Genomic DNA, 54,794 nt, shown 5'->3' on the forward strand with positions numbered 1-54,794 from the left:
CCCCCCCCCCCCCCCCCCCCCCCCCCCCCCCCCCCCCCCCCCCCCCCCCCCCCCCCCCCCCCCCCCCCCCCCCCCCGGGCCCCCCCCCCCCCCCCCCCCCCCCCCCCCCACGCCTCAGGAGCAGCCGGTCCACACGCGACGTGGCAAGCCGGTCATTCCCGCGTGGGAGGACGTGCTGCTCGGGGTGCGCTCCGGCGGGCAGCGCTAACTACGACACCGCCAGCGCGAGCAGCGTCAGCCACGCTCCCGTCACACCGACGCCGGCACCCAACACAAACCACCGCAGCACCGGGGTGCGTCGCCATCCCCACAACGTCGGTGCCAGTCCCCCGGCCGCCACGACGTTGAGCCCGACGGCCAACAGCGGATGTACTCGCACCAGCCCGAGGCTGAGCACGACGATCGCGACCGCCGTGACCGCCGCGACAAACCCGGCCACCGTCAACCCCGTTGCCCACGGCACAGACTGGGAGCGCTGGTCGCTCACGGGCCGAGCCTAACCCGCTCGTAGAACGCCAAAGCCGCCGCGGTCGCGACGTTGAGCGAGTCGGTACCCCGCGACATCGGGATGCGTACCCGCACATCGCTCAATCGCAGCGTGGCCGGCGTCAACCCCGGCCCCTCGGCGCCCACCAACACCGCGACACGTTCATCGCGCGCCGCGGCCATCGCCTCGGCCAGCGCGCAGGCCTGGCCGTGCGGAGTCATCGCCAGCAGACGAAATCCCTTGTCCCTCAGCGTCATCAGGTCACCGGGCCAGTTGGTTGCCCGCGCGTACGGCACCAACAGCGCGTGACCCATGGACACCCGAACCGCGCGCCGATACAGCGGATCGGCGCAGCCGCTGCCGAAGACCACCGCTTCCACGCCCAGCCCCGCCGCGTTACGAAAGATCGAGCCCAGGTTCTCGTGGTCGTTGACGCCTTCGAGCACCGCGACCGTGCGGGCGCCGTCGACGACCTGCGGGACGCTGGGCTCGGGCACTCTCCTCGCGGCCGCCAGGACGCCCCGATTGAGGTGAAAGCCGACCACGCGCGCCATGACTTCGGCGGAGGTCCGGTAGAACGGCGCGGCGCAGTCGGCGAGGTCGGCTTTGAGCTCGGCCAGCCGGCGGTCGGTGCCGAGCAGGGCGTGCGGGCTGAACCGCGACACCAGCATGCGCTGCACGACCAGGACGCCTTCGGCGATCACCAACGCTTTTCCGGTGGGCAGATCGGGACGGCGGTCGACGCTGTTCAGGTCGCGGAAATCGTCGAGACGCGGATCGTCGGGATCGTCGACGTCCTGGACGTTCGGGCCGTCGGTCACGGGCTTTCGTCGACCAGGGCCAACATCAGATCGGCGGCCTCGCGCAAGGTGGCGCGCTTGTCGCCGTCGAGCGTCGCCAGCCGCTCTGCCAGCCACTCCTGGCGGGCTCGCCGGGCCGCCTTGACCAACTCGGCGCCGGACTCGGACACCGACACCAGCACCTGCCGGCCGTCGACGGGATGCGGGGCGCGGTCAACGAAGCCCTCGTCGGCCAGTGAGGCGATCACCCGGGTCATCGACGGCGGCCGGACCCGTTCCCGAATCGCCAGCGCGCCTGGTGTCATCGGGCCCTCGTTGGCCAGCGTCGCGAGCGCCGAAAGCTGCGACAGCGACACCGGCGACGACGGATTTCGGAAGCGTAGTTGGCGGGCCAGCCGCATGACGGCCAGCGACAAGTCACTGGCCAGCCGCGCATCGCTGTCAGGCATGGCGCGAGGTTACATCGGAAGCCCTTAACTAGGAACACGAACGCGCCCCACGCCGGAGCGCAGGCTATGTTGAGCGTGATGTCTGTAGCACCCGGCGAAAGCGCGCCCGGCGAGACCGGAGCTGGCGAAAGCCCGGAGGCGCCGGCCCTGCCGCCGATGCTGCTCCAGGTCTGGCCCGTCGTGGTCGTGGGCTTCCTGGGCTGGCTCGTCGCCGCGGCGGCCGCGTTCGTCGTACCGGCGCTCGAGGGTTGGCGACCGGTGACGCTCGCAGGGCTGGGCACGGGGTTGCTCGGTAGCAGCATCGTCGTGTTGCAGGTCGCCGCCGCACGGCGCGGCGACCGTGGCGCGCAAACCGGACTCGAAAACTATCTCGACCCCAAATAGGGAGGTGCAATGGTAGCCCCGCTACTGCAAGCGCAGGTCGATATCGACGCGCCGGCTTCGAAGGTCTGGGCGTTGATCTCCGACTTTCGGCGGATGCCCGAGTGGAGCCCGCAGTGTCGGTGGATGAAGCCCTTCGGCCCGCTTCGCCCCGGCACCCGCACGCTCAACCTCAACCGCCGCAAACGCTTGTTCTGGACCACCACATGCACGGTCGTCGAGGTCGTTCCGGAGAAGAAGTTGGCGTTCCGGGTCAACACCAATCGCACGATCTGGAGCTACGAGCTCGAGCCGAGCGGCGATGGCACCCGGGTGATTGAGAGCCGGCACGCCGAAAACGGCGTCAGCGCGTTCTCGAACGTCTCGGTGAAAACCCTCTTCGGCGGAACGTCGAACTTCGAACGCGAATTGGTCGAGGGCATGAACGCCTCGCTCGCGAACATCAAAGCCGCCGCCGAGAAAAGCTAGTCCGACGGCTCCGGGGTCGGCTCCTCCGACGATTCCGGCTGGGGCTCTTCCATCGGTTCCGGCGCCGGCTGCTCCGCGGGCTTGTCCATAACGTCGAGCACGCCGTCGTCGTACGGCTCATACATCGGCGAGCCGGTGCCCGCGGCGGCGGGCGTATCGGAATGCGCGCCGCAGCCGTACTGCTTGTCGACGATGTGCCCATCGGCGGAAAGCTCGTTGCCGCACACCCCGAACATCGCGCCGAGCGACCCCGCCAGCGGCAGGAAGAAACCACAGTCGCGGCACACGCGTTTGGTGGATCGCGCCATCGGCGAATCGGGACCGTAGTCCCCGGCGTGCCACCGTTCGGCGGCCTCGGCGCGCCCCCATGCGCTCATCACCCAGCGGCGGCCAAGCCCCACTTCGGCGGCGGTCTCGTCGACCTGCGGGTCGCCGCTGGCGGCGTAGCCGGGCACCAGCCGCGGGTCGTCTGCGGCCGGCGCCAGCAGGTCCCCGGGGCTCAAATCCCCTGGCCGCACCCGCTGGTCCCACGGCACCCATTCGGGCGCCAGCAGCGCCGTCGGCCCGGGCACCAGCACGACTTCGCTGATCGTCGCGTGATCGGCACCCGGATAGGCCGCGACGACGGCGGCCCACTGCCATCCCTGGTAGCCGGGCAGATGGGCCAGGAACCGGTGCGTGGCGGCGCTGGGATCTTCGTAGCTGACGCCCAGGTAATCCCCGACGGCCTCGGCGCCAGCGAACTCGACGACGGCCGCCCGGGCCGCGTCGACCGCACCCGTGAGCACCGCCGCCAACCCTGCCGGCCACTCGGCCTCGGTTGCTACGGCGGATTCCCCGATGGATCCGGTCACGCTGTCCCCTCTCTGCACTGCGCCTCCAATACTAGGTTGGCGAGCCACACCCGGTTGCCTGGCGGGATAGGACAGAATTGATTTGTGTCTGGGCGGCGGCGTGACGATCCCGGCCGGGTGGCCTCCCACCCGGGCCGCCGGACGCGCAACGAACCGGGCAACCAGCACCCGGGCATGGCCAACTACCCCGCCGACGACCACGACTACCGGCGGGCTCGCCGTTCGGTGCCCACGCCCAGCGCAAACCGCTATCTCCCACCGCTGGGCCAGCAGCGCGAACCGGACCGCCCGCCCACGCCCCCGCGTGGGCCCGCCTCCGGCGAACGGATCACCGTCACCCGCGCGGCGGCGCAACGAAGCCGTGAGATGGGCTCCCGCATGTACTGGATGGTCCAGCGGGCGGCCACCGCCGACGGCGCCGACAAGTCCGGCCTCACGGCGCTGACGTGGCCGGTGGTGGCGAACTTCGCGGTCGACTCCGCGATGGCCGTCGCACTGGCCAACACGCTGTTCTTTGCGGCGGCCACCGGGGAGAGTAAGTCGAAAGTTGCGCTCTACCTGTTGATCACGATCGCGCCGTTCGCGGTCATCGCTCCACTGATCGGCCCGGCGCTGGACCGCTTGCAGCACGGCCGCCGCGTCGCGCTGGCACTGTCGTTCGCTCTCCGCACGGCGTTGGCGGTGGTGCTGATCGTGAACTACGACGGCGCCACCGGCAGCTTCCCGTCGATGGTGCTCTATCCCTGCGCGCTGGCCATGATGGTCTTCTCGAAATCGTTCAGTGTGCTGCGCAGCGCCGTGACGCCCAGGGTGATGCCGCCGAGCATCGACCTGGTGCGGGTCAACTCTCGGCTCACCGTCTTCGGGCTACTGGGCGGCACCATCGCCGGCGGCGCCATCGCGGGCGGCGTCGAGTTCGTCTGCACCCACCTGTTCAAGCTGCCCGGGGCGTTGTTCGTGGTCGTCGCGGTCACGGTCGCCGGCGCCTTGCTGTCGATGCGGATTCCGCGCTGGGTCGAGGTGACCGCGGGCGAGGTCCCGGCCACCCTGAGCTATCGCAAGGACAGCAACCCGCTCCGGCGAAGCTGGCCCGAAGAGGTCAAGAAGGTCGGCGGGACGCTGCGACAACCGTTGGGCCGCAACATCATCACCTCGCTGTGGGGGAATTGCACCATCAAGGTGATGGTCGGCTTCCTGTTCCTGTATCCGGCGTTCGTCGCCAAGTCGCACCAAGCCGACGGCTGGGCCCAGCTCGCCATGCTGGGGATGATCGGGGCCGCAGCCGCGATCGGCAACTTCGCCGGCAACTTCACCAGCGCACGGCTGAAATTGGGCAGGCCGGCCGTGCTGGTGGTGCGCTGCACGGTGGCGGTGTGCGCGGTCGCCCTGGCCGCAGCCGTGGCAGGCAACCTGCTGGTGGCCGTGATAGCCACCCTGGTCACCTCCGGTTCCAGCGCGATCGCAAAGGCGTCCCTGGACGCGTCGTTGCAACACGACCTGCCCGAGGAGTCGCGGGCATCGGGGTTCGGACGGTCCGAGTCGACGCTGCAGCTGGCCTGGGTGCTCGGCGGTGCGCTCGGCGTCATGGTCTACACCGAATTGTGGGTCGGCTTCACCGCGGTCAGCGCCCTGCTCATTCTGGGGCTGGCGCAGACCGTCGTCAGTTTCCGCGGCAACTCGTTGATTCCCGGCCTCGGGGGTAACCGGCCGGTCATGGTCGAGCAGGAGACCTCGCATCGCGGCCATGGCCGGCGCCCCGCGGCGGTGCCGGAGTGAAACGCGGTGTGGCCGTGCTGCTTACGGCCGTGGTGGCATTGCTGGCCGTGGGGGCCGGAGTGGGAACCTGGCTACTCGTCCGCCGGCCCGGCCCGCAGCGACCCGAGATCAGCGTGTATTCGCATGGGCATCTGACCCGGGTGGGGCCGTACCTGTACTGCAACGTGCTCAACCTCGATGACTGTCAGACACCGCAGGCGCAGGGCGAATTGAAGGTCACCGACCGCTATCCAGTGCAGCTCTCGGTGCCCGAGGCCATTTCGCGGGCACCCTGGCGACTGCTGCAGGTATACGAGGATCCCGCCAACACCGCCACCACCATGTTTCGCCCGGGGACCCGGCTCGCGGTCACCATTCCAACGGTCGACCCGCATCGCGGGCGATTGACCGGGATCGTGGTGCAGTTGCTGACGCTGGTGGTCGATCCCTCCGGCGAGCTACGCGATGCCCCGCACGCGGAATGGTCAGTGCGCCTGGTTTCTTAGCGCGTTAGGGCGTTGAGTGTGCGCTCAGGGCGGCATCCAGCGACGTGTCGCCGCCGTCGGCGCACACTCGATTCGATTTCGCCCAACAAGTCGACATTCGGCGGAAAAAGCAGCCCCGAAAGGCGTTACGCGCCGTGACCGGCTGGAACCCGCTCGGCCTCGAGCGGCGCCCCGGGAGGTGTCCCGTCTCCGAAAGGCCTGCCTCCCAACGCTTCCCGGCCGTGTGGACTCAGCCAGCTAGCCAGGTCCGGCCCCTTGGGCACGATCCTGGTGGGATTGATGTCGGCGTGCACGATGTAGTAGTGCTGCTTGATTTGGACGAAGTCGATGGTGTCGCCGAAACCGGGCGTCTGGAACAGGTCGCGCGCGTATGCCCACAACACCGGCATCTCGGACAGTTTGCTTCGATTGCATTTGAAATGCCCGTGGTAGACGGGATCGAAGCGGGCCAGCGTGGTGAACAGCCGCACGTCCGCCTCGGTTATGGTGTCGCCCACCAGGTATCGTTGCGCGCTCAGGCGATCGCTCACCCAATCCAATGCGGTGAACAGCCGGTCGTAGGCGGCGTCGTAGGCCTGCTGCGACCCGGCGAAGCCGCAGCGGTAGACGCCGTTGTTGATCTCGGTGTAGACCCTCTTACTCACCTCGTCGATCTCGGCCCGCAGCGGCTCGGGGTATAGCTGCGGCGCGCCCTCGCGGTGGTAGGCGGTCCATTCCGTGGAGAAGTCCAGCGTCATCTGCGCGAAATCGTTGGTGACCACCGCGCCGGTCGGAACGTCGACGATCGCCGGGACGGTGATGCCCTTGGGATAGTCGGGGAACCGCTTGAAGTAGGCGTCCTGTAGCCGCGGGATCTTCAGCACCGGGTCGACGCCGCCCGGGTCGAGGTCGAAAGTCCAACTGCGCTCGTCGTGGGTTGGCCCGCAAAAGCCAATGGAGAGAACGTCTTCCAGGCCCAACAGCCGCCGCACAATGATCGTGCGGTTCGCCCACGGGCAAGCGCGGGCAACCACCAGCCGATACCGCCCCGGCTCGACGGGATAGCCGTCGCGCCCGTCCGCGGTGATGCGGGTGGTGATGTAGTTGGTGTCGCGGGTGAATTCACCCGACCCGGCAACGTAGGTGGCCATGACGACTGCGCCTCCTAGAGATTCGCCTCCGTCGGCGCGGCGGACACCGTCAGAAACCGCAGAGCCAGGTTGGTCTCGGTCGACTCGCCCGGTTCCCAGTGCGCGATCCACGGCCCGGTGCCCTCCGACTGGTCGACGATCCCCTCTTCGAGCCAGGTGTAGCGGCCCTCCATGACGTCGTGGGTCAGCTGGACGTCGGCGCTGTCGGTGTTGCTCCACAGTTCGTGGAACAGCGCCTCGACGCGCAGGGTCGCCTGCTGGCAGAACGTCGCGGCCAGCTCGTAGGCTTGCTTGCCGACGTTCGGGTCGGCGACCCGCTGGCCCTCGGCGCGCACGCACACCGCGGACATCGCGAACAGCTCGGCACCGATATCGACGATGCGGCCGAGGAATCCCTGCCGTTGCTCCAGCTTGGCCTGCCACCGTGCCATCCCGTAGAAGGTGTTGCGGGCCAGCTTGCGGGTGGAGCGTTCGACGAACCGCAGGTGTGACGCCAGCGGCCCGAACTCGCTGTAGGCCTTCGGTCGCTGCCCTTCGCCAAAGACCAGCTGCGGCAACCACTTTGCGTAAAACCCGCTTGCGCCGACCGCCGCGGCGGCCTTCTGCTTCAGCCCGGCGTCGGCCTTGGCGAGGTCGCCGGCGGCGCTCAAATGGGCATCGACCGCTTCGCGGGCGATGAGCAGCCTCATGATCTCGCTGGATCCTTCGAAGATGCGATTGATCCGCAGGTCCCGCGCCACCTGCTCGACGGGCACCGCGCGCTCGCCGCGCGCGGCCAGCGACTCCGCGGTCTCATAGCCCCGCCCACCCCGGATCTGCAAAACCTCGTCAACAATCAAGCAGGCCATCTCGCTGGCCCACAATTTGGCCAACGCCGCCTCGATGCGGATGTCGTTGCGGCCCTCGTCGGCCATCTGCGAAGACAGCTCGAGCACCGCGTCGAGCGCGTAGCACGTCGCGGCGACGAACGAGATCTTGCTGGCCACCGCTTCGTGTTTGGCCAGCGGCTTGCCCCACTGCACACGCTCCCCGGACCATTCGCGCGCGATCTTCAGCGCCCACTTGGCCGACCCCGTCGCGCTCGCGGGCAGCGACAGCCGTCCGGCGTTGAGTGTGGTCAGCGCGATCTTGAGCCCGTCGCCTTCGCGGCCGATCAGATTTTCGCTGGGCACCCGAACGCGGTGCAGCCGGGTCACGCCGTTCTCGATGCCGCGCAGCCCCATGAACTTGTTGCGCCGCTCCACGGTGATCCCGGGCGCATCGGCCTCGACCACGAATGCGCTGATTCCGCCGCGGTGGCCGTCGCTCTTAGGCACCCGGGCCATGACCACCAGCAGTTCGGCGACGACTCCGTTGGTGGTCCACAACTTCACGCCCTCGAGTTCGTACGCCTTGCCGTCTTCAATCGGAGTGGCCGTCGACGCCAGGCGCGCCGGGTCCGAGCCCACATCGGGTTCGGTAAGGAGAAATGCCGAGATGGCCCCAGCGGCGCACCGCGGCAAGAACTTCCGCTTCTGCTCGTCGGTCCCGGCGAGTTTGAGCGGCTCGGGTACCCCGATCGACTGATGGGCCGACAACAGCGCGCCAAGACTGGGATGGACGCTCGAAATCATCATCAGCGCGCGGTTGTAGGCGACTTGCGACATGCCCAGGCCGCCGTATTCGGCCGGTATTTTCATGCCGAAGCAGCCCAATTCGGCCAGGCCCTTCACGTATTCATCGGGAATCTGCGCGTCGCGCTCGACGACGCTGCCGTCGACGGTGTCCAGAAACTGCCGCAGCTTGTCGAGAAACGCGCGGATGCGCTCCTCGTCGGCGTCGGACGGTTTGGGAAATGGGTGGATGAGCTCCAACGGAAAACGCCCGAGGAACAACTCTTTGGCGAACGACGGTTTATCCCAACCACTTTCGCGGGATTCCTCGGCGAGAGCTCTCGCCTGCTCCTCGGTGACTTGCGCCTGCTGTGCCATCGCAGCCTCCTCGCTCAATTGTCGCGAGTTGAATACCCACTCTGGGACATTACTCACGAAGGAAGCCGGCGCACAGCGTCGGATTTAGGCGTCGAGCTCCCGCGCGACCGCCTTGACCACCTCGGAAACCCGGCGCGCCGTCTTGCGGTCCGGGTAGCGCCCCTTGCGCAACTCCGGCTGCACGGTGCTCTCCAGCAGCGTGATCATGTCCTCGACCATGCCGTGCAGCTCGTCGGGGCTGTGCTTGTGCTCGGCGGGTCCCTCGCGGCGCGGCCTGGACAGGCTGGGCGGCGGATCGATCAGCTTGAGGCTCAACGCTTGCGGTCCACGCCGGCCCGACGCCACGCCGAACTCCACCCGCTGCCCGGCTTTGAGGCCCTCGACACCCGCGGGCAACGCCGACGAGCGGACATAGACGTCCTCGCCGTCCTCCTGCGACAGGAAGCCAAACCCCTTGTCGGCGTCGTACCACTTCACCTTGCCGGTCGGCACTCGTCTCACCTGCTTGTCTAACGGATAACTAGGAATGGACAACACAAGAAGCGCCCCGCCTGTGCAGGACGCGATGCGGATTCAGATCCTACTCGGATGGCTGCCCGCCCAGCACCCCCGTTTAGGGGTTACTCGGTAGGCTGGGAGGACCGCTGGAGGAGATATGCGCCTGATCCTGAACATTATCTGGCTTGTATTCGGCGGCCTCTGGATGGCCGCCGGATACTTGCTGGCGGCGCTGATCAGTTTTCTGCTCATCATCACCATCCCCTTCGGCTTCGCCTCGCTGCGGATCGCGTCCTACGCGTTGTGGCCATTCGGCCGGACGATCGTCGAAAAGCCGACCGCCGGCACGGGCGCCCTGATCGGAAACGTCATCTGGATATTGCTGTTCGGATTGTGGCTTGCGATCGGTCATCTGGTGAGCGCGGTGGCCATGGCGATCACCGTCATCGGCCTTCCGCTGGCGCTGGCCAACCTCAAATTGATCCCGGTGTCGCTGATGCCGCTGGGCAAGGAAATCGTTCCGGTCGACGCGCCGGCCGTAGGACGGGTGGCCGCATGACCCTGACCGCTCTCGGTCTCCCGACCGTGCCCGGCACCAATGCGAGCCGGACGCACGGCGACGCGCCAACCGATGGCCCGTTGCTGGACACGTACGGCAGGGCCGCCACCGACCTGCGGGTGTCGCTGACCGATCGCTGCAACCTGCGCTGCAGCTATTGCATGCCCGCCGAAGGGCTCGACTGGCTGCCCGGGGAGCAACTGCTGCGGGCCGACGAGCTGACCAGGCTGATGCGCATCGCGGTGACCCGGCTCGGCATCACCAGCGTGCGGTTCACCGGCGGTGAGCCGCTGCTGGCCCGCCATCTCGAAGAGGTCGTCGCCGCCGCGGCCGGCCTGCGGCCCCGACCGGAGATCTCGCTGACCACCAACGGTGTCGGACTGGCGCGCCGCGCCGCAGCGCTCGCCGAGGCGGGACTGGACCGGGTCAACATTTCCCTGGACACCGTGCACCGGGCCCGCTTCGCGGCCATCACCCGCCGGGACCGGCTCGGTGACGTGCTGGACGGCTTGGACGCTGCGAAGGCGGCGGGTCTCGCGCCGGTGAAGGTGAACGCCGTGCTCGATCCCGCCACCGGGCGCGAGGACGTCGTTGAGCTGTTGCGGTTCTGCCTCGAGCACGGCTACCAACTGCGGGTCATCGAGCAGATGCCGCTGGACGCCGGACACCAGTGGCGCCGGGATGCCGCACTGACGGCCGACGACGTGCTGGCGGCGCTGCGCCCGCACTTTCGGCTGCGGCCCGATCCCGCGCCGCGTGGGTCGGCGCCGGCCGAACTCTGGCTGGTCGACACGGGCCCGAACACGCCGGCCGGAAAGTTCGGCGTCATCGCCTCGGTGTCGCATGCCTTCTGCTCGACGTGCGATCGCACCCGGCTGACGGCCGACGGTCAGATTCGCAGCTGCTTGTTCGCGGCCGAGGAGACCGACCTCCGCGGCCTGTTGCGTGGCGGCGCGCCCGACGACGCGATCGAGGCGGCCTGGCGTACTGCGATGTGGGGCAAGCCCGCCGGCCACGGCATCAACGACCCCAACTTCATCCAGCCCGACCGGCCGATGAGTTCGATCGGTGGCTGAACTTCCCGTCGAACCGGACGGAATTCGGGTCACGGTTCGCTACTTCGCCGCGGCGCGCGCCGCCGCCGGAGCCGAATCGGAGTCGGTGATCCTGCGGCCGGGCACCACTGTGGCCGAATTGGTTGAACGACTGGCGGTCCCGGGTACTCGTCTGGCCACGGTGCTGAGCCGATGCTCGTATTTGTGCGACGGAATCGCCGTTCGCGACGAAACCAAGGCGTTGCGATCGGGTGACACGGTCGACGTGCTCCCGCCGTTCGCCGGCGGCTGACGGTGTGAAACGCGTCACATAACGGATTGATAACGGCGCGGACACGCTCCGATCTCGGGCGCGCTGACCTGCGCGATCGCGCGGCGTTCCTGGCGGTTTTCCTGATGACCGTGAGCGAAACGCCGGGTGTCGCCCAACGTGACGAGACCAACAGAACCCGCTAGCGTCTCCGGAGGCTCGCCAAGTTACCGGTGGCGTTCCTCCCCTCCCTATCGCGCCGAGCTCCATCCAATAGGGCGGGGAATCCGTACCTGGATGGAGGCGGGGGACCCACCGGTCCACCGTGATCGGACTGGAGTCGCATGCGGCTCCTTGGGGTGAAGCCAGTGTCGTCGGCAGGACGACGCCGGCCGGGTAGCCTCTCCAACCCGAACCCGACAGCTGACCTCGCAGGCGCGAACGAGAGAGGAAATTTCGGCGCGCATGAGTGGACGGCACCGTAAGCCCACTAGTTCCAACATCAGCGTCGCCAAGATCGCCTTTACCGGGGCGGTACTTGGTGGCGGCAGCATCGCCCTGGCCGGTCAGGCCGCAGCGGCCACCGATGGCGAATGGGATCAAGTAGCCCGTTGCGAGTCGGGTGGCAACTGGGGAATCAACACCGGCAACGGCTTCTACGGCGGTGTGCAATTCACCGCAGCCACTTGGGCCTCGCACGGCGGCGGCGAGTACGCCCCGTCGGCCCAGTTGGCCACCAAAGATCAGCAGATCGCGGTCGCTGAGCGCGTACTGGCCACCCAAGGCCGTGGCGCCTGGCCCGTGTGCGGTGGTCCGCTGTCGGGCCCGACGCCGCGCGAGGCTCCCGCGCCCGTGCCGGCCGGCCTGGATCTGCCCTGGCTCAACGGCGGGCCGCTGGCACCGCCGCCGTGGCTGGCGCCGCCGCCACCGCCGGACGCTCCTCCGCCGGCAGACGCGCCGCCGGCGGATGCGCCGCCCGCGCCTCCCGCCGACGCCCTGCCTCCGGCACCCCCGGCCGACGCCGCGCCTCCGGCCGATGCGCTACCGCCGGCACCTCCGGCCGACGTGATGCCGCCCGCGCCACCCGCGGACGCCGTGCCACCCGCGCCACCGGCTCCAGGTGACCTGAACACCGCTTCCGTTGACCACGTGTCGCAGGTCGGCTACACCAGGCAGCTGTGGCAAGCGATCCAGGGTCACGACATCCACGGCAACGACGCGCTGGACGCGATCGCGCAGCCGTCCGGTGCTCGCTGAGGGTCTAGGCCCTTAGTCCTAGGCGGAGCCGACCCATTCGTCGGTTCCGTCGTCGAAGAACTGGTGCTTCCACACCGGTAGCCGCGCCTTGATGGTGTCCACCAGTTGGGCGCAGGTCGCAAACGCCGCCTGCCGGTGGTCGGCGGCGACCGCAGCCACCAGCGCCGCCTCGCCGATGTGCAGCGCGCCGATCCGGTGGCTGGCCGCAACGGCGCGCACCCCGCTGGACTGCTCGGCGACCTCCGCCACCACCTCGGCGATGACCTCCCCGGCCGACGGGTGCGCGGAATACTCCAGCCGCACCACCCTGCGTCCGCCGTCGTGGTCGCGAATCATGCCGACGAACCCGACGATGGCCCCCGCCGACTGATGGCCCACCAGCTCTTCGTGCTCGGCCAGACAGATGGGTTGCTCGGTCATGGCGGCGCGCAGGACGAGCGTCATCGCTCGTGATCTTTGCCTGCGAGTTGGTCGAGGGCGTGGTCGAGAACATCGGCGAGCACCCCGAGGCCGTCCTTCACCCCGCCGGGTGAGCCGGGCAGGTTGACGATCAGGGTGCTGCCCGCCACGCCGCACACCCCGCGCGACAGCATCGACGTCGGCACTTTCGGCAGCCCGGAGCGGCGGATCGCGTCGGCCAGTCCGGGGATCATGTAGTCCAGCACGGCCACGGTCTGGTCCGGGGTGGAATCGCTGGGCGAGATGCCGGTACCACCCGAGGTGATGATGACGTCGACGCCGTCGTCGACCGCGGCACGCAGCGCCTCACCAACCGGGTTGCCGTCGGCGACCACCTCCGGTTCCGCGGGCGAAAACCCGTGTTGCCCAAGCCATTCGGTAATGATCGGCCCGCACCGATCGTCGTACACACCGGCCGAGGCGCGGGTCGAAGCAATGATCACTCGTGCGGATCTCGCGCCCATCACCGTGTCCAATTTCCGGTTTTGCCGCCCTCTTTGCGGAGCACCCGAATGTCGTCGATGCGAGCGGACGGGTCAACCGCTTTGATCATGTCGTAGAGCGTAAGCCCGGCCACGCTGACGGCGGTCAGCGCCTCCATCTCGACACCGGTACGGTCGGTGCTGCGCACCGTCGCCGTGATCTCGATGTCGGACTCGCCGACGGTGAAATCCACGTCGACTCCCGTCAGCGCGAGCTGGTGGCACAGCGGAATCAGGTCGCTGGTTCGCTTTGCTGCCAGAATGCCCGCCACCCGCGCGGTCGCCAGCGCATCGCCCTTGGGCAGGCCGCCGGTCGAAATCAGCGCTACCACCTGTGCCGAGGTCCGCAACGCGCCGGCGGCCACGGCGGTGCGCTTGGTCGCGCCCTTCTCGGTGACATCGACCATGTGCGCCGCCCCCCGCTCATCCAGGTGCGAGAGCGAGCCCGGTCGGGATGCCCCGGATGCCGCAGCCATGGCTGGCGGCCTACCGGTTGACGACGGTGACCGGGTGAACGTACGGCAGGTCGTCGGAGGGCAGCGGGAACGTCAGGTCGCCGAAAGGGGACAACGCACCCGTCCGATCGGTTGCCAGTTCGCTCACCGCGTGGTCATCCGGGTCCGTCGTCGGCCAGCCGTTGTCGACGTACCGGGTCTTGCCCGCGTTGTCCTCAGCAATGTCAGCCACGGGTCCATTCTGACAGGTCGCACCGGAGGGCGTGACGCAAGCCCGCGGGCGCCCAATTCCGGCGTCCTCACCGTCGCCGCGAGGGTCCGGCCGCTGCTTTACGCTGGTCAGCAATGACCGACAACACCCCGGACATCCCGCTGGGGTCCTGGCTGGCCGACTTGTCCGACGAGCGGCTCATCCGACTGCTGGAACTACGGCCGGACCTCGCTCAGCCGCCACCCGGCAGCATCGCCGCGCTGGCGGCGCGCGCCGTCGCCCGGCAATCGGTCAAGGCTGCCACCGACGAGCTCGACTTCCTGCGGCTGGCCGTGCTCGACGCCCTGCTGGTGCTGCAGGCCGAGACCGCACCCGTGCCGACCGCAAAGCTGCTGGCGCTGATCGGCGACCGCGCTCCCGAAGCCGACGTGATGGGCGCGCTCGACGACCTCCGGCAGCGCGCCCTGGTGTGGGGCGACGCCGCCGTCCGGGTGGCTCCCGACGCGGGCACGGCGTTGCCGTGGCACGCGGGCCAGGTCACGCTCGAGGACACCGCGCGCACCGGCGACGAGATCACCGGCCTCATCGCCGGGCTCGACAAAGCGCAGCTGGAGGTGCTGGAGAAACTGCTGCAGGGATCTCCGATGGGGCGCACCCGCGACGCCGCGCCCGGCGCCCCGGCGGATCGACCCGTACCGCAGCTGCTGGCGAAGGGGCTGCTGCGCCGGATCGATGCCGAGACCGTGATCCTGCCCCGCCACGTCGGGCAGGTGCTCCGCGGCGAGCAACCCGGGCCGATGCAACTGGCCGCCCCAGACCCGGTGGCGTCGACGACCACGCCCGAGGATGCCGATGCGGCGGCGGCCGGGGCCCTCATCGACCTGCTGCGCGAACTCGACGTGCTGCTCGAAAACCTCGGCAGCACACCGGTTCCCGAACTGCGCAGCGGCGGATTGGGGGTCCGCGACGTCAAACGCCTGGCCAAGACAACCGGCATCGACGAGCCGCGGCTGGGCCTGATCTTGGAGGTCGCGGCCGCGGCCGGGTTGATCGCGAGCGGGATGCCCGATCCGGAGCCCGCCAGCGGCGACGGGCCGTATTGGGCGCCAACGGTAGCCACCAACCGGTTCAGCGCGATGTCCACCGCTGAGCGTTGGCACCTCCTGGCCACCACCTGGCTGGACCTGCCCGGGCGGCCGGCATTGATCGGCACCCGGGGCCCGGACGCGAAACCGTATGGCGCCCTGACGGATTCGCTGTACTCCACGGCCGCCCCACTGGATCGCCGGCTGTTGCTGGGGATGCTCTCCGAGCTGCCGCACGGTGCCGGAGTCGACGCCGCGGCGGCGTCGGCGGCGCTGATCTGGCGGCGCCCGCGCTGGGCGAGACGGCTGCAGCCCGGACCGGTCGCCGACCTGCTGAACGAGGGCCACGCGTTGGGCCTGATCGGTCGTGGGGCGATCAGCACCCCCGCCCGCGCGCTACTCGACGAAGCCGTCGACCCCGCCGTCGCGATCGATGCGATGACGCGGGCACTGCCCAGGCCGATCGACCACTTTTTTCTGCAGGCCGACCTCACCGTCGTGGTGCCCGGGCCGCTGCAACGCGATCTCGCCGAGGAATTGGCGGCCGTTGCCACCGTCGAATCGGCCGGCGCGGCGATGGTGTACCGGATCAGCGAGCCATCGATCCGGCACGCACTCGACATCGGCAAAACCCGCGACGGGATGCACGCATTTTTCGCCAAGCACTCCAAAACGGCAGTGCCACAAGGACTCACCTACCTCATCGACGATGTTGCACGCAGACACGGGCAGCTTCGAATCGGCATGGCCGCGTCGTTCGTGCGCTGTGAGGACCCAGCCCTGCTGGCCCAGGCCGTAGCGGCCGCCGACGATCTGCAGCTGCGTGCCCTGGCGCCGACTGTGGCCGTGTCGCCCGCACCGATCGCCGAGGTGCTCGGCGCCCTCCGGTCCGCGGGTTTCGCCCCGGCGGCCGAAGATTCCTCCGGCGCCATCGTCGACGTGCGACCCCGCGGCGCCCGCGTGCCCACGCCGCAGCACCGTCGCCCCTATCGCCCACCGCCGCGCCCCACCGGCGAGACGCTCAACGCGGTCGTCTCGGTGCTGCGCAAGGTGACCGCCGCGCCGTTCGGCAATATCCGCGTCGATCCCGCGGTCACCATGTCGCTGTTGCAGCGCGCGGCCAGGAATCAGGACACGTTGGTGATCGGCTACCTGGACGCCGCGGGCGTGGCCACCCAGCGGGTGGTTTCGCCGATCACCGTCCGCGGCGGGCAGCTGGTGGCCTTCGACTCCGCCTCCGGGCGGCTGCGCGACTTCGCCGTCCACCGCATCACATCGGTGGTGTCGGCGGACGACTGAATAATGGGAGATATGACCGACGGGCCGTTGATCGTGCAGTCCGACAAGACGGTGCTGCTCGAGGTGGACCACGAGCTGGCCGGCGCCGCGCGCGCCGCCATCGCCCCGTTCGCGGAGCTGGAGCGGGCGCCCGAACACGTGCACACCTACCGCATCACGCCGCTGGCGCTGTGGAACGCCCGCGCGGCCGGCCACGACGCCGAGCAGGTCGTCGACGCACTGGTCAGCTTCTCGCGCTACGCGGTGCCCCAGCCGCTGCTGGTCGACATCGTCGACACCATGGCCCGCTACGGCCGGCTGCAATTGGTCAAGAACCCCGCCCACGGCCTGACGCTGGTCAGCCTTGACCGCGCGGTGCTCGAGGAAGTGCTCCGCAACAAGAAGATCGCACCGATGCTCGGCGCCCGCATCGATGACGACACCGTCGTCGTCCACGGCAGCGAGCGCGGCCGGGTCAAGCAGATGCTTCTCAAGATCGGTTGGCCCGCGGAAGATCTCGCCGGCTACGTCGACGGCGAGGCGCATCCGATCAGCCTGCACCAGGACGACTGGCACCTGCGCGACTACCAGCAGATGGCCGCGGACTCATTCTGGTCCGGCGGTTCTGGCGTGGTGGTACTGCCCTGCGGCGCCGGCAAGACGCTGGTCGGTGCGGCCGCGATGGCGAAAGCCAGTGCGACGACGCTCATCCTGGTCACCAACATCGTCGCCGCCAGGCAATGGAAACGGGAGCTGGTGGCGCGCACCTCGTTGACCGAGGACGAGATCGGCGAATACTCCGGCGAACGCAAGGAAATCCGGCCCGTCACCATCTCGACGTACCAGATGATCACCCGCCGCACCAAGGGCGAGTACCGCCATCTCGAGCTCTTCGACAGCCGCGACTGGGGGCTGATCATCTACGACGAGGTGCATCTGTTGCCGGCACCGGTGTTCCGGATGACCGCCGATCTTCAGTCCAAGCGGAGACTGGGCCTGACCGCCACGCTGATCCGCGAGGACGGCCGCGAGGGCGACGTCTTCTCCCTGATCGGCCCGAAACGTTATGACGCGCCGTGGAAGGACATCGAGGCGCAGGGCTGGATCGCGCCGGCCGAGTGCGTCGAAGTCCGCGTCACCATGACCGACAACGAACGAATGATGTACGCGACCGCCGAACCCGAGGAACGCTACCGGTTGTGCTCGACGGTGCACACCAAAATCGCTGTGGTCAAATCGATTCTGGAAAAGCACCCCGACGAGCAGACCCTGGTGATCGGCGCCTACCTCGATCAGCTCGACGAGCTCGGGGCCGAGCTGAACGCTCCGGTCATCCAGGGTTCGACGCGGACCCGGGAACGCGAAGAGCTATTCGACGCCTTCCGCCGTGGCGAGGTGCCCACGCTGGTGGTGTCGAAGGTCGCCAACTTTTCCATCGACTTGCCCGAAGCCTCTGTCGCGGTGCAGGTCTCGGGAACCTTCGGCTCCCGCCAAGAGGAAGCCCAGCGGCTGGGCCGATTGTTGCGGCCCAAGCACGACGGCGGCGGCGCCATGTTCTATTCCGTGGTCGCGCGCGACAGCCTGGACGCCGAGTACGCCGCACACCGGCAGCGCTTCTTGGCGGAGCAGGGCTACGGCTACATCATCCGCGACGCGGACGACCTACTGGGCCCGGCGATTTAGAGTTGTGAACCGGTAGCATTCGCTGCGCCGAACGTGTACGCCCTGCGAAAAACTGACGGAGATTTCGCAATGAGCACCCGTTGGGTGAAACTGCCCGATTCACCGCGGCCGACGGCGGATACGCCGGGCCATCTGGCCGACCGCGCGCTGCAAGGCTTACCTTCGGTGTCATGGACGAACGTATCGCGCTCAGCAACCGTGTCGCTTTGGTCACCGGCGGATCCCGGGGAATCGGTCGGGGCATCGCGCAGGCACTGGCACGGGCTGGGGCGGCGGTTGCGGTCAACTACCGCCATCGGCAGGACGAGGCGGCGGCAACGGTTGCCGAGATCGAACGGACCGGAGGCAGGGCGATCTCAGTGCGGGCGGACGTGGCCATGCGGTCCGAAGTGGAGGCGATGGCCGGGCAGGTCGGATCCGAGCTCGGTCCCATCGACGTGCTGGTGAACAACGCCGGTATCGCCACCATCCGCGGTGTGGAAGACATCACCGAAGAGGACTTCGACGAGACGCTGACGGTCAATTTGAAGTCGGCGTTCCTGTGCACCCAGGCCGTAGTCCAGGGGATGCGGCAGCGAGGCTGGGGACGGATCGTGAACGTCTCGTCCGTCGCCGCTCGCGGCGCGGGAAACATCGGTGTGCATTACAACGCGTCCAAGGCAGGTCTGGAGGGCCTCACCCGCGGCTATGCCGCGCGCCTTGCCGCCGATGGGATCACCGTTAATGCCATAGCGCCCGGGCTCATCGACACAGAAATGGCTGTGCCGCTGAAGGAATCGGGTGTCGCGGACCGTCTGCCGGTCGGCCGCATCGGCACACCCGACGAGATCGGTCAGGCGGTCCTCATGATGATCGGCAACGGTTTCCTCACCGGGCAGACGCTAGCGGTGAACGGCGGCGGAAGTTTCCTCTGACGCTCGACATTCACCAGTTTCATGCCCGGCGATTTAGAGCGACAGGATGGTCGCCGACGCGGTGCCGGGCGCGCCATACACCTGCGCCAGGCCGACGCGCGGGTTGCCGGGCACCTGGCGCTCGCCCGCCTCGCCGCGCAGCTGACGCACCAGCTCGTGCACCTGCCGCAGCCCCGACGCGCCGATCGGCTCACCGTTGGCGATCAGCCCGCCGTCGGTGTTGACCGGGATCGAGCCGTGGATCTCGGTGGCGCCGTCGGCCACCAGCTTCTCCTGCTCACCGTCGGCACACAGCCCCGTCTCGGCCATGTGGATGACCTCGGCGCCCGCGTCGGTGTCCTGCAGCTGGGCGATGTCGACGTCCTCGGGGCCGATGCCGGCGGCGTCGTAGGCGGCTTTGGCCGCATATACCGTCGGGGAGGCGTCCTCGTCCAACGGCGCCGACGTGGCGTGCACCTCATAGGCGCCGTAGCGGCGGGTGCGGATCTCGCAGGCTCGCACGTACACCGGCTTGTCGGTGAACTTGTGGGCCATGTCGGCGCGGCACATGATCACCGCGGCGGCACCCTCGTCGGGCGCGCAGAACATGTACTGCGTCAACGGGTAGTTCAACACCGTCGAGTTGAGGATCTCGTCCTCGGGAATCGCCTTGCGGCGGAAGGCGTTCGGGTTCAAGGCGCCATTGCGGAAGTTCTTGGCGGCCACCTTGGCCAGCGTGGCCTGGGAGATGTGGTGGTCGTGGATGTACTTGTTGGCCTTCATGCCGAAGAACTTGGTGGTGACGAACTGCCCGTTCTGGGCGTACCACTGCGGCAGCGCGAGCTTGGCGGGGTCGTCGGTGAAGGCGCCGCGCGGGTGCTTGTCCAAACCGATGGCGATGCCGAGGTCGTACTTGCCCAGTCGAATGGTGTCGGCGGTCTGCTGAATGGCGCTGGCCGCGGTCGCGCACGCGTTGAAGACGTTGGTGAATGTGATGCCGGTGAGCCCGACCAGCCGTGTCACCGCGTCGGGGTTGGACACCTCGTGGCTGCCACCGAAGCCGAACTGGATGTCCTTCCAGTCCACGCCGGCGTCGCTCAGCGCCGACTGGATGGCCTCGGCGCCCATCTGCATCGCGGTCTTGTCATGCCTGCCGAATGGATGCAGGCCCACACCGATGATGGCCACGTCGTTAGTCATCTCAGGTTCCTTCCCTCAGACAGATGTGGCGACCCGCTTCACCCGGCTTCGCCGCGCTCGCGATCGCCACTAGACCGGCTGGAACGCGAACGTGACGATCTCGTCGCCGTCGGCATCGGTGGTGAACGGCACCATGGTGAGCTCGACCTCCTGGCCGAACTGCAACTTGGCCGGATCGTTCTCGGTCAGCCGGCCCTCCACGCGGATCACGTCGCCGAGCTGCACCAGACCCACACCGAACGGCACGAAATCCTCGCCCGTCGGCCCGGCGTACGGAGCCCCGGGCGGGAAGCCCTGGGTAGTCCACGCCACCAGCGTTCCGCGCCGCGGCAACAACAGCTCGCTCATCTCACCGCCGCTGCAGCGCGGACACCACTGCTGCACGGGAAACGTCGTGGCACCGCAGCTGCCACAGCGGCTGCCGATCAGCTGCGGGCTCTCGTCGGGCCAGGTGGAGATGTCGGGGGCGAGTGCCTTCTGCATCGAGGAATCCTCCAGTGATCGTCCGCAGTCCGCCACACAATAATGCGCTCCCTGAAAGGTACAACAGCATTCGATAAAAGTGGAAATCGCGTTCTCATCCGTCGCCGTCCGGTAACGCGGGTCGACCAATAAGCGTCTCCCCAAAGCGATATCGCCCGTGCTATCGCTTTCGTAGATCGGGTCGTGGCCTCCTCGTGGTACCCATGTGGCCAGTGAGGCCGATAGGACAATCGCCACGCCGCGTCGCTCGCCGCGGTACGGCGCCAGTTATCTTGAGATCCCCAGTCGCAACGCAAAGGAGACGACATGCCGGTCACGGTGCTGCTCGAACTCAGGTTCAAGACCGAAGCGGTGCCCGCGGCGCGCGACGTCATGGGCCGGGCCCTGCGGGACACCCGGGCGTTCGAGGGGAACCTCCGCACCGACGTGCTGGTCGACGAGGACGACGAAGCCCACTGGATCATCTACGAACTCTGGGACACCGTCGAGCATGACGAGGCCTATCGCAGCTTTCGTGCCGGCGAGGGAAAACTGACGGAGCTGCCTCCCCTGCTTGCCTCGCCTCCGGTCAAGACGCGGTATGTCACTTCCGATGTCTAGCTCAGCGCGGGAATGACTTCGCGCTCGAAAAGCTCGATGCCGGAACGGTCATACGCCGCCTCCGGGAAATAGCAGATCGCATACTTGCAGCCGAGGTCGCGGACCTTCGCGATCCGCTCGATCACCTGCTCCGGTGTGCCGGTCGCCGAATCCGGTCCGCTCCTACCGGCGAGCATCGCGTCGGCCACCGATTCGGGCACATAGTCGACCATGCGGTCACGCACCCGCCGCAGCCGGTCTTTGACGTCGGCCTCGGACGTTCCGAGCAGCGCGGTGAAGTTCGCCGAGCGCACGATGGCGTCGAAGTCAGTGCCCTGCGCGCGGCAATGCTGCGCCAGCACCTCCGATTTGTGGGCGAAAGCCGCGGGTTCGGGCGAGAAGTTGGTGTACTGCGCGTATTTCGCGGCGATGCGCAAGGTCACCTTCTCGCCGGCACCAGCGATCCAGAGCGGAATGCCGTTGGTCTGCAATGGTTTCGGGGCCACGATGGCGCCATCGACTTGATAGTGCTGCCCGTCGAAGCTGACCTTGCCGTCGCGCCAGGCGTCGCGCATGATCTGCACGCCTTCGTCCAGGCGACCCAACCGCACCCCGGCCGATGGAAAGCCGTAACCGTAAGCGCGCCACTCGTGTTCGTACCAGCCGCCGCCGATCCCCATCTGGATCCGGCCGCCGGAGATGATGTCGACCGTCGCGGCTACCTTGGCCAAGTAGACGGGGTTGCGGTAGCTCATCGCGGTGCACATCTGGCCGAGCTTGATCCGCGACGTGCTCGCCGCATATGCCGCCATCAGCGACCACGCCTCGTGGGTGGCTTCGCCCGTCGGCATCGGCACGGTGTGGAAGTGGTCGTAGACCCACAGCGAATCCCAGGCGCTGTCGTCGGCGTAGGTGGCCAGGTCCCGCATCACCGCCCAGTGTTTTTCGGGTTCGATGCCGACCAAATCCATTCGCCAGCCCTGCGGAATGAAGAGACCGAAACGCATAGCAAGGGACTTTAGCCCCGCCGCGCTGTGCAACGATGAGCGATTACCTAACTTGGACAAGCTCCAGGGAGGTCTCCATGCGGATTCTGATCTCCGGGGCCAGCATCTCGGGCCCCGTGCTCGCGTACTGGCTCACCCGATACGGGTTCGACGTCACCGTCGTCGAGCGCGCGCCCGCATTGCGGAAGACCGGCGGCCACGCCGTCGATCTGTTCCGACCGGCCATGGAGATCTCGGAGAAGATGGGCGTGCTGCCGAGAATCGAGGCACTGGCCACCCGGACCGACACCGGGACGATTTACCGCGAGGGCGCGAGGCGGCCCGTCCGCGTGGACATCACCAAGGCCGTCGGCGCCGCATCCGATCGGCACGTCGAGATCATGCGAGATGACCTCAGCGAGGCGTACTACGACGCCGGCCGCGACCACGTCGAGTACCTGTTCGGCGACTCGATCACGGCCATCTCCCCCGAGGGCGAGGTGATCTTCGAGCACGGGGCGCCACGCAGGTACGACGTCGTGATCGGCGCCGACGGACTGCACTCGAACGTGCGGCGCCTGGTCTTCGGCGAAGACGCGGGACGCACGCAATTCCTCGGCGGGTACCTGGCGGTGCTGTCGGCGCCGAAAACGCTTGCGCGCGAGAAAGAGATGGTCATCCACGTCGGCGCCGGGCGTCTCGCCGGAATCTACACCGCGCAACCATTGGACGACGCGCGAGTGTTGTTCATGTTCCGCAGCAAGGAAGAACTCGAGTATGACTACCGAGATACCTTGCGGCAGAAGGAGTTACTCCGGGCAGGATTTGCCGGGATGCATGCGACGGTGGACGGGTGGCTCGAGGAGCTAGACCGCGCACCTACGTTCTACTTCGACTCGATCACCCAGTTGACGTTGGACAGCTGGTCGCGCGGGCGGGTCACGCTGGTCGGCGACGCCGGGTACTGCCCGGGGCCCGCGGTCGGCGGCAGCACCAGCATCGCGGTGCTGGGCTCCTACGTGCTGGCCGGTGAACTCGCGCAAGCCAATGGGGACTACGCGCAGGCGTTCGCGGCCTACGAACGGCAGATGATCGATCCGGTGCGCCGCAGCCGCGCGTTTGCGCGCACCGTGGCCAAGAGCCTCGTCCCCGGCTCCGCCGCCGGGGTGTGGACGCTGACCCGGGGAGCCCAACTGATCTCGATGCTGCCCGCAGGGCTCACCAGGGCACTGGCAAGGTTGAACGCCAAGGGTGTTCGGCTTTACGACTCGATGCCGTACAAAGACTACGCGGAACTGCTACGAGAGGGATGACAATCGATGGAACTCGCCGGTGTCGGGATATGGAGCAGTCAGCTGCGCTACGGCGATCCAGCCGAATCCGCCGATGCGGCAGCGGAATTGGATGAGCTGGGGTTTACCGCGCTGTGGATTCCGGACGTGGGCGGGCCGGTGTTCGACGCGGTGGGTCACCTGCTCGCCGCGACCAAAAGCACGGTGATCGCCACCGGGATCCTGAATCTCTGGATGCACTCGGCCGGTGATGTCGCGGATTCCTATGCGGCGCTGAACGCCGAGCACGGGGAGCGCTTCCTGCTGGGGATCGGGGTCAGCCACGCGCCGCTCGTCGACGCCGGGCAGCCCGGGCGGTACCGCAAACCGCTGGCGGCGACGGCGTCTTTCCTGGACGGGCTGGATGCCGCACCGTCACCGGTGCCCACCGAAGCGCGGGTCCTTGCCGCGCTGGGTCCCAAAATGCTGGCGTTGTCCGCGAGCCGCGCCCGCGGCGCCCATCCCTACCTCGTCACCCCGGAGCACACCGCCGCCGCCCGTGCGGCTTTGGGCGAAGGGCCGTTGCTGTTGCCGGAGCAGACCGCGATCTTGTGCGATAAGGCCGAGGAGGCGCGCACCATCGGAACCGATTGGCTGCGTGCATATTTGGCGTTGCCAAACTACGCCAATAACCTGCTGCGCAGTGGGTTCTCGGAGGACGACTTGGCACAGGTCAGCGATCGGCTCTTCGATTCGATCATCGCCTGGGGCGACGAGGACGCGATCATGCGCCGGGTCGCCGACCATCGTTCGGCCGGCGCCGACCACGTCTGCGTCCAGGTCCTGACGGCCGACCCGGCGGCGTTCCCGCGCGAGCAATGGCGCCGAATTGCCGTGGCCTGCAAGGAGGATTAGGCATACCGTGGCGGTATGGCCTCCAAACAAACCCTGTTTCGCATCTTCTACCGGATCGGCTTCACCCCCTGGGACGGGCATCCGCTCGCGCAGAGCCTGCGCGGGCTGATTGAGGGAACTCCCGACACGCCCGCGCTGCCCGCGGGATCGGCGCTGGAACTGGGATGCGGTACCGGAGACACGTCGATCTACCTCGCTCAACACGGCTGGAAAGTCAGCGCGGTGGACTTTGTCACGAAGGCGCTCGACAAGGCTCGCGCCAAGGCCGGCGCCGCCGACGCTTCGGTCGACTTCGTCCGCGCCGACGTTACGCACCTGAGTCAGGAGGGCATCGGGGCGGACTTCGCGCTGATCGTCGACAACGGCTGCCTGCACAACATGAGCGACGCGGACCGCGACGCGTACGTCCGGGAAGTGACCGCAGTAGCGGCGCCCGACGCGCGGCTACTGATCGTGGCGTTCCGTCCCGGCGGCAGGTTCGGCGTCCGCGGCATCGAGCCCGCCGAGATGGAACGGCGATTCACCCCTGCTTGGACGCTGTTGTCCACCGGCGACGAGCGGGAGCTCGACCGCGAAACTCCGACGCGGTACTACCTCTTTCAGCGCCGCGCCTGAACCTTCGAGGGCGGAAACTACGTCAGCGAGTCCGGCGGCAGGAAGCGGTCGCCGTACTTGGCCGCCAACTCACGAGCGCGGGCCACGAAGGCGTCCTTGCCCGTACCGGCCGGACCGGAGTAGCCGTTGATGAACTGCGCGCTACCGCCCGTCCACGGCGGGAAACCGATGCCCATGATCGAACCGATGTTGGCGTCGGCCGTCGACGTCAGCACGCCCTCGTCGAGGCACTTCTGCGTTTCAAGCGCCTCGGCGAACAGCATCCGGTCGATCATGTCCTGCAGCGGTGGCTGCGACGAGCCGGACTTGAACGTCTCCCGCAGGCCCGGCCACAGGCCGGTGCGCTTGCCGTCGACGTATTCGTAGAACCCGGCACCCTTCAACCGCGAGGGGCGGCCGATCTCGATCATCTTCTCGACGACGGCCTCGGCTGGGTGCGGCTCGTAGGTGCCGCCGGCGTCCTCGACGCCCTTGCGGGTGGCGACGGCGATCTTGTGCATCAGCTCCAGGTTGAGCTCGTCGGACAACTGCAGCGGCGGTGCCGGATAGCCGGCCTGCGAACCGGCCTGCTCGACGCTGGCCGGCTCGACACCCTCGCCCAGCATCGCCAGCGCCTCGTTGACGAAGGTGCCGATGACGCGTGAGGTGAAGAAGCCGCGGCTGTCGTTGACGACGATCGGCGTCTTGCCGATGGCCAGCGTGTAGTCGAACACCCGGGCCAGCGCCTCGTCGGATGTCTTCTCGCCCTTGATGATTTCGACCAGCGGCATCTTGTCCACCGGCGAGAAGAAGTGGATCCCGATGAAGTCCTCCTGCCGCTTGACGCCGGTCGCCAGGCCGGTGATCGGCAGCGTGGAGGTGTTGGACCCCAACAGTGCGTTGGGCTCGACGATGTCCTCGATCTCCTGGAACACCTTGTGCTTGAGTTCCTGGTTCTCGAACACCGCCTCGACCACGAAGTCGACGCCCGCGAGGTCGGCCGCGTCGCCCGTCGGGGTGATGCGGTCCAGCAGTGCCTTGGACTTCTCCTCGGTGGTGCGGCCTCGCTCCAGCGCCTTGGCTTCCAGCTTCTCGGAGTAGCCCTTGCCCTTCTGGGCGGCCTCGAAGCTGACATCCTTGAGCACGACGTCGAAACCGGCCTTGGCCGAGACGTACGCGATGCCGGCGCCCATCATCCCGGCGCCCAGCACACCGATCTTCTTGATCGGTGTCTTGCCGATGCCGTCGGGCCGCGACCCGCCGGAGTTGATGTGCTGCAGGTCGAAGAAGAACGCCTGAATCATGTTCTTGGCGACCTGGCCGGTGACGAGCGACGCGAAGTAGCGGCTCTCAATGCGGCTGGCGGTGTCGAAGTCGACCTGCGCGCCCTCGACCGCAGCGGCCAGGATGGCCCGCGGCGCGGGCATCGGCGCGCCCTTGAGCTGCTTGCGCAGGTTCGACGGGAACGACGGCAGGATGGCCGCCAGCGACGGCGACGACGGAGAGCCGCCGGGCATCTTGTAGCCCTTCTTGTCCCACGGCTGCTCGTGCGAGTCGGGGTTGGCCTTGATCCACGCCTTGGCGGCGGGCACCAGCTCCTCGACCGTCGGCAACAACTCGTCGACCAGACCGATCTCCTTGGCCTTGGCCGGCTTGAACCGCGTGCCCTGCGCGAGGATGCTCACGAACGCGGTCTGGATGCCGAACATCCGCACGGTGCGGGTCACCCCGCCGCCGCCCGGCAGCAGACCCAATGTCGCTTCGGGCAGGCCGATCTGGCTGCCCTTGACGTCGGCGGCGATGCGGTGATGACACGCCAGCGCGATCTCCAGCCCACCGCCGAGCGCGGCCCCGTTGATGGCCGCCACGACCGGCTTGCCCAGCGTCTCCAGGGTGCGCAGCTGCTTCTTGACGGTCTCGACGGTGTCGAAAACGTCACCGGCGTCCTCGGGCGTCGCCTGGATCATGGTCTTGACGTCACCGCCAGCGAAGAAAGTTTTCTTGCCGCTCGTGATCACGACGCCGGTGACCGAATCCTTCTCGGCGACAAGGCGATCCACGGCCTTGCCCATCGACTCGATGTAGGCCTCGTTCATCACGTTGGCGGACCCGGAGGGGTCGTCCATGGTCAGCGTGACGATGCCGTCGGCGTCCTTATCCCACTGGATTGTGTTGTCGGCCATGTACTTAAACCCTCTCGATGATCGTCGCGACGCCCATGCCGCCACCGATGCACAGCGTGACCAATGCGCGCCGGGCGTTGCGGCGCTCGAGCTCGTCGACCATGGTGCCCAGGATCATCGCGCCGGTGGCGCCCAGCGGGTGGCCCATCGCGATGGCGCCGCCGTTGACGTTGAGCTTCTCGTCGGGGATGTTGAGGTCCTTCTGGAACTTCAGCACCACCGAGGCGAACGCCTCGTTGAGCTCGAACAGGTCGATGTCGTCGATGGTCAGGCCCGCCCGGTCGAGCACCTTGCGGGTGGCCGGCGTCGGTCCGGTCAGCATGATCGTGGGCTCGGCCCCGGTGGTGGCGGTGGCCACGATGCGGGCCCGCGGGGTCAGGCCCTGCGACTTGCCGGCGGCCTCGGAGCCGATGAGCACCAGCGCGGCGCCGTCGACGATGCCCGAGCTGTTGCCGCCCGTGTGCACGTGGTCGATCTTCTCGATCCAGTGGTACTTCTGCAGCGCCACGTCGTCGAACCCGCCGAGTGCGGCGAGGCCCTCGAAGGCGGGCTTCAGCTTGGCCAGACCCTCCATAGTGGTGTCGGGCCGCATGTGCTCGTCGTGGTCGAGGATCAACAGCCCGTTCTGGTCGCGGACCGGCACCACAGACTTGGCAAAGTAGCCGCCCGACCATGCCGCGGCGGCCTTCTCCTGGCTGCGCAGCGCGTAGGCGTCGACGTCCTCCCGGGAGAAGCCCTCGATGGTGGCGATCAGGTCGGCGCCGATGCCCTGCGGGACGAAGCCGACGTCGTAGTTGGTGGCCGGGTCCAGCGCCATCGCGCCGCCGTCGGAGCCCATCGGCACCCGGCTCATCGACTCGACGCCGCCGGCCAGCACCAGGTCGTCCCAGCCGGAGCGCACCTTCTGCGCGGCGGTGTTCACCGCCTCCAGGCCGGACGCGCAGAACCGGTTGAGCTGCACGCCACCGACGGTGTCGGGCATGCCGGCGGCCAGCACCGCCGCCCGGGCGATATCGCCGCCCTGGTCGCCGACCGGCGAAACCACGCCGAGGACGACGTCGCTGATTAGGTTCTCGTCCAGGTCAGGAAAGCGCCTGCGCAGCTCGTCGATCAGCCCAACGACCAGGCTCAGCGGCTTGACCTCGTTCAGCGACCCGTTTTTCTGCTTACCGCGCGGGGTGCGGATGGCCTCGTAGACGAAGGCTTCTTCGGACATGTCGGCTTCCTCTTCACAAATGGGGGTTCGGATCCGTACCCAGCACCCTAACAGGGTGCCCGGCCAACCTGTTGGTTGGGCAAGAGTCGCTGGTCAGGCACCGAACGTGACGCTGCAGTCACGATGGGCGCCGAGCGTGACGGTGCAGTCACGATCGGGGCTGAAGCTAGGCTCGACCACCATGACGGTGTCGCGGCTGCGGCCCTACGCCACCACGGTGTTCGCCGAAATGTCGGCGCTGGCCGCGCGGATCGGCGCGGTGAACCTCGGTCAGGGCTTTCCCGACGAGGACGGACCCCCCGCGTTGCTGAAGGCCGCGCAAGATGCCATCGCCTGCGGCGCCAACCAATACCCGCCAGGGATAGGCATCGCGCCCCTGCGTCACGCGATCGCCGCCCACCGCAAGCGACACTTCGGCATCGAATACGACCCCGACACCGAGGTGCTGGTGACCGTCGGCGCCACCGAGGCCATCGCGGCGGCGGTGCTCGGCCTGGTCGAGCCGGGCTCGGACGTACTGCTGATCGAACCGTTCTACGACTCGTACTCCCCGGTGGTGGCGATGGCCGGCGCGAACCGGCTGGCCGTGCCGCTGGTCCCCCACGGCCGCGGCTTCGCACTGGACACCGACGCGCTGCGGCGCGCCCTCACACCCCGGACCCGCGCTCTGATCATCAACTCGCCGCACAACCCGACCGGTGCGGTGCTGAGCCAGACCGAGCTGGCTGCGGTCGCCGAGATCGCGGTGGCGGCAGATCTTTTGGTGATCACCGACGAGGTCTATGAGCACCTGGTCTTCGACAACCGCCGCCACCTGTCACTGGCCGGGTTCGACGGCATGGCCGAGCGCACCATCACCATCTCCAGCGCCGCCAAGATGTTTAACTGCACCGGCTGGAAGATCGGATGGGCGTGCGGCCCAGCCGAACTCATCGCCGGGGTTCGCGCGGCCAAACAGTATCTGAGCTACGTCGGCGGGGCGCCGTTACAGCCCGCCGTGGCCCTCGCGCTGGATACCGAAGACGCGTGGGTGGCCGAGCTTCGAAGCTCGCTGCAGGCCCGACGAGATCGGCTGGCGTCCGGGCTGAGCGAGATCGGCTTCGAAGTGCACGACAGCGGCGGCACCTATTTCCTGTGCGCCGATCCGCGGCCGCTCGGCCACGACGACAGCACGGCCTTCTGCGCGGCATTACCGGAGAAGGTTGGCGTGGCGGCCATCCCGATGTCGGCATTCTGCGATCCGGCCGCCCCGCACCTGGACGTGTGGAATCACCTGGTGCGCTTCACCTTCTGCAAACGCGCCGACACCCTCGACGAAGCGATCCGGCGCCTGGCCGCGCTCAACCACCCATAACTCGCCAGCGCAGTCCTTCCAGCGCGGCGTGCAGGATCTTCTTGCGGGCCCGGTTGATCAGGAACTCGGGCAGTGGTGCCGACGGTTCGACGGTGATGCCGAATCGCACGCGGGTCCTATCGTCGCCCTCACGGGTCAAGTTGTACTCGCCGTGCTGACCATGTTGGTGGATGGTCTTTTTGGCGTCCCACACCATCCAGTCCTGCCCCCAGTGGTACTCGAGAAACTGCGTGTCGACGATGCCCATCACCCTGATCGTGACCTTCACGTGGTGCGGCCGGCCGTCGGGATAGGTGTCGACCACTTCGGCCTTCTTGTGCACCGCGGACCACGACGGCACGGTGTCCATGTCGGCGAGCGCGTCGATGATGACATCCGGGGGCGCATTGATGACGATTTCCGCCGACGCTTGTACGGCCACTGCTAATCACCCGGATCGCGGCCGCCCCTGACCAGATCGGTCAGCCCCTTCACCGAGGCGTTGAGGACGTTTTCTGCCGCCCGCCTGACGACGAAACCGGGGATCGGCCCCGCGGGTTCGACCGTGATGTCGAAACGCACGCGCGTCTTGTCGACACCCTCGGGCTTGAGGGTGTACTCGACGTGCTGGCCATGCTGCTGGGCGGTGCCTTTGGCGTCGTAGACAACCCAGTCTGGGCCCCAGTGGTATTCGAGCATCTCTCTATCGACGAGCCCCAGAATCTTGATCGTGGCCTTGACGTGATGGGGCCGACCGTCGGGATAACGGTCGATCACTTCGACTTGTTTGTGTAGCGGCGACCACGATGAAAGGACGCCGACATCTGTCAGCGCCTCCATGACCACTTCTGGCGGCGCATCAACGACGAATTCCCGTGATGCTTTTACTGCCACTGATAACAACCTAACCCCGGCGACCTATCTGCGGCTGGTGTTCGGCGTGATTATTTAGCTACCAGCCGATTTCGGCAATCGGTGTCGTGGTCGCCGGCGGCGGCCCGACCGGCCCGGCCGGCGTTCGGGAAAACCGCGGCGCCGGCGCGGCCTGTTCGACGCCGTGGGCGGTGATCACCGTCGAGCGCGCGTTCAAATGCTCGTTGGTCGCGGCTTCGCTCCACGTCAATACCGGGGTGACGCACGCATCGGTGCCGGCGAAAACCTGGGCCCACTCGTCGCGGGTCCGGCTGGCGAACCGTTGCGCGAAGACGTCGTACATCCGTGGGTATGAACCGATGTCGAGCTGGCCGGGGACCTCGTCCTGGGTCAGGCCGAGCCCGGCCAGCAGCGCCGCGAAGAATTGCGGCTCGATGGCACCCACGGCCATGTACTTGCCGTCGGCTGTCTCGTAGCAGCGGTAGAACGGGGCGCCGCCGTCGAGCAGGAACGACTCGCGCCGGTCGCGCAGCGCGCCGGTGGACTTCATCGTCCACATCATTTGTGCGAGCACGCTGACCCCGTCGACCATCGCGGCGTCGACGACCTGTCCCTTGCCCGACCGTTCGCGCTCATACAGCGCCACCGCGATGCCCAGCAGCACGAGCATCGAGCCGCCGCCGAAGTCGGCGACCAGATTCAGCGGCGGCATGGGCGGCCGGTCGGCGTAGCCGAGCGCCGACAGCGCGCCGGTCTGCGACAGATAGTTGATGTCGTGGCCGGCCGTCGCGGCCAGTGGCCCGTCCTGCCCCCAGCCGGTGATCCGCGCGTAGATCAGTCGCGGATTGACCGCCGCGCAGTCGTCGGGCCCGATGCCCAATCGTTCGCAGGTGCCGGGCCGGAAACAGTCCAGCAGGACGTCGGCCTTCGCGGCCAACTCCAGCAGCGTCCCCGGCTGCGTCTTGACGTCCAGGTCGACGATCCGCTTCCCGCGGTGCAGCAGGTCGCGGTCCTCGGGTGGCATCGTGAGTCCGCCGGGTCGGCGGACTCGCACCACGTCGGCACCCAGGTCCGCGAGCACCATCCCCGCGTGCGGCCCCGGTCCGATGCCGCCGAGTTCGATGACCCTCACCCCGGCCAACGGGCCCCCGCCGGTCACGCTGGCTACTTACCCTTCTTGACCTTGAGCACGCGGTCGCGCAGGCCCTTGGTGCCGGTGTCGATCGTCCCTTTCACTGCGCGCTTCAACACGAAGCCGGGCAGCGGTACCACCGGGTCGACGCTGATCTCGAATTTGACTTTCGTCTTGTCGCCCTCGGGTACCAACGTGTAGGACGCGTCCTGCGAACGCTGTTGGCCGGAGCTGACCAGCGTCCAGCTCACCTTGTTCTCGCTCCAGGTGTAGGCCACCACCTGCTCGTCGGTGATGCCGGCGGCTTTGACTTTCATCTTGACCTTGCTGGGCCGGCCGTCCTCGCCCCTCTCGAGCACTTCGGAGCTCTGGTGGGGCTCCGACCACTCCGGCAGCGATTCGAAATCGGCGATGACGTCGAGAATCTCCTCGGGGCTGGCTTCGATGACAATGTCGCGTGTTTCGTTGATCGCCATGGCCCGCACGATAGCGAAACGCCGTCGGGCCGGAGGCGGTTTCAACCGGGCGTACCGTCGTCCTCGTGACCTACACCGTCGGCGACTACCTCCTGGACCGCCTCGCCGAGCTCGGCGTCTCCGAGATCTTCGGCGTTCCCGGCGACTACAACCTGGAATTCCTCGACCACATCGTCGCCCATCCGGTCATTCGGTGGGTGGGCAGCGCCAACGAGCTGAACGCCGGCTACGCCGCCGACGGTTACGGGCGGTTGCGTGGAATGTCAGCACTGGTAACGACATTCGGCGTGGGTGAGCTCTCGGCGGCCAACGCTATCGCGGGCAGCTACGCCGAGCACGTGCCCGTCGTCCATATCGTCGGCGGTCCCTCAAAAGATGCCCAGGGCGCCCGGCGGGCGCTGCATCATTCGCTCGGCGACGGGGACTTCGAGCATTTCTTCCGGATCAGCCGGGAAATCACCTGCGCCCAAGCCAATCTCATGCCGGCCACCGCGTGCAGGGAGATCGACCGCGTGCTGTCCGAGGTGCGTGAACAGAAGCGGCCCGGGTACATCCTGCTCTCCACCGACGTGGCCCGCTTCCCGACCGAGCCGCCCGAGGCGCCGTTGCCCCGCTACTCCGGAGGCACCAGCCCGCGCGCGCTGGCAATGTTCGTCGAGGCCGCGACCGGCCTCATCGGCGACCATCGGCTGACCGTGCTCGCCGACTTGCTGGTGCACCGGCTGCAGGCGGTCAAGGAGCTCGAGGCGTTGCTGGCCGCGGACGTGGTGCCGCACGCGACGTTGATGTGGGGAAAGAGTCTGCTCGACGAGAGCTCGCCGAACTTCCTGGGCATCTACGCGGGCGCGGCCAGCGCCGAATGGGTGCGCGCGGCGATCGAGGAGGCGCCGGTGCTGGTGACGGCCGGGGTGGTGTTCACCGACATGGTCAGCGGTTTCTTCAGTCAGCGCATCGACCCGGCCCGAACCATCGACGTCGGGCAGTACCAAAGCAGTGTGGCCGGCGAGGTTTTCGCGCCGCTGGAGATGGGCGCCGCGCTGGAGGCCCTGGCCACGATCCTCGCCCGGCGCGGGATCACCTCACCGCCGGTGGCATCGCCGCCGGCCGAACCCCTGCCGCCACCGCCCCCGCGCGATCAACCGCTGACCCAGAAGATGGTGTGGGATCGCCTGTGCGTCGCGCTCACACCGGGCAACGTGGTCCTCGCCGATCAGGGAACGTCGTTCTACGGGATGGCGGATCACCGGCTCCCGCAGGGCGTCACCTTCATCGGTCAACCGCTTTGGGGCTCAATCGGTTACACGCTGCCCGCCGCGGTCGGCGCGGCGGTGGCGCATCCGGACCGCCGGATCGTGTTGCTGATCGGCGACGGGGCCGCGCAACTGACCGTCCAGGAGCTCGGCACCTTCTCCCGCGAGGGGTTGTCGCCAGTGATCGTGGTGGTCAACAACGACGGCTACACCGTCGAACGGGCGATTCACGGGGAGACCGCACCCTACAACGACATCGTCAGCTGGAAGTGGACCGATGTCCCCAACGCGCTGGGCGCGGTCGACCACCTGGCGTTCCGGGCGCAGACCTACGGTGAGCTCGACGACGCGTTCAACGTCGCCGCGCAACATCGAGACCGCATGGTGTTCGTCGAGGTGGTCCTACCGCGGCTCGAAATCCCGCCCCTGCTTGCTCAACTCGTCGGCCCCATGTCACCGGACGGCACCCGGCGCCGCTGAAATGACTAGACCGACGGCGCCGTTCGGTCCGGCGCCGACGATCGCAGCATCGCCTGGACCGTCCGCCGGCAGCGCCCGCAGTCGGCACCCGCTCCGCACGCCTGGGCGACGTCCTTGGTCGTCGATGCCCCGGCCGCGACGGCGTCGCCCACCGTCTGGCTGGTGACTCCGTTACACAGGCACACGAACATACCGGCGAGCTCAGTCCGCCTCGATGCGCATCGTGTCGAAAAGCCGGCCGACGAACAACGGCGGGTGGGCGCCGACGCCCACGCTCGACATCCATTGCGCCGGGGCGTCGGGATGGTCGATCCAACGCCGCGCGCTGTCCTCGTCGGGGAATTCCGACAGGATCAGGACCTCGTGTTCGTCATCGAAAGCCTGGAAGACCCAGGCCTTTCGGACGCCGGCCACGGTAAGCCCGTCCATCGCCGAACGGAACCCCGCGGTCAGGGTTGACACATCGTCGACGGACGCGATGGCGGCTACCACGACGCCGGGCGCCCCGGTTCCTGGCGGGTCCGCCGGCACGAACCTGTCGATGATCTCGCCGGCGAAGACGGCGGGAATGTCTTCGACGCCGGCGGCATCGAACCAATCGAAGAAGACCCGCGAGCGCAGCAATTCCACAATCGGCTCACGGCTGTGTACTCCGATCATCACGAGCACGCGGCCGTGGTCGTGGGTGGACGTGTACACCAGGACGTGGTGTGCGCCGATGTCGGAGAGCGCCGCCTTGTTCCGCTCGAGCAGCGGCCACACCTTGGTCGGGTCCGGTATCCGGTAGTCCGATGCGATCACCATCGAGTGAATATCGCCGGTAGTCAATGGAGTTGGTCCTTCATCACTTTCCCCGTGGCGTTGAGCGGCAGCGCTTCGAGGAACTTGATGGATCTCGGCGCTTTGAATCCCGCCATCCGCTCTCGGCACCACGCGATCAGGTCGTCTTCGGACACTGTAGTTTTTGCCACCACGAAAGCCATACCCACCTGGCCGAGGCGATCGTCGGGGACCCCGATTACGGCGGCCTGCGCCACCGCCGGGTGCTCGAGCAGGAAGCCCTCGATCTCCGCCGGATACGCGTTGAACCCACCCACGATGAACATGTCCTTCTTGCGGCCCACCACGCGAAGGCGGCCCGTGTCGCTGAACGTGCCCAGGTCTCCCGTGTGCAGCCAGCCATCGTCGTCGATCGCCTGCGCGGTGGCGTCGGGCTCGCCGAGGTAGCCCTGCATGACGCCGTAGCCGCGGACGAGCACCTCGCCGTCGGCGGCGATGCGCACCTCGACCTCCTCGCAGGGCAGGCCCGCGGTAGTCGCGACATCCTCGAAGGAGTCGCCGGGCCGCGACAACGTGACGTTGCCCGCCTCGGTCAGGCCGTAGCCGGTCATCAACGTCTGGAAGGGCAATTCGCCGTGGATGCGTCGAACCAGCTCGACAGGGATGTCGGCGGCGCCCGTGACGCCCGCACGTAACGACGCCAGCTTGCCCTTGTCGTCGACCGTCAGCAGCGAGTGGTACAGCGTCGGCGGGCCGGGAAGCATCGTAATGCGTTCGCGTTCAATGAGATTCACGACACCGTCGATGTCGAAAACTTGTACCGGGACCATCGTCGCGCCGCGCAGGAAGGATGCGATCAGCCCCGCTTTCAAGCCGAAGGTGTGGAAGTACGGGTTGATCTGCAGATAGCGATCGCCTTCGCGCAGATCGGCCAGCGTCGCCCACTCTTCGTACATGCGCAGCGTCTGCTGATGGTTCATCATCGCGCCCTTGGGGCGGCCGGTGGTGCCGGACGTGAAGATGACGTCGGCGATGTCGGTACCGCTCACAGCACTCTCGAACGGCCTACCGCTGGTGAGGAAGTCGGACTTCAGATCGATGACCGGTATCCCCGCCGGTGCGGTGTAGTCCTGGTCCAGAAATCCCTTCTGCACCAGGACGGCGTTCGCCCCACTGCGGCCGATGATGTCGCTCGCTTCTTCGGTCTTGAACCGGGTGTTGACCGGCACCAGCACGCCGCCCGCGGTGAGTAGCCCAAACGCAGCGATTATCCACTCGGCCGAGTTGGGTGCCCAGATGGCGACCCGGTCACCCTTGTCGACCCCAAGCTCGGCGAAAGCGCCTGCGGCACAACGTATTCGCTCGACGACCTCGGTGAAGGTCAAGCGCAGCGGACCGTCGACAATCGCTTCCGCGTCGCCGAAGCGGTCCGCCGCGCTCAAGACCATCTCGGGGATGGTCCGCCAAGCGGGGTCGGCCGGCGTCACACCGTGACGAGCCGACCGAGGTTGCCGCCCATGATCTTTGCCTGATCCTCGACGGGAAGGTGCGACAACGCGTTGACGTAGAAGGTCGGCTCAGCCAGCCCTTCGGGGTGCGGCCAGTCCGAGCCGTACAGCACCCGGTCCACGCCGACGAGGTTGACCAGATCGTCGATGCCGTCCTCGAAGAACGGGCTGACATGGATGCGGTTCTTGACCATCTCGACCGGGTCGCTCGGGAAGACTTCCGGGGCCTTCCGGAAGACCTCGGCCAGGCCGTCCAATAGCGGGGTCATCCACTTCGAACCGGCCTCGACGATCGCGACCTTCAGCTTCGGGTGGCGGTAGAGCGCGCCGTGAATGACCCAGGAGCCAACCGCGTCCTGGATCGGCCGCCACTCGTTGAGGATGCCCATCGCATTGGTTTGGAACGGCAGCATCTCCTGTTCGGCGCCGTCCCACTCGGAGGTGTAGCGGGAGTAGCCGCTGTCGCTGGAGTGCATGCCGACCAGCACGTCGTGCTCGACGACGCGCTCCCAGAAGGGGTCGAACTCGGGCACCGCGAACGACCGCGGGCCACGAAACCCGGGGACGGGAGCCGGGCGGATCAGGATGCAGCGGGCACCGCGCTTGACCGCCCATTCCAGCTCCTCGATCGCCTTCTCCACGATCGGCAGGGTGATGACCGGGGTGGTAAATATCCGGTTCTGGTAGTTGAAGCCCCAGACCTCGTCGAGCCATTCATTGAGGGCATGGATCAGGACGTGGATGGCGACCGGGTCGTCGCGCAGTCGTTCCTCGAGCAGGCTGGCCAGCGTCGGAAACATCAACGTGCGGTCCAGCCCCAGCTCGTTCATCTTCTCCAGGCGGGGGCCGGGCTCGAAGAACGCCGGGATCGCGCGCATCGGCTCGCCAAACAGCTCGCGCTTGGTTTTGCCGTCCGGGTTGCCGAACTTGAAATACTCCTCCCAGGCGCCCGGCCGGGCGACGACCTCGAACGTCGGGTTGGGAATGTAGTTGCTGATGTGGCCGCGGATTGCGATCTTGGTCCGCCCGTTGACCTGCACGTACTGGACGAAGTCCTTGTACTGCTTCGGCAGGAACTTGGTCAGCGCCTCCGGCGGCTCGTAGAGATGGTTATCCGCGTCAAAGATCGGAAACGGGACGTCTTCCCGGTGCGACAACTGCCCCATGAAATCCTCCTTCTTGATTTGTGAGAATACTATTCTCTGCGCATGGCTAACCGCAACGTGCACCCCGCCGGGGACCGCGATCAGCAGCTGACGACGATTTTGAACGTGGCGGTGGCCGGTTCATTCGGGTTGTCGGCCTTGTAACCATGGGCCGTGCCGGTGATCGTGAATTTGCCGGAGCTCAGGCTCGAGTTGGCATCGCCGTCGCCGCCTTGGGAGTACATCCCGGTGAACCCGGCCAGATTGCGGATGCGCACGGAGTTGACGTTGGCGCGCTCTGAGTGTTCGTCGACGGCGACGGTGGCGCCGGCAAAATCGCCACCGATGTCAATCTTCCGGTACCACTCCACCTGGCTGCACTTGACGTTATGGAATGTCGAGCTGTTTCCGTTGACGGTCACTGATGCCGTGGCGGATTGCGGGTCTTGCGGTCGTGGGGTGCAACCAGCCACGACGGCGACGGAGAGCGCCACACCGGCCACCGCGATTCGGTTGACCATCACGCCACCTCCAGCCCCATCGCGGAAAGATCTCGGGTTTAGCGATGATGTTATTCTCCCGACAAGAGAACGCCAATATCGGCCGTCTTGGTCAAGGGAGCAACGAAGCATGGTGGACCTCGAGGTCGACGATGGCCTGGCCGTGCTCACCATCGATCGCCCGCACGCACGCAACGCGATCGCGTTGGACACCATGGACCAACTGGAAAAGGCGCTCGATGCGGCCGCCGGCGCCAGGGCCCTGGTCATCAAGGGCGCCGGCGATCGGGCCTTTGTCTCCGGCGGCGACCTCAAGGAACTGAGCACGCTGCGCACCGAGGAAGACGCCTCGGCGATGGCGAAGCGGATGCGGTCGATCTGCGACCAACTAGCGGGCTTCCCAGCTCCGGTGATCGCCGCCCTCAACGGCCACGCCTTTGGCGGTGGAGCCGAAGTCGCCGTCGCGGCCGACATTCGGGTGGCCGCCGACGACATCAAGATCGCCTTCAATCAGGTGGAGCTGGAAATCATGCCGGCCTGGGGCGGCGCCGAGCGATTGGCCGCGCTAGTCGGAAAGGGGAGGGCCCTACTTCTAGCCGGCACCGGCACCATCCTCAGCGCGGTCGAGGCCGAACGGATTGGCCTGGTGGATCTGGTGTTACCCCGCCAGTCGTTCGACGAGGGCTGGCGATCGGTCGCGAGGTCCCTGGCGCGCCACCCGGCCACCGAGATAAAGCGGGTAATCAGCGGAGTTTCGCCCGATGAGGCGATAGCATCCTTTGCACGGCTGTGGGTTGCCGACGCACACTGGCGGGCCGCGGAGCGGGTAATGAACCGTAGCGCGACCCCGCCTTCGGGCACCGGAGGAGCGACATGACCACCACATACCGGATGTTGGTAGCACTGGCATTAGGCGGTGCTGGTTTACTCCCGAGCACCGGATCCGCACACGCCGACGACCCGGTCATGCATCACGTGAAGTACACCATCTCCGTCCAGAACCCGATCTACGCCAACATCTATTACATCGATCAAGAGCCGCCGATCTTCTCGGACTACAGCCACGATCCCTACCGGTTCACTCCCAACGTCAAAACCGACATCGCCCCGGGTGCGCCGTGGAGCTTCGAACTGAACGAAGCGAAACCCGAATACTGGGCCATGGTCGTCGTCAACACCGGCACCGAGCCCGGCACGCCGCAGTTTCATTGCGAGTTGTCGGTGGACGGGACTGTCGTGGTGTCCAAGGACGGGCCCAAGGGCGTGCTCTGTTCGATCCGGAACTGGTGAACCACCCAGTTCGCCGGTATACCCTCGATCGGCTGCGGCTCGCCCTCCAGGCGGCGCAGGTACCTTTCGACGAGCTCCAAGGTTTCGGCGTGACCGCCGGAAATCCCTACCGCCTGCTCGAGCACCAGAAACCGCGACAGGCTTGTCATCAGCACCGTCCACACCACCGGCGGCATATCCTCCCGGGACACCCCGTAGCGCTGCAACGCAGACGTCACCGCCTGGCGTTGTTCGTCCCGGAAACGCTCTGCGTAGTAAGCGATTTCGGCCCGCATCTCCTTGCGGTGATTCGCCAGCGCCATGAATTCCATCGAAATCCGGGTGAAGGCGGGATCGGTGCCGAACCTCCACAGCGCCCACAGCGGCTGCGGCGATTGCAGCGCTCGCGCCTGGACTTGAAGACCTTCCTCGGCGCGGCGGCGGAAGACCTCGAGGAACAGCTCCTCCATGGTGCGGAAGTAATAGTGGACCAGCTGCGGTTTGAGCCCGGCCTTGCTCGCCAGCCGGCGCGACGTGACCGCCGCGTACCCCTCTTCCACCATCAGCTGCTCGGCCGCGTCGAGCAGCAGGCCGCGGTTCTTCGCGTCCGGCGCCCCGATCCTGCGGGCCGATGTCATGCCGCTGCTCCGTACTCTTTCGCGCTGCCGTGCCGACCCCACGGATCGTAGCGTGGCGCGGCGTCGTGACCTTGACCCTGACATTACCGCCATGCTAAGCAGGTGCTCAGCATATTTTCGGTTCCGAAATCGGGCGGCGCCACCGCTTGCCGCCGAACACCCAGCCCAGGGGGACGCAATCCGATGAGCGACTACGAGTCGATTGACTTCTTCACCGATCAGTCACTGGTCCCCGATCCGCACCCGTACTTCGACTACCTGCGCAGCCAAAATCCGGTGCTGCGGCTGCCCCACCACGGGGTCGTCGCCGTCACGGGATACGAAGAAGCCTGCGAGGTCTACAAGGACCCCGAGACGTTCTCGAACATCGTCGCGCTCGGCGGCCCGTTTCCCCCGCTGCCCTTCCAGCCCGAGGGTGAGGACATCAGCCCGCAAATCGACCAGCACCGCAGTTATTTTCCGATGTTCGAGCACATGGTCACCATGGATCCACCGGATCACACCCGGGCCCGATCGGTGCTGAGCAAGCTGCTGACCCCGAGCCGGCTGAAGCACAACGAGGAGTTCATGTGGCGCCTCGCCGACCGTCAGCTCGACGAGTTCCTCAGCAACGGTGAGTGCGAGTTCATCGGCGAATATTCCAAGCCGTTCGCCACGTTGGTGATCGCCGACCTGCTCGGCGTTCCCGAGGAGGACCACAAGGAGTTCCGCTCTGTGCTCGGTGCCGATAAACCCGGCCGGGTCGGGGCGCTGGACCACGAGTCGGTCGGCATTAACCCGCTGGAGTGGCTCGACGACAAGTTCTGCTCCTACATCGAGGACCGGCGGCGCGAACCGCGCAACGACGTGCTGACCTCCCTCGCGTCCGCGAAGTATCCGGACGGATCTACGCCGGAGGTCATCGAGGTGGTTCGTTCGGCAACCTTCCTCTTTGCCGCGGGGCAGGAGACCACCGCCAAGCTACTCAGTGCGGCGCTGCACGTGCTCGGCGAGCGGCCGGACATACAGCAACAGCTGCGCGACGACCGCAGCCTGATCCCCGGGTTCATCGAGGAATCGCTGCGCATGGAGAGCCCGGTGAAGAGCGACTCGCGGCTGGCCCGCAGGGCCACCAGCATTGGTGGAGTCGACATACCCGCCGGCACCGTCGTGATGGTGCTGCCGGGCGCCGCAAACCGTGACCCACGCCGGTTCGAAAACCCGCACGAGTTCGACCTCCGCCGCAAGAACGTCCGTGAGCACATGGCCTTCGCCCGCGGCGTCCACTCCTGCCCGGGCGGACCGCTCGCCCGGGTGGAGGGCCGCGTCTCGATCGAGCGCTTGCTGGATCGGATGTCCCACATCGAGATTGACGAAGCCCACCACGGGCCGAGCGCCGATCGCCGCTATACCTACGAGCCGACGTATATCCTGCGCGGCCTGAGCGAACTGCACCTGACGTTCACGACGGCCGATTCGGTGGCGCCCGTCGGCTGAGAACTACCCGACCTGCATGCCGATGAAGTAGCAGGCGAGCATGCTTGCCGCGATGAGCACGACCCAGGCGTCGGTCAGGCGGCCCAGCAAGACCGGAGCCTGACGCACCTCCATGAACTCCCGAAAGATGATGCGCACCTTTACGACTGCGATCACGATCACGGCCGACGTGACCACGGCGCTGGCGCTGTTCGATCGATCGGCATGGTCTATCCAGAGATAGCCCAGCGTGAGCGCGGCCAGCACCAGCCAGACGATCAGAAGCCGCTTGTTGAATTTGATCACCGATCACCTCACCACGTACAGCAACGCAAAGATGAGCACCCAGAGGAAATCGACGGTGTGCCAATAGGTGGCACATGTTTCGACAAGTTCCTGCGACCCCTGGGATTTCGGCGCCGCCGGGCCGCGAAGTTGGTAGACGATGACACCCAGCACGACGAAGCCGATCAGCAGGTGCACAAAATGGATCCCGGTGAGGAAGAAGTAGTAGGTGAAGAAGTCGTTGCTGTCCAAGCCATTTCCCATGCCGACCAGCCGGGCCCACTCAAACACCTTGGAAAACAGGAAGACCGCAGCCAACGCTGCGGTGATATAGACGTCCCTGAGCGCCGCTCGATACGCGCCGGCGCGAGAGGACTGAACGCAGCGCGCCACCGACCACGAGCTCAGCAGCAACACCAGGGTGTTGAAAACCCCGATCCGTAGGTCCAGGTGAGCCTGGGAGTGCAGGAAAAGCTCGGGGCTTCGGGCGCGATAGAACAGGTAGAAGCCGAAATACCCGGTGAAGACCAACGTCTCGAACAACACGAACGCCCACATGTCGGGCTGGCCGGGCACGAATCTGGCCCGCTTGTCCTTATCGGCGACGTCGGTCATTGCGCGGTCGCCCTCTTCCGGGAGAGGTCGGGCAGTGGCCCGGCACCGAAGTCTTCACGTTGGATCATCCGAAAGAGCATGACGATGAAAGTGACTTGATAGACGCCGAACACGACCATGTCCAACCACCAAGCGATTTGGCCATTCCATGCCAGCACGCCACGCCGGAAGATCCAGCACGGTGCTACGACAACCTCGGTGAGCGCGTTGCACAGATTGAGATAGCCGAACCACTTGGGAAACACCCGATTCTGGTCGAGCAGAATCGCCAGCATCCAGATCAGCGAACCGATCAGGAACACTCCCATGGTTCCGTCGAAAGACAGGAAGGCGAAATCGTAGAGCCAGCCGACCGCTTCGGGGTCTCGCTCAGGTCGAAGCGTCGCGACGATCAACGCGATACAGAGCAGCAGCATGCCGGGAATCGCACTGAGCGAGTAAATGAGCAGGTAGGAATAGCCGAACGCGCGGCTGACCGACATGCGTCGCATCGAATACGCGATCAGCGCATTGTTCACCGCGGTCATGCCCGTGACCGCGAAGATGATGCCAAAGCCGATCGGTATCCCGAGGTGGCGTTCGTGGAACCAATGAACCTGGGTCGCTAGGTCCCACGTCGGCTGCGGCGGCGGCTGAACTTGCGCCACGATGAAGAACACCGGGAAGAACAAGTTGTAAAAGACGATGAGCGTTGTCCACGCCAACCACAGCTCGCGCTTGGGACCGTGCCGCAAGTGCCAGGCGATCCGACGATGCAGCGGGCCCGCAGGTGGTGTGGCCGTGGATTCCTGCGGTGTCAGCACCGCGCTCATGCGGAGACCAATTCTTCGCCACGCCGCCGATACTCCGCGCGCTCGCGATAGACGGCTTGCCCCAGAACAACGCCCATCACGACGATCCAGACCGCAATGGCAACGTTTTTCACCCAAAAGGACAGAAGTCCATCCCAGGCGAGGGGCCCGGTCAGGGTCACGCCCACGAACGCGGCCGGGACTAGCGCGGCGGCCACCAGAAGGTTGAAGTGGGCCACCCAACGCTGAAATATCGGGTGCGGCTGGTCGTCGAAATAGATTGCCACGGCGAGGATCACGCTTTGCCCGATCAGAAAGGGGACCACGATGGTGAAGGTGATCCAGCCGAAATCGTTGAGCAATTGAGTCAACTCGGGACTGCGCTCTGGGCGAAAGGCGGCCAACAGCCAGCAGACGTTGGCGACGAGGAACAGGGTGGGACCGCCTGCCACACAGCCCAGCATCGCGTAGGAGAAGATCGGCGTGCGATGGGCCATCCTGCGGATCTGCATCACGATCAGGGTCAGAATCGGGACGAGACACACCCCGAACCAGTTGAACACGATCATGCTGTAGCGGATCTGCGGGAGGTGGGCGGGATCGCGGTAGAACGCGGCGACCTGCTCGGCCGTCATGCTGGGTGACATCGGCGGATTGAAGCCCGGAAACAGAAGAAAGCAGGCAACAAAAATGATCACCGTCACCGGCAACGTCCAGAGCAGGATCAGCTCGCCGTCGGTACGGCGCAGCGCTGCTCGCGGAGATCCCCGGTCTGGTCCCTCGTTCCCGCCGATGTCGGACATCGTTGGCTCCTCCCGCCACGAAATCGCGTGGCCCACTCGGCTCGTCAGCGAAGCTAGCCGATCGGCTAGCTTCGGTCAATAGCCGATCGGCTAGTCTCGTCGTGTGAGGACAGCACGACAGGCGGTCACCGACGGCGAGCTGAGGATCGTCCAGCACAGCCCCGCCCGCACGCGCGTACTCGATGCCGCCCTGGAGTTGATCGCCGAGCACGGCGCCAGCGGTACGTCGCTGCAGATGATCGCCGATGCCGTCGGGATCACGAAAGCCGCTGTCTACCACCAATTCCGGACCAAGGACCAGATCGTGCTCGCGGTCTCCGAGCGCGAATTCAGCCGACTGCTCCCGGCGCTCGAGGAAGCGGAAGCGCACGGCGACGGGTCCGAGGCCCGCGACGCGCTGTTGGTTCGCATGGTCGAGATGGCCGTTCGCGATCGCCGGCTGGTGCGCACGCTGCAGTTCGATCCCGTGGTGGTTCGGCTACTGGCCGAACACGAACCGCTGCGACGCTTCATGGACCGCGTGTATCGAGTGTTACTCAGCGATGCCGGTCTGGACGGACGGATCGAGGCGGCCATGTTCTCGGGCGCGATCAGCAGCGCGGTGATGCACCCGCTGGTCGCCGATATCGATGACAAGACGCTGATCGATCGGCTTACCGACCTCAGCCGGCGACTACTCGGCCTGCATCAGCAATGAAACAGCGCGACTACGTGTCGCCGCGCACCCAGCTCGTTATGCCGTCATGGCCTACGCAGACGAGAAAGAGGCCATCGGGCGCCTGCGCGACGTAGTTCAGGTACTCGTGACAGTCGGCGCCCTCGTCCTTGACTCCCGCCATCGGAGGTGAGCGGAACCAGCGGGGCTGGTATCTCCTCGGCGAGCCGCAGAACATCAGCCGCCCGGGCTCTGAGGCGAAGGAGACGTAATAGTCCGCGGTCCCGAATGCGTAATAGGTGGTGTTGTCGCACGGCGCGCCCAGGACCTGATGCGCCATGATGCCCGGAGTGCAGGCGGGGTAGTCGCACACCGTCGGCCCCGCGGAGACGGGCGGCGCCGCCAGGAGGCCGGCACCGAGCAACGCAGCAACCAGCGCCACGATCGATCGCACCCCATTACTTTGCCACACCCGAAAAGGACTGGAAAGAAAATTCTCCTGATTGGAGAAGATGATTGTGGGGCTCGGTTGACGCCCGCGTCAACGCCCTTGCCCGCGCGGCTGGTTGGCCACAAAACAACGCACTCGGGTAGCGGCATCGCCCGGCGCGACTCCCATGTCCACCAATCGCTGGACTATTTGGGCAGAGGGAACACCACCATCGAAATCGTGCTGGATCACATAAACGCTCGGAAACCAAACTTCTGCATTTACCCCCGGCGGCGGCGGCTTAGTGTCGCCGCCTACGCAACTTACGTAACCATCGATCCCAGTGTCAGCGTGGGCAGACGGCACCCCCATCAGCACGCCCGGGGCGATGAGCGAGACGGCGATGGCCATGCCGACCACCGCGGTAACTCGCTGACCGGTGCCGAAATTGGGGATCCGCATCGTAATCTTCTCCCAATACGTCATGTAGCCAACATGGTCGCTTCACGCTACTCGCTTTCAAACGGACCCACTAGCGATTGCCTCGGCACCAACCGATGTGCGCGCGCAACGACCCGAACGCTCTTCGCCCCTTGGCAAGGGGTACATTTCCGCAGGTAAGAGGCCGCGCGGCAGGCGCCCGATGACGGGATTCAGCGCAGGCCCAAGTGATAAGCTACTGCTCCGTGCACGATCCGGAGGGGCCCGACGCTGACGATTTTGGTGACCCGACGGAGGTAACCGACCCCGCCGAACCGCAGTCGCGCTCAGCGAACGACGCCGGCGCTGTAGGTCACGCGCCGGATGCGGGCGCAGAAGACGAAGTTGCCGAGGCTGAAGCGCGCGCTGAGGCGGCCCGGGCGCGCCTCGTACAGCTGCGCGGGGCCGCGGAAACCGAGGACACGGACGACGACGCCATGTCCGGCGATGCCGAGCAACCTTCTCCAAAGCAGACCCGGAAACGGCTACGGTTGCCGCGTCGTCCGAAGCGACCTCGGTGGCTCCACCGCCCGGGGCGGAAAACAGTAGCTGTTGCCGTCGGCGCCGTCCTCGTGTCCGCCTCTCTCGGCGCGAGCGGGTACATGCTGTGGCAGCACCACACCGCTGTGCATAAGCGACAGCTCACAGCCGAGTTCACCGCGGCCGCCCGGCAAGGGGTCACGGCGCTGATCTCGATCGACCCCGATCATGCCAAGGAGAGCGTCCAACGCATGATTGATGCCTCGACGGGCGACCAGAAGAACCAGCTTTCGGTGCTGTCCGTTCTCATCGTCAAGAAGGCCGAGGACACGAAGGTTGGCAGCAAGGTCACTATCGAAGGCGTCGCCGTCCAGTCGTTGAGCGACAATTCGGGAGTCGTGCTTGTGGCGGCGAAAACCGCTCCCTTCGGGCCGGATAACGTCAAACCGCCCCCGGCCTTGTTTCGGCTCAGTGTCAATTTGGACCGCGACGGGGGTCAGCTCAAGATGTCGAGAGTCGAATTCCTGTCATGACCGTCAAGCGTGGCGCGTCGCTGGATAGCAACGAAACAGCATTTGACGATATGGCGTCCCCCCGCGCCGAAGAGGATGAGCGGCCGCCCGCCGACGAGGGATCGGCACGCTTGCGCCGGCTGACAGCGGTCCGGTGCTGGGCGCGCCGGTATTCGGCGGAGTGGCGCTCAATAGTCGCGAGAACGTTGGTCGTCGCCGCCGTGGGAGCCGCCGCCGGCATTTACTTCATCGTGTACCGGCCGGATCAGCGGGTCGACGATGCGACGGCGCGTCGTGCCATCCAGGCGGCGTCAGATGGTGCGGTGGCGGTGTTGTCGTATTCCTACGACCATTTGAATCGCGATTTCGACAACGCGAAATCGCATCTCAGCGGCGACTTTCTGGCCTACTACAAGAAATTCAGCGACGATGTCGTCGGGCCGACGGCGCAACAGGGGCAACTGACGGCGACCGCCAAGGTGATTCGGGCCGCAGTTTCGGAATTGCATCCCGATTCGGCCGTCGTGCTGGTCTTCGTCGACCAGACGACATCAAGCCTGCAAAAAAAGGATCCTGAGAAAACCCAGAGCGCCGTTCTGGTCACGCTGAAAAAGGTCGACGATTCCTGGCTGATCGCGAAATTCGATCCAACCACGTGAGCGCGCCAAATCTTGTTCCAGCCGTTACCTCCTCGGCCGAAGCGGTGTAACGTCATCGCTCGGGAACGCCGCAACCGACGGCGAAAAAGGTGCCACAGGCACTGTCGCATTACGCGTTTCGAGGAGCACCTGATGCGTTCAGTCAAAACACTCACCACCGCAACGCTGGTGGCCGCAACCGCATTCGGTGGTTTGAGCACTGCACCCACAGCCCACGCAATAACCAAGGAAGACGTGGCCCTCAACGGGACTTTCCGCGCCACGTCCATTGGCGATTGGGCGATGAGAAATGATCAGTACTTCGGCGAGCCGACGGTCTACCAAACGTGGACCATCAGTTCGTCGTGCGTCTCAACCCAGGAATGCCATGGCACGCTGACGAGCGACCAGGGATGGAGCGCGCCTCTCTATATGCTTGACGGGCAGATGTGGAAGGCGAAACACGAAGTGCCGGACTGGGAGCGGTGTCAGGACGGCGGCACCGCGTTCAGCGGAATGCAAACCTTCTTTTTCTACCCGGTGAACGACAATGGTGGATATCAACTCGGGTCGCGGACCCTCGCCGGCAAGGACAAGACAGTCGGCCCAAGCGGTGCCTGCGGGCAAAACCAGTGGCTTGATATCACGATGCCATTGCGCCTAGACCAGCTCTCCTGACCAGGCGGTCGTAGCTTCATTTCTCCGCCCCTCGGGCCGGATTCAGGTGGGCAGCAGGTCCTTCCACGTCTTGGTTGCCTTCGAGGCCGCGAGATCCGACTGCTCGTACAACTTTCCGTCCGGCCCGACGTAACGACCAGTATGCGGATCGTACTTTGCCACCACGACCGAGGGCGCCGGCTTAGATCCGTTGCCTCCGAACGAGCTTGGCGCAGCCTCGGGGCCTCCGCCGCTGACGGTGTCGGCGGGTGCGGGATCGGGAGGAATGGCCGGTGCTGCGGGCGATGCTGGCGCGGCGGGCGCTGCGGGAAGTTCACCCGCTACCGGGACGTCGAGTGGCGCTATGGGCGGAAGGTCAGCCGACATTCTCGACATGGGCGCCAGCGGGGGCGGTCCAGACGACGGCACAGGCGGGACTGCTGCGCCGGCCGTGCCCGGTGGCGGATTTTCTCCGCGCGGGCCCGCGGGTGTGCCGCGCGGCACCGCGCCAGGTGGCAGCGGCGTGCCCTCGACCGGGCCGAAGATTCGGTCGTTGGCGGTAACCCGGTCATCGGGCGGGACGCCCTGGGCGATCAGGTTCGGGTCCAGTGGGTAGGGCCCGAGGGTGTGCTGGCGCATCGCCAGCGGCATGAACGGCTTGTCACTGTTGCAGATTTCGACGGTAGGCGCGCGCTTGCCCGGGTGACCCATGCAGGGATAGTTGCGGGCACCGCGAACCGCGATCGGTGAATCCTGCGGCAGTTTGCAATACAACCCGTCCGGCGTGTCGATGTCGGTGAGGTCGTCCGGGGATCGCCATTGGCTGGGTGGCATGAAGCCGACGGTGCAAATGGGCGGATCGTCGACCGTGAATGCGAAGTCACCGTGAGCCATACCATCCGTCTGGTTCTCACCCGTAGCGGCCTGCTCGACAGCAACCCCCGACGGCAGCAACACCAGCAGTTGCTCGAGCGAAGGGTGGTAGGTGACGCCGATCTGCCCGATGGTGGTCAGGTTGGCAAGCAACACCGGAAGCGTCGGTTTGATCTGTTCGAGAAGCCGGGACGCCTCGTTCGCCGCCTCAGGACCATTGCGCAATATGGTGCGGAAATTCGAATCGTCCTGCACCAGCACATCCGAAATGCCGGCGAAGCTACGTGCCCAGGTTCTGATCGAATCGGCGGTGCGCGCCTGCGTATCCAGCAGCGGCCCAGTGTCTTCGGTGAGGGCTTTGGTGCGATCGACGACGCCGTTGGCGTCGCGGGATATCGTCGTCGTGGAATCGAACAGTGACCCCAGGTCGTATCCGGTTCCGTTGAAACCCTGGAAGGACTCGTCGAGCAATTGTCCGAGTTTGGTCTTCGGGATGCTTTGGACCAAGGCATTGACCTGATCGAGCATCGGCCCGACCGGCTGCGGAATCGTCGTGTCGCGCGCGGCGATGACCGAACCGTCGTGCAGGTAGGGCGGCGAATCGGTTTTGGGCCGCAGGTCCACGTACTGTTCACCCACCGCGGAGACGCTGAGCACCTCCGCTGTCAGGTCCGCGGGGACCTTGGGTGAAGTGCTAAGCGACAGCGTGGCTTTCGCGCCGGTCGGCGTCAACCCCACCGAGGTGACCTTGCCGAGCTGAACCCCACGGTAGGTCACGTTGGAAAACCGGTACAAGCCGCCGGTGGAAGGCAGCTCTAGCGTCACCGTCATTCGGCCAATGCCGAGCAGGGTCGGCGCCTGGATGTAGAAGAGGACCATGGCGATGACGCCGATGATCCCGACGGTCGTGAAGATGGCCAGCTGGATCCGGACGAAGCGCGACAGCATCTACCCACCGCCTTCCGTCGGCGCCGACTCCGCACCCTGCGGCGGCCCGGGCGGGGGCCCAAAAGGCCCGGGCGGGGGCCCATAATTCGCCGGTCCCGGCCCCGGTCCCGGTACCGCACCCGGCGGAGGTGGGGGCAGCGGCAGGGCATTGGGATCGACCCACGGTGGCCTCAGGGGGTTATGCAATGGGTCGAGCGTGTATTGCAAGCGATACGGGTCGCCGGGCACCGGCGGCAGGGGCATGTCCAGCTGCCCCCAGTGGGTTCCCGGCAGCAAAGTCCTCTTGAGCCGTGGAATCGTCAGGTCGAAATCGAAATGCAGGTTGAAGTAGTCGCCCCGGACCGCTCGGTCGACGAAGTTCTGGGTGAACGGGAATACGAACGAAGCCGCGATCGCCGCGCCGAACTCCGGCCCGACGTCGGCGAGCGCTTTGATGGTGGGCTCCAGGTTTTTGAGATTCTTGACGAGGTCGGCCTGAGAGTCGTTGATCAACCTGTTGGCGGTGTTGCTGAACACGCGAAGATGATCCAGCGCGGCCGTTAAACGCGGCCGCTCCTTCACCAACACCTCGAGCGCCGGCGGTATCTTGCGCAGCGCGTCGGTGAGAACGTCGCGTTGGTCGGCGAATGTGCCGGCAAGCCGGTTCAGTGCCTGGATGGAGGCGACGATGTTGTCGCGCTGGTCGTCCAGCGTTCCCACGAAAGTGTCCAGGCGGGTAATCAGGTCGCGTATGGCGCCCTCATGGCCGGACAGGGCGGCGGAGAAATTGTGGATGACCTCCCCGATCTGTCCCAGCCCGCCGCCGTTGACGACCGCGCCCAACGACGACAGCGTCTGTTCCGTGGACGGGTAGGCCGATGACCGGCTCAGCGGAATGGTGGCCCCGGGCTGCAGCCGTCCGCTTCCCTGCTGACCGGGCGGAGTATTGAGCTCCACGTGCATCGAGCCCAGCAGGCTGGTCTGACCGACGGTGGCTACTACGTTGGCCGGGACGACGACATCGCGCTTGACCGAGATCTCGACATCGGCGTGCCAGGCTTGCACCCTCATCTCACCGACACTGCCGACGACGACGTCGTTGATCATCACCGGCGAATTCGATTCCATCGTACCGACATTGGGCAACTCGACGTGGTAGATGTTGGCGCCGGGCCCGCGTCCGACCGCACCGGGCAGGGGTAGTGAGTTCAGGCCGTGGAATGCGCACCCCGTCGACGTCAACACCACGCAACAGCCGACGGCGAACACCCGCCGAGCCGCCACCCGGGCGATCATTGTTGGGGCCCGTCTGTTGGCAGCAGCATGTCCGACACGGTCGGCGCCGGCGGCGGCGGTGGCGGTGTCGACGCGGGCGGCGGCAGCGGCATCGCCGCGCCCGGTATCCGCTCCGGCGGCACCGCCCCCGGTGGTCCCACCGGATCACCCGGCAGGCCGGTGTAGGCCGATACGGCGGGAGGGATCTCGGGTGGTCCGGGTTTCGGGCCCTCGCCGCCGGGCGCCAGGCGCTGTTCGGTGTACAGGATCTTGGACGGGTCAATCGACTTGGCGATGATCGGGTTGAGCGGAATTGGTGAGTTGTTGAAGTTGGTTAGTCGCAATCCGGGTCCGATGAACAGAGCGCACAGCTTGCCCGATTCGACCGAGGTGATGTTTGCGATGGCGCCGATCTGGTCGCAGCCCGGTACGGACAGCAGAACCTGGCCCCCCCATGTGGGATTGGCCATATTCATGAGCCCGAATCCGCCCACGATGGTTCCGGTGTCGGCGTTGTAGTCGTTGAAGAAGTTGCCGAACGCGTTCGGCGCGGCGTGCAGTATGTTTTCCAGGGCCATGTGGTGATCGACCAGGTTCTGCGTGACGTCGGCCAACCGGGCGATCTGCTCGCTGGTCTGGTTGCGAGTCCCGGCGATGAACCGCCGCACCTCGCCGACCGCGGTCGACAGATCGGTCAGCGCCGCGTCGAGGTCTGATTTGCTGTCGTTGACCACGCTGGTGAGCGTGGCCAGGCGGTCGTTGAACTGCACGAGCTGGATGTTGCTGTCGCGCAGCGCACCGACGAAGGTCTGCAGGTTTTTGATGATGTCGACGATGTTGCCGCTGCCGTTGGCGAGGATCCGCCCCACGCCTGACAATTGACCGAGCGTTTGGCGCAGCTTGTCGCCGTTGCCTTCGAGAGCGTTGGCGGCGCTGTCAATGAAGCGGCCCACCGATGTGCCCGATACTCCACTCTTGGGCCCCAAATCCGTTGCCAGCCGCATCAACTGGGTTTTGACCTCGTCCCACTCGACCGGCACCGCGGTACGTTCGACGGGTATGACGGCCCCATCGCGCATGACCGGTCCACTATCGCGATAGGCCGGCGTGAGCTGGAGGTACCGGGCGGCCACCAGATTCGGGGCAACGATGACCGCCTTTGCGTCCGCCGGGATGGGCACGTCGCGGTCGACCTCGAGGGTCATCTTGGCACGGGTGCCTTGCGGTTCAATGGATTTGATGTTGCCGACTTTGACACCCGAAACCCGCACCTCGTCATTGGGGTAGATCGCGGTGGCGGTGGTGAAATAGGCGGTGATCGTCCGCGGGCCGAAGAACGTGTTGCGGACGACGACGGCGGCGCCGGCAACGATGAGCCCGACTAACACAACCGCCGCCACGGCCGCGAGCCGCTTGCGCGGGATCCGGGAGATCATTGTGACCCTCCGATCCGTCCGCCCAACGTGCAACCAGGGCACATCGGTATGGAGTTGTACGGCCAGGGGGTCAGCGACCGAGGTATCGGCGATGGGAAGCCGGGCCCCTTCGAAGTGTCAAAGGTGCGGAATCCCCAGAGGTAGTCGAACAACGCGTTGAAGAGTTGCGGGATAAGGAAGTTGGGGGCGAACGCCTGGTAGGCGTACATGCCGGAAATGGCCTCACCGACCGTGATCTGGAACTTGGCGAGACCCGGCAGCGCTTTGCCGATGTTGTCGCGGTTCTTTTCCAGCACCGCGGTCACGCGGTTCAGCCTCTCCAGCGTGGGCGCCAATATGGCTTCGTTTTCGTGCACCAATGCCGTTAGCTGCTTGGCCACCGCCGACGTGTTGGCCAGTAGGTCCACGATCTCTTGTCGCCGCGCCACGAGGACTTGGAGCAGATCGTCGGAGTTGAGGATGAGCTTGTTGACCTGCTGGCTGCGTTGGGAAAGTATGCCCGTGACGTCGCTGGCACTCTTGAAAAGGTCGCTCAAGTTCTTATTACGACTGTTGAGGGTGCGCGATAACCGGGTAAGCGCGTCGAACGCCGGGCCCATTTGGGGTGCGATCTGATCGAGCGTCGTCGACAGCGTGTCCAACGACTGATTCAGCGCCGCGGTGTTGGTTTCGGCGGTGTTCGATGCGAAGTCGCTGACCGCTTCCGTCAGCGAGTAGGGCGAGGACGTACGCGATACCGGGATGATCGCCATCGGGTGCATCGTGCCGCTGCCAGCGGACTCCACCGTCAGCATCCGCTCGCCCAGCAGCGTGCCCGTGCGGATGTGTGCGGAAGTGTCCGACCCGAGCAGGATGTTGCCCCTCATCGCGAACGTCACCAGAGCATCGCCGTGGCGCAGCTTCACATCCGACACCGTGCCGACCTTCATCCCCGACACAACTACGGGGTTGCCGACCGCAAGACCGCCGGCTTCCGAAAACAGCGCCTGGTAGCGGACCATCGTCGCCCATGAAATGAACCGGTCAGGCGACAGACCCACCAGGATGACCAGCACGATCAAGACCGCGCCGATGAATCCGGCCTTAATGAGCCCAGCTCCGCGATACTTGAGCATCAGGGTTCCGTGCACCTTCCTGCATCTGACCTAAAGATATTGGCGCGCACGGTCTTTCCCTGAAGATCCGTGCCGCGGAGCCCGAACTGGCAGATGTAGTACGGGATGGTGGCGCCGTTCACGCCGAGTCGCACCAGCTTGCGGTAGTTCTGTGGCGCCTTGGCGATTGCGGCGTCGAGGCGGTCCCTATCGCCATCGAGTATCGGCGCCAGCCGATTCAACTGCGCTATGGTGCCAGACAGCGGCGGGCGGGCCTCGGCGAGCAGATCCGCCAGCGAGGCGGTTCCCTGATCCAGAGCGTCAATGGCGGACCCGATCGTGTCGCGGTCATTCGACAGGCCGCTGACAAGCTTCTCGAGGCGATCGATCGTGCCGGAGAAATTGCCGCCCTCCTTGTCGATGTACGACACCACGGTGTTGAGGTTGTCGATCAGTTGCTGCACCGTTTGATCGTTATCGGCCAAGGCATTCGAAAATGACGTCGTCTTGGTGAACAGCGACTCGAGAGTCCCACCTTGGCCCTGGAAGACCTGCAACAATCCCGACGTCAATGCGTTGACATCGCGCGCGTTCAGGCCCTGGGTAACGGGTTTCAGTCCGCCGAGCAGCAGATCGAGGTCAAGCGCCGGCGCGGTGCGGTCGACGGGAATCTGACCGCCGGAGGCCAGATGCCTCATCGACCCCGGACCATCGACGAGTTCGAGGTAGCGATCGCCCACCAGGTTGAGGTAGCGGACCGCCGCCCTGGTGCCCTCGGTAAGGACGACGTTGCGGTCGGCGTCGAACTTGACCACAACTTTTTTGTCCGGCCGCAGCGACACGCTATTGACCGTTCCCACCCGGATCCCGGCGACCCGCACCGACTGCCCCGCCTTGAGGCGGGACACGTCGGTGAACACCGCGGAATACTCGGTCGTCGAACCCGTCCGGTACTGGCCGAAGATGAAGAACAGGAACGCAGTGAGGACCGCCATCACGACCGCGAAGATGCCGAACTTGACCAGCGTGGCGCGCGTTCTCATCCGGGCATTCCAATCTGGGCGGAGTTGCGTGGCGGCCCGGCGATCGGCCCATACAACAGCTGTTTGAGAAGATCGGAGTTGAGCAGCAGCTGTGGGTTTCCGTACTGCGTCGGATTGGCGCCGATATCGGCGATCAATTGCGGCGGCGCCGAGTTGAACGGAATCTTCGGCAGGCCCACGCATCGCGGGCCGCCCGTCGCCGCGACCTTGGGCAGGTTAGTCGGATACCGGTAACGTTCGGCGCCCCACGTGAGGCTCGCCGAGATGTTGATGCTCGGTTCCGACAACGGCGCCCCGTGCGAAATCTGGATGAGGCCGCCGAAACTACAGGTGAGCGCCTCGTGGTACTCGTTGGTCAGATCGGTGGTCGGCACCAGCAGATGCAGCACATTCGTCAGCGGCTGGCGGTTCGTCGACAAGACGTCGTTGCCGATGTCGGCCAAGCCGATCGCACTGATCAGCAACGCATCCAGGTTGTGCTGCTCGTCGACAAGGGTCTTGCTGATCCGCGCCGCGTTGGCCGCGGTCTTCACCAGGTTCGGTGCCGCGTCGGCGTAGGCGTTGGATAC

62 protein-coding genes, 1 pseudogene and 1 riboswitch (1 of these 64 running past the window's edge) are annotated in these 54,794 nt (G+C 66.4%); of the genes and pseudogenes, 25 read left to right on the forward strand and 38 right to left on the reverse strand.

The genetic code is table 11. The annotated features are described in order from the left end of the window. Positions 1-112 precede the first annotated feature (112 nt). Positions 113-208, forward strand: a pseudogene (locus A5747_RS25200) (DUF3071 domain-containing protein); the annotation flags it as partial. Here A5747_RS25200 and A5747_RS04390 read toward each other — a convergent pair. The 3 genes from A5747_RS04390 to A5747_RS04400 are packed head-to-tail and all read right to left on the reverse strand — an operon-like array spanning position 209 to position 1,736. Next, on the reverse strand, positions 209-487 hold the full coding sequence (locus A5747_RS04390; protein WP_076057895.1) for a DUF2537 domain-containing protein: 279 nt from the start codon (positions 485-487) through the stop codon (positions 209-211). Next, complete coding sequence (locus tag A5747_RS04395) at positions 484-1,308, reverse strand: RNA methyltransferase (RefSeq protein ID WP_076122450.1); 825 nt, start codon at positions 1,306-1,308, stop codon at positions 484-486. The genes A5747_RS04390 and A5747_RS04395 overlap by 4 nt, the downstream gene beginning before the upstream one ends. After that, the gene (locus tag A5747_RS04400; RefSeq protein ID WP_076122451.1) at positions 1,305-1,736 is read right to left on the reverse strand and encodes a MarR family transcriptional regulator; all 432 of its coding nucleotides are present in this window, start codon (positions 1,734-1,736) and stop codon (positions 1,305-1,307) included. Before A5747_RS04400 ends, A5747_RS04395 begins: the two co-directional genes overlap by 4 nt. A 78-nt stretch (positions 1,737-1,814) precedes the next feature. Between A5747_RS04400 and A5747_RS04405 the strand changes: the two genes are divergently transcribed. Continuing rightward, positions 1,815-2,120: a DUF2530 domain-containing protein gene (locus A5747_RS04405; protein WP_076122452.1), complete on the forward strand. Its 306-nt coding sequence runs from the start codon at positions 1,815-1,817 to the stop codon at positions 2,118-2,120. A 9-nt stretch (positions 2,121-2,129) separates the two neighbouring features. Continuing rightward, positions 2,130-2,585, forward strand: a complete 456-nt coding sequence (locus tag A5747_RS04410) for an SRPBCC family protein (protein WP_076122453.1) — start codon at positions 2,130-2,132, stop codon at positions 2,583-2,585. Here the strand turns inward: A5747_RS04410 and A5747_RS04415 are convergent. Further along, the gene (locus tag A5747_RS04415) at positions 2,582-3,439 is read right to left on the reverse strand and encodes a DUF3027 domain-containing protein (RefSeq protein WP_142245449.1); all 858 of its coding nucleotides are present in this window, start codon (positions 3,437-3,439) and stop codon (positions 2,582-2,584) included. The genes A5747_RS04410 and A5747_RS04415 overlap by 4 nt on opposite strands. A gap of 117 nt (positions 3,440-3,556) precedes the next feature. Here A5747_RS04415 and A5747_RS04420 point away from each other — a divergent pair, with 117 nt between their 5' ends. Continuing rightward, positions 3,557-5,215 (forward strand): MFS transporter, encoded by a 1,659-nt coding sequence (locus tag A5747_RS04420; RefSeq protein ID WP_142245457.1) that lies wholly within the window; start codon positions 3,557-3,559, stop codon positions 5,213-5,215. Then, positions 5,212-5,700 carry a DUF2771 domain-containing protein gene (locus A5747_RS04425; RefSeq protein WP_076122456.1) on the forward strand — a complete coding sequence of 163 codons (489 nt, stop codon included), beginning with the start codon at positions 5,212-5,214 and terminating at the stop codon, positions 5,698-5,700. Before A5747_RS04420 ends, A5747_RS04425 begins: the two co-directional genes overlap by 4 nt. 125 nt (positions 5,701-5,825) lie before the next feature. Here the strand turns inward: A5747_RS04425 and A5747_RS04430 are convergent, their stop codons facing one another. From A5747_RS04430 to A5747_RS04440, 3 genes are all read right to left on the reverse strand, one after another. Then, positions 5,826-6,830: a glutathione S-transferase family protein gene (locus tag A5747_RS04430; protein WP_076122457.1), complete on the reverse strand. Its 1,005-nt coding sequence runs from the start codon at positions 6,828-6,830 to the stop codon at positions 5,826-5,828. A 14-nt stretch (positions 6,831-6,844) separates the two neighbouring features. Then, positions 6,845-8,800: an acyl-CoA dehydrogenase family protein gene (locus A5747_RS04435; RefSeq protein WP_076122458.1), complete on the reverse strand. Its 1,956-nt coding sequence runs from the start codon at positions 8,798-8,800 to the stop codon at positions 6,845-6,847. Between the two features lie 84 nt (positions 8,801-8,884). Continuing rightward, the gene (locus A5747_RS04440) at positions 8,885-9,292 is read right to left on the reverse strand and encodes a cold-shock protein (RefSeq protein WP_076057904.1); all 408 of its coding nucleotides are present in this window, start codon (positions 9,290-9,292) and stop codon (positions 8,885-8,887) included. Between the two features lie 163 nt (positions 9,293-9,455). Between A5747_RS04440 and A5747_RS04445 the strand changes: the two genes are divergently transcribed. From A5747_RS04445 to A5747_RS04460, 4 genes are all read left to right on the forward strand, one after another. Further along, a complete protein-coding gene (locus A5747_RS04445; RefSeq protein ID WP_076122459.1) occupies positions 9,456-9,857 on the forward strand; it encodes a YccF domain-containing protein in 402 nt (133 codons plus the stop codon). Beyond that, a complete protein-coding gene (gene moaA, locus A5747_RS04450) occupies positions 9,854-10,933 on the forward strand; it encodes a GTP 3',8-cyclase MoaA (protein ID WP_076122460.1) in 1,080 nt (359 codons plus the stop codon). The genes A5747_RS04445 and moaA overlap by 4 nt, the downstream gene beginning before the upstream one ends. Beyond that, positions 10,926-11,204, forward strand: a complete 279-nt coding sequence (locus A5747_RS04455) for a MoaD/ThiS family protein (RefSeq protein ID WP_076122461.1) — start codon at positions 10,926-10,928, stop codon at positions 11,202-11,204. The genes moaA and A5747_RS04455 overlap by 8 nt, the downstream gene beginning before the upstream one ends. 205 nt (positions 11,205-11,409) lie before the next feature. After that, positions 11,410-11,615: riboswitch (cyclic di-AMP (ydaO/yuaA leader) on the forward strand. 12 nt (positions 11,616-11,627) lie between these two features. Beyond that, positions 11,628-12,419, forward strand: coding sequence for a transglycosylase family protein (locus A5747_RS04460; RefSeq protein WP_076122462.1), 792 nt, complete (start codon positions 11,628-11,630; stop codon positions 12,417-12,419). A gap of 18 nt (positions 12,420-12,437) precedes the next feature. Here A5747_RS04460 and A5747_RS04465 read toward each other — a convergent pair whose 3' ends face one another. From A5747_RS04465 to A5747_RS04480, 4 genes are read right to left on the reverse strand one after another with little or no spacing between them, the layout of a single operon-like run. After that, on the reverse strand, positions 12,438-12,863 hold the full coding sequence (locus tag A5747_RS04465; protein ID WP_076122463.1) for a molybdenum cofactor biosynthesis protein MoaE: 426 nt from the start codon (positions 12,861-12,863) through the stop codon (positions 12,438-12,440). Beyond that, positions 12,860-13,342, reverse strand: a complete 483-nt coding sequence (locus A5747_RS04470) for a molybdenum cofactor biosynthesis protein B (protein WP_076122464.1) — start codon at positions 13,340-13,342, stop codon at positions 12,860-12,862. Before A5747_RS04470 ends, A5747_RS04465 begins: the two co-directional genes overlap by 4 nt. Beyond that, entirely contained in the window at positions 13,342-13,836 is a 495-nt protein-coding gene (gene moaC, locus A5747_RS04475; protein ID WP_076122465.1) for a cyclic pyranopterin monophosphate synthase MoaC, read from the reverse strand. Before moaC ends, A5747_RS04470 begins: the two co-directional genes overlap by 1 nt. A 10-nt stretch (positions 13,837-13,846) precedes the next feature. Beyond that, entirely contained in the window at positions 13,847-14,047 is a 201-nt protein-coding gene (locus A5747_RS04480) for a hypothetical protein (RefSeq protein ID WP_076122466.1), read from the reverse strand. Between the two features lie 113 nt (positions 14,048-14,160). Between A5747_RS04480 and A5747_RS04485 the strand changes: the two genes are divergently transcribed. The 3 genes from A5747_RS04485 (at position 14,161) to A5747_RS04495 (ending at position 18,986) form a co-directional block, all read left to right on the forward strand. Beyond that, complete coding sequence (locus A5747_RS04485; protein WP_076122467.1) at positions 14,161-16,410, forward strand: helicase-associated domain-containing protein; 2,250 nt, start codon at positions 14,161-14,163, stop codon at positions 16,408-16,410. A gap of 12 nt (positions 16,411-16,422) precedes the next feature. Beyond that, entirely contained in the window at positions 16,423-18,072 is a 1,650-nt protein-coding gene (locus A5747_RS04490; RefSeq protein WP_076122468.1) for a DNA repair helicase XPB, read from the forward strand. 170 nt (positions 18,073-18,242) lie between these two features. Beyond that, on the forward strand, positions 18,243-18,986 hold the full coding sequence (locus A5747_RS04495) for an SDR family NAD(P)-dependent oxidoreductase (RefSeq protein ID WP_076122469.1): 744 nt from the start codon (positions 18,243-18,245) through the stop codon (positions 18,984-18,986). 33 nt (positions 18,987-19,019) lie between these two features. Here A5747_RS04495 and A5747_RS04500 read toward each other — a convergent pair whose 3' ends face one another. Both A5747_RS04500 and A5747_RS04505 read right to left on the reverse strand, forming a co-directional pair. Beyond that, complete coding sequence (locus tag A5747_RS04500; protein WP_076122470.1) at positions 19,020-20,165, reverse strand: thiolase family protein; 1,146 nt, start codon at positions 20,163-20,165, stop codon at positions 19,020-19,022. Positions 20,166-20,234: 69 nt separating this feature from the next. Further along, positions 20,235-20,648 (reverse strand): Zn-ribbon domain-containing OB-fold protein, encoded by a 414-nt coding sequence (locus tag A5747_RS04505; RefSeq protein WP_076122743.1) that lies wholly within the window; start codon positions 20,646-20,648, stop codon positions 20,235-20,237. 306 nt (positions 20,649-20,954) lie between these two features. Between A5747_RS04505 and A5747_RS04510 the strand changes: the two genes are divergently transcribed. Further along, entirely contained in the window at positions 20,955-21,248 is a 294-nt protein-coding gene (locus A5747_RS04510) for a putative quinol monooxygenase (RefSeq protein ID WP_076122471.1), read from the forward strand. On the opposite strand, the gene A5747_RS04515 is transcribed toward A5747_RS04510, so the two are convergent. Then, positions 21,245-22,234 (reverse strand): LLM class F420-dependent oxidoreductase, encoded by a 990-nt coding sequence (locus tag A5747_RS04515; RefSeq protein WP_076122472.1) that lies wholly within the window; start codon positions 22,232-22,234, stop codon positions 21,245-21,247. The genes A5747_RS04510 and A5747_RS04515 overlap by 4 nt on opposite strands. 77 nt (positions 22,235-22,311) lie before the next feature. Here A5747_RS04515 and A5747_RS04520 point away from each other — a divergent pair, with 77 nt between their 5' ends. From A5747_RS04520 to A5747_RS04530, 3 genes are read left to right on the forward strand one after another with little or no spacing between them, the layout of a single operon-like run. Further along, a complete protein-coding gene (locus A5747_RS04520) occupies positions 22,312-23,526 on the forward strand; it encodes an FAD-dependent monooxygenase (protein ID WP_076122473.1) in 1,215 nt (404 codons plus the stop codon). 6 nt (positions 23,527-23,532) lie between these two features. After that, entirely contained in the window at positions 23,533-24,399 is an 867-nt protein-coding gene (locus A5747_RS04525) for an LLM class F420-dependent oxidoreductase (RefSeq protein ID WP_076122474.1), read from the forward strand. A 15-nt stretch (positions 24,400-24,414) separates the two neighbouring features. Further along, the gene (locus A5747_RS04530) at positions 24,415-25,014 is read left to right on the forward strand and encodes a class I SAM-dependent methyltransferase (RefSeq protein WP_076122475.1); all 600 of its coding nucleotides are present in this window, start codon (positions 24,415-24,417) and stop codon (positions 25,012-25,014) included. Between the two features lie 17 nt (positions 25,015-25,031). Here A5747_RS04530 and A5747_RS04535 read toward each other — a convergent pair whose 3' ends face one another. Beyond that, a complete protein-coding gene (locus A5747_RS04535) occupies positions 25,032-27,176 on the reverse strand; it encodes a 3-hydroxyacyl-CoA dehydrogenase NAD-binding domain-containing protein (protein WP_076122476.1) in 2,145 nt (714 codons plus the stop codon). Positions 27,177-27,180: 4 nt separating this feature from the next. Further along, entirely contained in the window at positions 27,181-28,392 is a 1,212-nt protein-coding gene (locus A5747_RS04540; protein ID WP_076122477.1) for an acetyl-CoA C-acetyltransferase, read from the reverse strand. A gap of 181 nt (positions 28,393-28,573) precedes the next feature. Here A5747_RS04540 and A5747_RS04545 point away from each other — a divergent pair, with 181 nt between their 5' ends. Further along, a complete protein-coding gene (locus A5747_RS04545; protein WP_076122478.1) occupies positions 28,574-29,746 on the forward strand; it encodes a pyridoxal phosphate-dependent aminotransferase in 1,173 nt (390 codons plus the stop codon). On the opposite strand, the gene A5747_RS04550 is transcribed toward A5747_RS04545, so the two are convergent. Genes A5747_RS04550 through A5747_RS04565 form a run of 4 tightly spaced genes read right to left on the reverse strand, consistent with a single transcriptional unit; the run spans position 29,733 to position 32,206 of the window. After that, on the reverse strand, positions 29,733-30,167 hold the full coding sequence (locus A5747_RS04550) for an SRPBCC family protein (RefSeq protein ID WP_076122479.1): 435 nt from the start codon (positions 30,165-30,167) through the stop codon (positions 29,733-29,735). The two genes, A5747_RS04545 and A5747_RS04550, sit on opposite strands and share 14 nt — an antisense overlap. Positions 30,168-30,169: 2 nt before the next feature. Beyond that, positions 30,170-30,619: an SRPBCC family protein gene (locus tag A5747_RS04555; RefSeq protein WP_076122480.1), complete on the reverse strand. Its 450-nt coding sequence runs from the start codon at positions 30,617-30,619 to the stop codon at positions 30,170-30,172. Between the two features lie 58 nt (positions 30,620-30,677). Further along, complete coding sequence (locus tag A5747_RS04560; RefSeq protein ID WP_076122481.1) at positions 30,678-31,757, reverse strand: CaiB/BaiF CoA-transferase family protein; 1,080 nt, start codon at positions 31,755-31,757, stop codon at positions 30,678-30,680. Between the two features lie 5 nt (positions 31,758-31,762). Then, the gene (locus A5747_RS04565; protein WP_076122482.1) at positions 31,763-32,206 is read right to left on the reverse strand and encodes an SRPBCC family protein; all 444 of its coding nucleotides are present in this window, start codon (positions 32,204-32,206) and stop codon (positions 31,763-31,765) included. A 65-nt stretch (positions 32,207-32,271) separates the two neighbouring features. Here A5747_RS04565 and A5747_RS04570 point away from each other — a divergent pair, with 65 nt between their 5' ends. Then, positions 32,272-33,936, forward strand: a complete 1,665-nt coding sequence (locus tag A5747_RS04570; protein ID WP_076122483.1) for an alpha-keto acid decarboxylase family protein — start codon at positions 32,272-32,274, stop codon at positions 33,934-33,936. Positions 33,937-33,941: 5 nt separating this feature from the next. On the opposite strand, the gene A5747_RS04575 is transcribed toward A5747_RS04570, so the two are convergent. The 5 genes from A5747_RS04575 to A5747_RS04595 all read right to left on the reverse strand — a co-directional run bounded on the left by A5747_RS04575 (position 33,942) and on the right by A5747_RS04595 (position 37,863). After that, positions 33,942-34,127 (reverse strand): bacterioferritin-associated ferredoxin, encoded by a 186-nt coding sequence (locus A5747_RS04575; RefSeq protein ID WP_076122484.1) that lies wholly within the window; start codon positions 34,125-34,127, stop codon positions 33,942-33,944. A gap of 10 nt (positions 34,128-34,137) precedes the next feature. Further along, positions 34,138-34,764, reverse strand: coding sequence for a fatty-acid--CoA ligase (locus A5747_RS04580; protein WP_139333044.1), 627 nt, complete (start codon positions 34,762-34,764; stop codon positions 34,138-34,140). Next, positions 34,761-36,203, reverse strand: coding sequence for a FadD3 family acyl-CoA ligase (locus tag A5747_RS04585; RefSeq protein WP_076122486.1), 1,443 nt, complete (start codon positions 36,201-36,203; stop codon positions 34,761-34,763). The genes A5747_RS04580 and A5747_RS04585 overlap by 4 nt, the downstream gene beginning before the upstream one ends. Further along, positions 36,200-37,390, reverse strand: a complete 1,191-nt coding sequence (locus tag A5747_RS04590) for an amidohydrolase family protein (protein ID WP_076059083.1) — start codon at positions 37,388-37,390, stop codon at positions 36,200-36,202. Before A5747_RS04590 ends, A5747_RS04585 begins: the two co-directional genes overlap by 4 nt. Before the next feature lie 80 nt (positions 37,391-37,470). Then, positions 37,471-37,863 carry a lipoprotein LpqH gene (locus A5747_RS04595; RefSeq protein WP_233147950.1) on the reverse strand — a complete coding sequence of 131 codons (393 nt, stop codon included), beginning with the start codon at positions 37,861-37,863 and terminating at the stop codon, positions 37,471-37,473. 136 nt (positions 37,864-37,999) lie between these two features. On the opposite strand from A5747_RS04595, the gene A5747_RS04600 reads away from it, so the two are divergent. Beyond that, positions 38,000-38,746, forward strand: coding sequence for an enoyl-CoA hydratase/isomerase family protein (locus tag A5747_RS04600; protein WP_076122488.1), 747 nt, complete (start codon positions 38,000-38,002; stop codon positions 38,744-38,746). 14 nt (positions 38,747-38,760) lie between these two features. Further along, positions 38,761-39,159 (forward strand): hypothetical protein, encoded by a 399-nt coding sequence (locus A5747_RS04605; RefSeq protein ID WP_076122744.1) that lies wholly within the window; start codon positions 38,761-38,763, stop codon positions 39,157-39,159. Here A5747_RS04605 and A5747_RS04610 read toward each other — a convergent pair. Beyond that, a complete protein-coding gene (locus A5747_RS04610) occupies positions 39,075-39,776 on the reverse strand; it encodes a TetR/AcrR family transcriptional regulator (protein WP_076122489.1) in 702 nt (233 codons plus the stop codon). The two genes, A5747_RS04605 and A5747_RS04610, sit on opposite strands and share 85 nt — an antisense overlap. A 183-nt stretch (positions 39,777-39,959) precedes the next feature. Between A5747_RS04610 and A5747_RS04615 the strand changes: the two genes are divergently transcribed. Continuing rightward, the gene (locus A5747_RS04615; RefSeq protein ID WP_076122490.1) at positions 39,960-41,252 is read left to right on the forward strand and encodes a cytochrome P450; all 1,293 of its coding nucleotides are present in this window, start codon (positions 39,960-39,962) and stop codon (positions 41,250-41,252) included. Between the two features lie 3 nt (positions 41,253-41,255). Here the strand turns inward: A5747_RS04615 and A5747_RS04620 are convergent, their stop codons facing one another. The 4 genes from A5747_RS04620 to A5747_RS04635 are packed head-to-tail and all read right to left on the reverse strand — an operon-like array spanning position 41,256 to position 43,725. Then, positions 41,256-41,534 carry a cytochrome C oxidase subunit IV family protein gene (locus A5747_RS04620; protein WP_076122745.1) on the reverse strand — a complete coding sequence of 93 codons (279 nt, stop codon included), beginning with the start codon at positions 41,532-41,534 and terminating at the stop codon, positions 41,256-41,258. 6 nt (positions 41,535-41,540) lie between these two features. Beyond that, on the reverse strand, positions 41,541-42,131 hold the full coding sequence (locus A5747_RS04625; RefSeq protein WP_076122491.1) for a cytochrome c oxidase subunit 3 family protein: 591 nt from the start codon (positions 42,129-42,131) through the stop codon (positions 41,541-41,543). Continuing rightward, the gene (locus tag A5747_RS04630) at positions 42,128-42,943 is read right to left on the reverse strand and encodes a hypothetical protein (protein WP_076122492.1); all 816 of its coding nucleotides are present in this window, start codon (positions 42,941-42,943) and stop codon (positions 42,128-42,130) included. The genes A5747_RS04625 and A5747_RS04630 overlap by 4 nt, the downstream gene beginning before the upstream one ends. Further along, positions 42,940-43,725: a hypothetical protein gene (locus A5747_RS04635; RefSeq protein ID WP_076122746.1), complete on the reverse strand. Its 786-nt coding sequence runs from the start codon at positions 43,723-43,725 to the stop codon at positions 42,940-42,942. Before A5747_RS04635 ends, A5747_RS04630 begins: the two co-directional genes overlap by 4 nt. Positions 43,726-43,828: 103 nt before the next feature. Here A5747_RS04635 and A5747_RS04640 point away from each other — a divergent pair, with 103 nt between their 5' ends. Next, positions 43,829-44,422: a TetR/AcrR family transcriptional regulator gene (locus tag A5747_RS04640; protein ID WP_076122493.1), complete on the forward strand. Its 594-nt coding sequence runs from the start codon at positions 43,829-43,831 to the stop codon at positions 44,420-44,422. Between the two features lie 10 nt (positions 44,423-44,432). On the opposite strand, the gene A5747_RS04645 is transcribed toward A5747_RS04640, so the two are convergent. Further along, positions 44,433-44,834: a hypothetical protein gene (locus tag A5747_RS04645; protein WP_233147951.1), complete on the reverse strand. Its 402-nt coding sequence runs from the start codon at positions 44,832-44,834 to the stop codon at positions 44,433-44,435. A gap of 87 nt (positions 44,835-44,921) precedes the next feature. Next, positions 44,922-45,221: a hypothetical protein gene (locus tag A5747_RS04650; RefSeq protein ID WP_083667254.1), complete on the reverse strand. Its 300-nt coding sequence runs from the start codon at positions 45,219-45,221 to the stop codon at positions 44,922-44,924. A 275-nt stretch (positions 45,222-45,496) separates the two neighbouring features. Here A5747_RS04650 and A5747_RS04655 point away from each other — a divergent pair, with 275 nt between their 5' ends. From A5747_RS04655 to A5747_RS04665, 3 genes are all read left to right on the forward strand, one after another. After that, the gene (locus A5747_RS04655; protein ID WP_076122749.1) at positions 45,497-46,303 is read left to right on the forward strand and encodes a hypothetical protein; all 807 of its coding nucleotides are present in this window, start codon (positions 45,497-45,499) and stop codon (positions 46,301-46,303) included. Then, positions 46,300-46,941, forward strand: a complete 642-nt coding sequence (locus A5747_RS04660) for a hypothetical protein (RefSeq protein ID WP_142245451.1) — start codon at positions 46,300-46,302, stop codon at positions 46,939-46,941. The genes A5747_RS04655 and A5747_RS04660 overlap by 4 nt, the downstream gene beginning before the upstream one ends. A 132-nt stretch (positions 46,942-47,073) precedes the next feature. Beyond that, positions 47,074-47,598, forward strand: coding sequence for a hypothetical protein (locus A5747_RS04665; protein WP_076122495.1), 525 nt, complete (start codon positions 47,074-47,076; stop codon positions 47,596-47,598). Between the two features lie 42 nt (positions 47,599-47,640). Here A5747_RS04665 and A5747_RS04670 read toward each other — a convergent pair whose 3' ends face one another. The 6 genes in view from A5747_RS04670 to A5747_RS04695 are tightly spaced (each overlapping or abutting the next) and all read right to left on the reverse strand, a layout consistent with a single transcriptional unit that may run on beyond the window. Beyond that, entirely contained in the window at positions 47,641-49,398 is a 1,758-nt protein-coding gene (locus A5747_RS04670; protein WP_076122496.1) for an MCE family protein, read from the reverse strand. Further along, complete coding sequence (locus tag A5747_RS04675) at positions 49,399-50,673, reverse strand: MCE family protein (protein ID WP_076122497.1); 1,275 nt, start codon at positions 50,671-50,673, stop codon at positions 49,399-49,401. Next, on the reverse strand, positions 50,670-52,088 hold the full coding sequence (locus tag A5747_RS04680; protein WP_076122498.1) for an MCE family protein: 1,419 nt from the start codon (positions 52,086-52,088) through the stop codon (positions 50,670-50,672). Before A5747_RS04680 ends, A5747_RS04675 begins: the two co-directional genes overlap by 4 nt. After that, entirely contained in the window at positions 52,085-53,203 is a 1,119-nt protein-coding gene (locus A5747_RS04685; RefSeq protein ID WP_076122750.1) for an MCE family protein, read from the reverse strand. Before A5747_RS04685 ends, A5747_RS04680 begins: the two co-directional genes overlap by 4 nt. After that, positions 53,203-54,225, reverse strand: coding sequence for an MCE family protein (locus tag A5747_RS04690; RefSeq protein ID WP_076122499.1), 1,023 nt, complete (start codon positions 54,223-54,225; stop codon positions 53,203-53,205). The genes A5747_RS04685 and A5747_RS04690 overlap by 1 nt, the downstream gene beginning before the upstream one ends. Then, on the reverse strand, positions 54,222-54,794 hold the 3' portion of the coding sequence (locus tag A5747_RS04695) for an MCE family protein (protein WP_076122500.1). The gene runs 699 nt beyond the window's last position; 573 of the gene's 1,272 nt are visible here — the last part of the coding sequence; its start codon lies beyond the right edge, outside the window — the gene reads right to left on this strand; it ends in the stop codon at positions 54,222-54,224. The genes A5747_RS04690 and A5747_RS04695 overlap by 4 nt, the downstream gene beginning before the upstream one ends.

It is taken from the genome of Mycobacterium sp. IS-836 (assembly GCF_001954275.1).
Taxonomy (GTDB): domain Bacteria; phylum Actinomycetota; class Actinomycetes; order Mycobacteriales; family Mycobacteriaceae; genus Mycobacterium.

Excerpts from the sequence above, each read along its gene's own strand:
- A5747_RS04545 (WP_076122478.1), top strand. The coding sequence starts at position 28,574 with ATGACGGTGTCGCGGCTGCGGCCCTACGCCACCACGGTGTTCGCCGAA.
- A5747_RS04605 (WP_076122744.1), top strand. The coding sequence starts at position 38,761 with ATGTTGGTAGCACTGGCATTAGGCGGTGCTGGTTTACTCCCGAGCACC.
- A5747_RS04470 (WP_076122464.1), bottom strand. The coding sequence starts at position 13,342 with ATGGGCGCGAGATCCGCACGAGTGATCATTGCTTCGACCCGCGCCTCG.
- A5747_RS04500 (WP_076122470.1), bottom strand. The coding sequence starts at position 20,165 with ATGACTAACGACGTGGCCATCATCGGTGTGGGCCTGCATCCATTCGGC.
- A5747_RS04535 (WP_076122476.1), bottom strand. The coding sequence starts at position 27,176 with ATGGCCGACAACACAATCCAGTGGGATAAGGACGCCGACGGCATCGTC.
- A5747_RS04430 (WP_076122457.1), bottom strand. The coding sequence starts at position 6,830 with ATGGCCACCTACGTTGCCGGGTCGGGTGAATTCACCCGCGACACCAAC.
- A5747_RS04445 (WP_076122459.1), top strand. The coding sequence starts at position 9,456 with ATGCGCCTGATCCTGAACATTATCTGGCTTGTATTCGGCGGCCTCTGG.
- A5747_RS04610 (WP_076122489.1), bottom strand. The coding sequence starts at position 39,776 with ATGACATCGGCCCGCAGGATCGGGGCGCCGGACGCGAAGAACCGCGGC.
- A5747_RS04460 (WP_076122462.1), top strand. The coding sequence starts at position 11,628 with ATGAGTGGACGGCACCGTAAGCCCACTAGTTCCAACATCAGCGTCGCC.
- A5747_RS04515 (WP_076122472.1), bottom strand. The coding sequence starts at position 22,234 with ATGCGTTTCGGTCTCTTCATTCCGCAGGGCTGGCGAATGGATTTGGTC.
- A5747_RS04400 (WP_076122451.1), bottom strand. The coding sequence starts at position 1,736 with ATGCCTGACAGCGATGCGCGGCTGGCCAGTGACTTGTCGCTGGCCGTC.
- A5747_RS04495 (WP_076122469.1), top strand. The coding sequence starts at position 18,243 with ATGGACGAACGTATCGCGCTCAGCAACCGTGTCGCTTTGGTCACCGGC.
- moaC (WP_076122465.1), bottom strand. The coding sequence starts at position 13,836 with ATGGCTGCGGCATCCGGGGCATCCCGACCGGGCTCGCTCTCGCACCTG.
- A5747_RS04665 (WP_076122495.1), top strand. The coding sequence starts at position 47,074 with ATGCGTTCAGTCAAAACACTCACCACCGCAACGCTGGTGGCCGCAACC.
- A5747_RS04690 (WP_076122499.1), bottom strand. The coding sequence starts at position 54,225 with ATGAGAACGCGCGCCACGCTGGTCAAGTTCGGCATCTTCGCGGTCGTG.
- A5747_RS04435 (WP_076122458.1), bottom strand. The coding sequence starts at position 8,800 with ATGGCACAGCAGGCGCAAGTCACCGAGGAGCAGGCGAGAGCTCTCGCC.
- A5747_RS04525 (WP_076122474.1), top strand. The coding sequence starts at position 23,533 with ATGGAACTCGCCGGTGTCGGGATATGGAGCAGTCAGCTGCGCTACGGC.
- A5747_RS04565 (WP_076122482.1), bottom strand. The coding sequence starts at position 32,206 with ATGGCGATCAACGAAACACGCGACATTGTCATCGAAGCCAGCCCCGAG.
- A5747_RS04520 (WP_076122473.1), top strand. The coding sequence starts at position 22,312 with ATGCGGATTCTGATCTCCGGGGCCAGCATCTCGGGCCCCGTGCTCGCG.
- A5747_RS04490 (WP_076122468.1), top strand. The coding sequence starts at position 16,423 with ATGACCGACGGGCCGTTGATCGTGCAGTCCGACAAGACGGTGCTGCTC.
- A5747_RS04630 (WP_076122492.1), bottom strand. The coding sequence starts at position 42,943 with ATGAGCGCGGTGCTGACACCGCAGGAATCCACGGCCACACCACCTGCG.
- A5747_RS04675 (WP_076122497.1), bottom strand. The coding sequence starts at position 50,673 with ATGATCGCCCGGGTGGCGGCTCGGCGGGTGTTCGCCGTCGGCTGTTGC.
- A5747_RS04635 (WP_076122746.1), bottom strand. The coding sequence starts at position 43,725 with ATGTCCGACATCGGCGGGAACGAGGGACCAGACCGGGGATCTCCGCGA.
- A5747_RS04505 (WP_076122743.1), bottom strand. The coding sequence starts at position 20,648 with ATGCAGAAGGCACTCGCCCCCGACATCTCCACCTGGCCCGACGAGAGC.
- A5747_RS04670 (WP_076122496.1), bottom strand. The coding sequence starts at position 49,398 with ATGCTGTCGCGCTTCGTCCGGATCCAGCTGGCCATCTTCACGACCGTC.
- moaA (WP_076122460.1), top strand. The coding sequence starts at position 9,854 with ATGACCCTGACCGCTCTCGGTCTCCCGACCGTGCCCGGCACCAATGCG.
- A5747_RS04575 (WP_076122484.1), bottom strand. The coding sequence starts at position 34,127 with ATGTTCGTGTGCCTGTGTAACGGAGTCACCAGCCAGACGGTGGGCGAC.
- A5747_RS04530 (WP_076122475.1), top strand. The coding sequence starts at position 24,415 with ATGGCCTCCAAACAAACCCTGTTTCGCATCTTCTACCGGATCGGCTTC.
- A5747_RS04540 (WP_076122477.1), bottom strand. The coding sequence starts at position 28,392 with ATGTCCGAAGAAGCCTTCGTCTACGAGGCCATCCGCACCCCGCGCGGT.
- A5747_RS04465 (WP_076122463.1), bottom strand. The coding sequence starts at position 12,863 with ATGACGCTCGTCCTGCGCGCCGCCATGACCGAGCAACCCATCTGTCTG.
- A5747_RS04485 (WP_076122467.1), top strand. The coding sequence starts at position 14,161 with ATGACCGACAACACCCCGGACATCCCGCTGGGGTCCTGGCTGGCCGAC.
- A5747_RS04680 (WP_076122498.1), bottom strand. The coding sequence starts at position 52,088 with ATGATCTCCCGGATCCCGCGCAAGCGGCTCGCGGCCGTGGCGGCGGTT.
- A5747_RS04650 (WP_083667254.1), bottom strand. The coding sequence starts at position 45,221 with ATGGCCATCGCCGTCTCGCTCATCGCCCCGGGCGTGCTGATGGGGGTG.
- A5747_RS04600 (WP_076122488.1), top strand. The coding sequence starts at position 38,000 with ATGGTGGACCTCGAGGTCGACGATGGCCTGGCCGTGCTCACCATCGAT.
- A5747_RS04615 (WP_076122490.1), top strand. The coding sequence starts at position 39,960 with ATGAGCGACTACGAGTCGATTGACTTCTTCACCGATCAGTCACTGGTC.
- A5747_RS04625 (WP_076122491.1), bottom strand. The coding sequence starts at position 42,131 with ATGACCGACGTCGCCGATAAGGACAAGCGGGCCAGATTCGTGCCCGGC.
- A5747_RS04590 (WP_076059083.1), bottom strand. The coding sequence starts at position 37,390 with ATGGGGCAGTTGTCGCACCGGGAAGACGTCCCGTTTCCGATCTTTGAC.
- A5747_RS04660 (WP_142245451.1), top strand. The coding sequence starts at position 46,300 with ATGACCGTCAAGCGTGGCGCGTCGCTGGATAGCAACGAAACAGCATTT.
- A5747_RS04685 (WP_076122750.1), bottom strand. The coding sequence starts at position 53,203 with ATGCTCAAGTATCGCGGAGCTGGGCTCATTAAGGCCGGATTCATCGGC.
- A5747_RS04510 (WP_076122471.1), top strand. The coding sequence starts at position 20,955 with ATGCCGGTCACGGTGCTGCTCGAACTCAGGTTCAAGACCGAAGCGGTG.
- A5747_RS04410 (WP_076122453.1), top strand. The coding sequence starts at position 2,130 with ATGGTAGCCCCGCTACTGCAAGCGCAGGTCGATATCGACGCGCCGGCT.
- A5747_RS04405 (WP_076122452.1), top strand. The coding sequence starts at position 1,815 with ATGTCTGTAGCACCCGGCGAAAGCGCGCCCGGCGAGACCGGAGCTGGC.